Source organism: Negativibacillus massiliensis, assembly GCF_900148495.1.
GTDB lineage: Bacteria > Bacillota > Clostridia > Oscillospirales > Ruminococcaceae > Negativibacillus > Negativibacillus massiliensis.
Genome location: NZ_FTRU01000008.1, coordinates 1,210,457 through 1,268,127, shown reverse-complemented (window position 1 = coordinate 1,268,127; position 57,671 = coordinate 1,210,457). Strand labels below are relative to the sequence as shown.

Annotated in this window: 53 protein-coding genes and 2 riboswitches (2 of these 55 running past the window's edge); of the genes, 32 read left to right on the top strand and 21 right to left on the bottom strand. The window is 45.0% G+C overall.

What is annotated here, in order from left to right; translation table 11 throughout:
* Together gcvH and gcvT are read right to left on the bottom strand one after the other, a co-directional pair.
* Positions 1 to 239, bottom strand: the 5' portion of a protein-coding gene (gene gcvH / locus BQ5375_RS11890; RefSeq protein WP_022133533.1) for a glycine cleavage system protein GcvH. 142 nt of this gene lie to the left of the window's left edge; only the first 239 of its 381 coding nucleotides appear in the window; the start codon lies at positions 237 to 239; its stop codon lies beyond the left edge, outside the window.
* 66 nt (positions 240 to 305) lie between these two features.
* Complete coding sequence (gcvT, locus tag BQ5375_RS11885) at positions 306 to 1,388, bottom strand: glycine cleavage system aminomethyltransferase GcvT (protein WP_022133532.1); 1,083 nt, start codon at positions 1,386 to 1,388, stop codon at positions 306 to 308.
* Positions 1,389 to 1,576: 188 nt separating this feature from the next.
* Positions 1,577 to 1,679: riboswitch (glycine riboswitch) on the bottom strand.
* A 441-nt stretch (positions 1,680 to 2,120) separates the two neighbouring features.
* Between gcvT and BQ5375_RS11880 the strand changes: the two genes are divergently transcribed.
* The 5 genes from BQ5375_RS11880 to BQ5375_RS11860 all read left to right on the top strand — a co-directional run bounded on the left by BQ5375_RS11880 (position 2,121) and on the right by BQ5375_RS11860 (position 10,926).
* The gene (locus tag BQ5375_RS11880; RefSeq protein WP_076917973.1) at positions 2,121 to 5,054 is read left to right on the top strand and encodes a bifunctional diguanylate cyclase/phosphodiesterase; all 2,934 of its coding nucleotides are present in this window, start codon (positions 2,121 to 2,123) and stop codon (positions 5,052 to 5,054) included.
* Positions 5,055 to 5,071: 17 nt separating this feature from the next.
* Positions 5,072 to 5,635, top strand: coding sequence for a tRNA 5-(aminomethyl)-2-thiouridylate-methyltransferase MnmM (locus BQ5375_RS11875; RefSeq protein WP_076918174.1), 564 nt, complete (start codon positions 5,072 to 5,074; stop codon positions 5,633 to 5,635).
* A 227-nt stretch (positions 5,636 to 5,862) separates the two neighbouring features.
* A complete protein-coding gene (locus tag BQ5375_RS11870) occupies positions 5,863 to 7,599 on the top strand; it encodes a rhodanese-like domain-containing protein (RefSeq protein WP_022133529.1) in 1,737 nt (578 codons plus the stop codon).
* A 398-nt stretch (positions 7,600 to 7,997) separates the two neighbouring features.
* Positions 7,998 to 10,613 carry a cation-translocating P-type ATPase gene (locus tag BQ5375_RS11865; protein ID WP_022133528.1) on the top strand — a complete coding sequence of 872 codons (2,616 nt, stop codon included), beginning with the start codon at positions 7,998 to 8,000 and terminating at the stop codon, positions 10,611 to 10,613.
* Between the two features lie 100 nt (positions 10,614 to 10,713).
* Entirely contained in the window at positions 10,714 to 10,926 is a 213-nt protein-coding gene (locus BQ5375_RS11860; protein WP_022133527.1) for a heavy-metal-associated domain-containing protein, read from the top strand.
* 46 nt (positions 10,927 to 10,972) lie between these two features.
* Here BQ5375_RS11860 and BQ5375_RS11855 read toward each other — a convergent pair whose 3' ends face one another.
* On the bottom strand, positions 10,973 to 11,866 hold the full coding sequence (locus BQ5375_RS11855) for an arginase (RefSeq protein ID WP_022133526.1): 894 nt from the start codon (positions 11,864 to 11,866) through the stop codon (positions 10,973 to 10,975).
* A gap of 190 nt (positions 11,867 to 12,056) precedes the next feature.
* Between BQ5375_RS11855 and BQ5375_RS11850 the strand changes: the two genes are divergently transcribed.
* A complete protein-coding gene (locus BQ5375_RS11850) occupies positions 12,057 to 13,685 on the top strand; it encodes a peptidoglycan D,D-transpeptidase FtsI family protein (protein ID WP_159438039.1) in 1,629 nt (542 codons plus the stop codon).
* 201 nt (positions 13,686 to 13,886) lie between these two features.
* A complete protein-coding gene (locus BQ5375_RS11845; protein WP_076917972.1) occupies positions 13,887 to 14,732 on the top strand; it encodes an endonuclease/exonuclease/phosphatase family protein in 846 nt (281 codons plus the stop codon).
* 50 nt (positions 14,733 to 14,782) lie between these two features.
* Here BQ5375_RS11845 and BQ5375_RS11840 read toward each other — a convergent pair whose 3' ends face one another.
* The 8 genes from BQ5375_RS11840 to BQ5375_RS11800 all read right to left on the bottom strand — a co-directional run bounded on the left by BQ5375_RS11840 (position 14,783) and on the right by BQ5375_RS11800 (position 21,124).
* Positions 14,783 to 15,520, bottom strand: coding sequence for an anti-sigma-I factor RsgI family protein (locus BQ5375_RS11840; RefSeq protein ID WP_022132580.1), 738 nt, complete (start codon positions 15,518 to 15,520; stop codon positions 14,783 to 14,785).
* On the bottom strand, positions 15,513 to 15,995 hold the full coding sequence (locus BQ5375_RS11835) for an RNA polymerase sigma factor (RefSeq protein WP_022132581.1): 483 nt from the start codon (positions 15,993 to 15,995) through the stop codon (positions 15,513 to 15,515). The genes BQ5375_RS11840 and BQ5375_RS11835 overlap by 8 nt, the downstream gene beginning before the upstream one ends.
* Before the next feature lie 169 nt (positions 15,996 to 16,164).
* Positions 16,165 to 16,446 carry a hypothetical protein gene (locus BQ5375_RS11830; RefSeq protein ID WP_022132582.1) on the bottom strand — a complete coding sequence of 94 codons (282 nt, stop codon included), beginning with the start codon at positions 16,444 to 16,446 and terminating at the stop codon, positions 16,165 to 16,167.
* Positions 16,447 to 16,536: 90 nt separating this feature from the next.
* Entirely contained in the window at positions 16,537 to 17,097 is a 561-nt protein-coding gene (locus tag BQ5375_RS11825; protein ID WP_022132583.1) for a hypothetical protein, read from the bottom strand.
* Positions 17,098 to 17,103: 6 nt separating this feature from the next.
* On the bottom strand, positions 17,104 to 18,213 hold the full coding sequence (locus BQ5375_RS11820) for an ethanolamine utilization protein EutH (RefSeq protein WP_022132584.1): 1,110 nt from the start codon (positions 18,211 to 18,213) through the stop codon (positions 17,104 to 17,106).
* A gap of 160 nt (positions 18,214 to 18,373) precedes the next feature.
* Positions 18,374 to 18,919, bottom strand: coding sequence for a hypothetical protein (locus tag BQ5375_RS14255; RefSeq protein ID WP_143529485.1), 546 nt, complete (start codon positions 18,917 to 18,919; stop codon positions 18,374 to 18,376).
* Positions 18,920 to 18,990: 71 nt separating this feature from the next.
* Positions 18,991 to 20,253 (bottom strand): BaiN/RdsA family NAD(P)/FAD-dependent oxidoreductase, encoded by a 1,263-nt coding sequence (locus BQ5375_RS11805; protein ID WP_022132586.1) that lies wholly within the window; start codon positions 20,251 to 20,253, stop codon positions 18,991 to 18,993.
* Positions 20,246 to 21,124 (bottom strand): MurR/RpiR family transcriptional regulator, encoded by an 879-nt coding sequence (locus BQ5375_RS11800; RefSeq protein ID WP_022132587.1) that lies wholly within the window; start codon positions 21,122 to 21,124, stop codon positions 20,246 to 20,248. Before BQ5375_RS11800 ends, BQ5375_RS11805 begins: the two co-directional genes overlap by 8 nt.
* A gap of 277 nt (positions 21,125 to 21,401) precedes the next feature.
* A riboswitch (TPP riboswitch) is annotated at positions 21,402 to 21,513 on the top strand.
* A gap of 56 nt (positions 21,514 to 21,569) precedes the next feature.
* On the opposite strand from BQ5375_RS11800, the gene BQ5375_RS11795 reads away from it, so the two are divergent.
* The gene (locus BQ5375_RS11795) at positions 21,570 to 22,256 is read left to right on the top strand and encodes an energy-coupled thiamine transporter ThiT (protein WP_022132588.1); all 687 of its coding nucleotides are present in this window, start codon (positions 21,570 to 21,572) and stop codon (positions 22,254 to 22,256) included.
* A 71-nt stretch (positions 22,257 to 22,327) separates the two neighbouring features.
* Here BQ5375_RS11795 and BQ5375_RS11790 read toward each other — a convergent pair whose 3' ends face one another.
* The gene (locus BQ5375_RS11790) at positions 22,328 to 23,632 is read right to left on the bottom strand and encodes a replication-associated recombination protein A (protein WP_022132589.1); all 1,305 of its coding nucleotides are present in this window, start codon (positions 23,630 to 23,632) and stop codon (positions 22,328 to 22,330) included.
* Positions 23,633 to 23,805: 173 nt separating this feature from the next.
* On the opposite strand from BQ5375_RS11790, the gene BQ5375_RS11785 reads away from it, so the two are divergent.
* The 4 genes from BQ5375_RS11785 (at position 23,806) to nrdR (ending at position 26,490) form a co-directional block, all read left to right on the top strand.
* Positions 23,806 to 24,465: an HAD family hydrolase gene (locus BQ5375_RS11785; protein WP_022132590.1), complete on the top strand. Its 660-nt coding sequence runs from the start codon at positions 23,806 to 23,808 to the stop codon at positions 24,463 to 24,465.
* Positions 24,466 to 24,509: 44 nt separating this feature from the next.
* Positions 24,510 to 25,310 (top strand): sugar phosphate isomerase/epimerase family protein, encoded by an 801-nt coding sequence (locus tag BQ5375_RS11780; protein WP_022132591.1) that lies wholly within the window; start codon positions 24,510 to 24,512, stop codon positions 25,308 to 25,310.
* Between the two features lie 250 nt (positions 25,311 to 25,560).
* Entirely contained in the window at positions 25,561 to 25,860 is a 300-nt protein-coding gene (locus BQ5375_RS11775; RefSeq protein WP_022132592.1) for a DUF6514 family protein, read from the top strand.
* Between the two features lie 153 nt (positions 25,861 to 26,013).
* Positions 26,014 to 26,490: a transcriptional regulator NrdR gene (nrdR, locus tag BQ5375_RS11770; protein ID WP_022132181.1), complete on the top strand. Its 477-nt coding sequence runs from the start codon at positions 26,014 to 26,016 to the stop codon at positions 26,488 to 26,490.
* A gap of 9 nt (positions 26,491 to 26,499) precedes the next feature.
* On the opposite strand, the gene BQ5375_RS11765 is transcribed toward nrdR, so the two are convergent.
* Positions 26,500 to 26,880 carry a DUF4363 family protein gene (locus BQ5375_RS11765; protein WP_022132180.1) on the bottom strand — a complete coding sequence of 127 codons (381 nt, stop codon included), beginning with the start codon at positions 26,878 to 26,880 and terminating at the stop codon, positions 26,500 to 26,502.
* Positions 26,881 to 26,895: 15 nt separating this feature from the next.
* Positions 26,896 to 27,543: a DUF421 domain-containing protein gene (locus BQ5375_RS11760; protein WP_235850001.1), complete on the bottom strand. Its 648-nt coding sequence runs from the start codon at positions 27,541 to 27,543 to the stop codon at positions 26,896 to 26,898.
* 137 nt (positions 27,544 to 27,680) lie between these two features.
* On the opposite strand from BQ5375_RS11760, the gene BQ5375_RS11755 reads away from it, so the two are divergent.
* From BQ5375_RS11755 to BQ5375_RS11740, 4 genes are all read left to right on the top strand, one after another.
* Positions 27,681 to 29,273, top strand: a complete 1,593-nt coding sequence (locus BQ5375_RS11755; RefSeq protein ID WP_022132178.1) for a spore germination protein — start codon at positions 27,681 to 27,683, stop codon at positions 29,271 to 29,273.
* The gene (locus tag BQ5375_RS11750; protein ID WP_022132177.1) at positions 29,267 to 30,394 is read left to right on the top strand and encodes a GerAB/ArcD/ProY family transporter; all 1,128 of its coding nucleotides are present in this window, start codon (positions 29,267 to 29,269) and stop codon (positions 30,392 to 30,394) included. The genes BQ5375_RS11755 and BQ5375_RS11750 overlap by 7 nt, the downstream gene beginning before the upstream one ends.
* A complete protein-coding gene (locus tag BQ5375_RS11745) occupies positions 30,391 to 31,557 on the top strand; it encodes a Ger(x)C family spore germination protein (protein WP_076917969.1) in 1,167 nt (388 codons plus the stop codon). The genes BQ5375_RS11750 and BQ5375_RS11745 overlap by 4 nt, the downstream gene beginning before the upstream one ends.
* 76 nt (positions 31,558 to 31,633) lie before the next feature.
* On the top strand, positions 31,634 to 32,197 hold the full coding sequence (locus tag BQ5375_RS11740; protein ID WP_022132175.1) for a DUF3783 domain-containing protein: 564 nt from the start codon (positions 31,634 to 31,636) through the stop codon (positions 32,195 to 32,197).
* Between the two features lie 48 nt (positions 32,198 to 32,245).
* Here the strand turns inward: BQ5375_RS11740 and BQ5375_RS11735 are convergent, their stop codons facing one another.
* On the bottom strand, positions 32,246 to 33,070 hold the full coding sequence (locus tag BQ5375_RS11735; RefSeq protein WP_022132174.1) for an MYG1 family protein: 825 nt from the start codon (positions 33,068 to 33,070) through the stop codon (positions 32,246 to 32,248).
* Between the two features lie 151 nt (positions 33,071 to 33,221).
* Here BQ5375_RS11735 and BQ5375_RS11730 point away from each other — a divergent pair, with 151 nt between their 5' ends.
* A complete protein-coding gene (locus BQ5375_RS11730) occupies positions 33,222 to 33,470 on the top strand; it encodes a hypothetical protein (RefSeq protein ID WP_022132173.1) in 249 nt (82 codons plus the stop codon).
* Positions 33,471 to 33,482: 12 nt separating this feature from the next.
* Here BQ5375_RS11730 and BQ5375_RS11725 read toward each other — a convergent pair whose 3' ends face one another.
* Together BQ5375_RS11725 and BQ5375_RS11720 are read right to left on the bottom strand one after the other, a co-directional pair.
* A complete protein-coding gene (locus BQ5375_RS11725; RefSeq protein ID WP_076917968.1) occupies positions 33,483 to 34,439 on the bottom strand; it encodes a hypothetical protein in 957 nt (318 codons plus the stop codon).
* A 12-nt stretch (positions 34,440 to 34,451) separates the two neighbouring features.
* Complete coding sequence (locus BQ5375_RS11720) at positions 34,452 to 35,222, bottom strand: N-acetylmuramoyl-L-alanine amidase (RefSeq protein WP_076917967.1); 771 nt, start codon at positions 35,220 to 35,222, stop codon at positions 34,452 to 34,454.
* A 78-nt stretch (positions 35,223 to 35,300) separates the two neighbouring features.
* On the opposite strand from BQ5375_RS11720, the gene BQ5375_RS11715 reads away from it, so the two are divergent.
* Both BQ5375_RS11715 and BQ5375_RS11710 read left to right on the top strand, forming a co-directional pair.
* On the top strand, positions 35,301 to 36,182 hold the full coding sequence (locus BQ5375_RS11715) for a hypothetical protein (RefSeq protein WP_076917966.1): 882 nt from the start codon (positions 35,301 to 35,303) through the stop codon (positions 36,180 to 36,182).
* A 4-nt stretch (positions 36,183 to 36,186) separates the two neighbouring features.
* Positions 36,187 to 36,654 carry a hypothetical protein gene (locus BQ5375_RS11710; RefSeq protein ID WP_076917965.1) on the top strand — a complete coding sequence of 156 codons (468 nt, stop codon included), beginning with the start codon at positions 36,187 to 36,189 and terminating at the stop codon, positions 36,652 to 36,654.
* Positions 36,655 to 36,711: 57 nt separating this feature from the next.
* On the opposite strand, the gene BQ5375_RS11705 is transcribed toward BQ5375_RS11710, so the two are convergent.
* Both BQ5375_RS11705 and BQ5375_RS11700 read right to left on the bottom strand, forming a co-directional pair.
* Positions 36,712 to 37,476 (bottom strand): acyl-CoA dehydratase activase, encoded by a 765-nt coding sequence (locus tag BQ5375_RS11705; RefSeq protein WP_022133136.1) that lies wholly within the window; start codon positions 37,474 to 37,476, stop codon positions 36,712 to 36,714.
* Positions 37,477 to 37,490: 14 nt separating this feature from the next.
* A complete protein-coding gene (locus BQ5375_RS11700) occupies positions 37,491 to 38,645 on the bottom strand; it encodes a double-cubane-cluster-containing anaerobic reductase (protein WP_022133135.1) in 1,155 nt (384 codons plus the stop codon).
* Between the two features lie 324 nt (positions 38,646 to 38,969).
* Between BQ5375_RS11700 and BQ5375_RS11695 the strand changes: the two genes are divergently transcribed.
* The 13 genes from BQ5375_RS11695 to ftsZ all read left to right on the top strand — a co-directional run bounded on the left by BQ5375_RS11695 (position 38,970) and on the right by ftsZ (position 55,387).
* Entirely contained in the window at positions 38,970 to 39,422 is a 453-nt protein-coding gene (locus tag BQ5375_RS11695) for a PTS sugar transporter subunit IIA (protein WP_022133134.1), read from the top strand.
* Between the two features lie 361 nt (positions 39,423 to 39,783).
* A complete protein-coding gene (gene mraZ / locus BQ5375_RS11690) occupies positions 39,784 to 40,206 on the top strand; it encodes a division/cell wall cluster transcriptional repressor MraZ (protein ID WP_022133133.1) in 423 nt (140 codons plus the stop codon).
* A 42-nt stretch (positions 40,207 to 40,248) separates the two neighbouring features.
* A complete protein-coding gene (gene rsmH, locus BQ5375_RS11685; protein ID WP_022133132.1) occupies positions 40,249 to 41,190 on the top strand; it encodes a 16S rRNA (cytosine(1402)-N(4))-methyltransferase RsmH in 942 nt (313 codons plus the stop codon).
* 74 nt (positions 41,191 to 41,264) lie between these two features.
* The gene (locus tag BQ5375_RS11680; RefSeq protein ID WP_022133131.1) at positions 41,265 to 41,765 is read left to right on the top strand and encodes a cell division protein FtsL; all 501 of its coding nucleotides are present in this window, start codon (positions 41,265 to 41,267) and stop codon (positions 41,763 to 41,765) included.
* A 139-nt stretch (positions 41,766 to 41,904) separates the two neighbouring features.
* Positions 41,905 to 44,454 carry a penicillin-binding transpeptidase domain-containing protein gene (locus BQ5375_RS11675; RefSeq protein WP_022133130.1) on the top strand — a complete coding sequence of 850 codons (2,550 nt, stop codon included), beginning with the start codon at positions 41,905 to 41,907 and terminating at the stop codon, positions 44,452 to 44,454.
* A gap of 19 nt (positions 44,455 to 44,473) precedes the next feature.
* Positions 44,474 to 45,943, top strand: coding sequence for a UDP-N-acetylmuramoyl-L-alanyl-D-glutamate--2,6-diaminopimelate ligase (locus BQ5375_RS11670; RefSeq protein ID WP_022133129.1), 1,470 nt, complete (start codon positions 44,474 to 44,476; stop codon positions 45,941 to 45,943).
* A 165-nt stretch (positions 45,944 to 46,108) separates the two neighbouring features.
* Positions 46,109 to 47,536 (top strand): UDP-N-acetylmuramoyl-tripeptide--D-alanyl-D-alanine ligase, encoded by a 1,428-nt coding sequence (locus tag BQ5375_RS11665; protein WP_076917964.1) that lies wholly within the window; start codon positions 46,109 to 46,111, stop codon positions 47,534 to 47,536.
* 33 nt (positions 47,537 to 47,569) lie between these two features.
* Positions 47,570 to 48,568, top strand: a complete 999-nt coding sequence (gene mraY / locus BQ5375_RS11660) for a phospho-N-acetylmuramoyl-pentapeptide-transferase (RefSeq protein ID WP_076917963.1) — start codon at positions 47,570 to 47,572, stop codon at positions 48,566 to 48,568.
* A 26-nt stretch (positions 48,569 to 48,594) separates the two neighbouring features.
* The gene (gene ftsW / locus BQ5375_RS11655; protein WP_235850000.1) at positions 48,595 to 49,953 is read left to right on the top strand and encodes a putative lipid II flippase FtsW; all 1,359 of its coding nucleotides are present in this window, start codon (positions 48,595 to 48,597) and stop codon (positions 49,951 to 49,953) included.
* Positions 49,954 to 50,000: 47 nt separating this feature from the next.
* The gene (gene murG / locus BQ5375_RS11650; RefSeq protein ID WP_022132359.1) at positions 50,001 to 51,143 is read left to right on the top strand and encodes an undecaprenyldiphospho-muramoylpentapeptide beta-N-acetylglucosaminyltransferase; all 1,143 of its coding nucleotides are present in this window, start codon (positions 50,001 to 50,003) and stop codon (positions 51,141 to 51,143) included.
* A 161-nt stretch (positions 51,144 to 51,304) separates the two neighbouring features.
* Positions 51,305 to 52,576: a UDP-N-acetylglucosamine 1-carboxyvinyltransferase gene (murA, locus tag BQ5375_RS11645; protein ID WP_076917962.1), complete on the top strand. Its 1,272-nt coding sequence runs from the start codon at positions 51,305 to 51,307 to the stop codon at positions 52,574 to 52,576.
* A 98-nt stretch (positions 52,577 to 52,674) separates the two neighbouring features.
* Positions 52,675 to 54,030 (top strand): cell division protein FtsQ/DivIB, encoded by a 1,356-nt coding sequence (locus BQ5375_RS11640; protein ID WP_022132357.1) that lies wholly within the window; start codon positions 52,675 to 52,677, stop codon positions 54,028 to 54,030.
* Positions 54,031 to 54,268: 238 nt separating this feature from the next.
* Entirely contained in the window at positions 54,269 to 55,387 is a 1,119-nt protein-coding gene (gene ftsZ, locus BQ5375_RS11635) for a cell division protein FtsZ (RefSeq protein WP_022132356.1), read from the top strand.
* Positions 55,388 to 55,454: 67 nt separating this feature from the next.
* Here ftsZ and BQ5375_RS11630 read toward each other — a convergent pair whose 3' ends face one another.
* Together BQ5375_RS11630 and BQ5375_RS11625 are read right to left on the bottom strand one after the other, a co-directional pair.
* The gene (locus BQ5375_RS11630) at positions 55,455 to 56,138 is read right to left on the bottom strand and encodes a hypothetical protein (protein ID WP_022132355.1); all 684 of its coding nucleotides are present in this window, start codon (positions 56,136 to 56,138) and stop codon (positions 55,455 to 55,457) included.
* A 164-nt stretch (positions 56,139 to 56,302) separates the two neighbouring features.
* A protein-coding gene (locus BQ5375_RS11625) for an ABC-F family ATP-binding cassette domain-containing protein (protein WP_022132354.1) crosses the window boundary here: on the bottom strand, positions 56,303 to 57,671 show its 3' portion. 464 nt of this gene lie beyond the right edge of the window; 1,369 of the gene's 1,833 nt are visible here — the last part of the coding sequence; the start codon falls outside the window, past its right edge — the gene reads right to left on this strand; its stop codon occupies positions 56,303 to 56,305.

Genomic DNA, 57,671 nt, shown 5'->3' with positions numbered 1-57,671 from the left:
ATTGCGCAGACAACACCGCTGACTGGGCTGTATACATCGGAAACTGCCTTAACAGACTCTACATCGCCGAAAGCAGAACCAACTTCCACTTCATCGCCTTCCTGAGGAAGGTTAACAAAAACGAGGTCACCAAGTTCTTTCTGTGCATAGTCGGTAAGACCGATGCGGAAGCTGCCATCGCCCATGTCCTGAACCCATTCGTGAGATTTAGCGTAAAGAATATTGGTTGGATTTGTCATAAGAAATTCCTCCTTAAAATCAATAAAGAATATAATTGGTGTATGAAATGATTTTATACTTTTGATTTAGCGTTTGTAAAACTGTACTTTAACTACCTCGGCAGGAACACGTTTTCCACGAATTTCGACCTCAACAGTGCTTCCAAGAGGAGCAGGCTCTTTTTCCACAATAGCCATTGCATAAGCACCACCGAGGAATGGACAATGGGTGCCAGATGTGGTGTGACCGATCTGTTTTTCTCCGACATAAACAGGGCAGTTCTCACGAGCAATGCCTCGACCAGTGATTTTCAGACCACAGCGTTTGATCGTTGGAGTTCCCATCTCTTCCATTGCTTTCTTGCCGATAAAGTCTTCTTTGTCCATCTTGACAAAGATACCAAGTCCGGTCTGTTTTGGAGTGATTTCGTCGTTCATCTCATGACCGTAAAGCGGCATTCCGGCTTCCAGACGAAGGGTATCTCTTGCACCCAGTCCGCATGGAATCAGTCCGTTTTCTTTGCCAGCTTCCAGTACAGTATTCCAGAGTGAAACGGCATCTTCACTTGAGCAGTACAACTCGAAACCATCTTCTCCGGTATATCCGGTGCGGGAAACCAAGCATTTGTGTCCTGCAACCATCATTTCCTGGGTGAAGGTGTAGTATTTTGCCGGGATTTCCTCTGCTTTGCAAAGTTTTGCGAGGATGGTTTCAGATTCAGGACCCTGAAGAGCGATCTGTGCAATCTGATCGGAAAGATCGTCAAATTTTACGTCACCGGAAAGGTGGGAGGTAATCCATGCCGCATCCTTTTCATGGTTGGCTGCATTGACAACCAAAAGGAAGCAATCTTTGCGAATACAGTAAACAATCAGGTCATCCACTACACCGCCATTGTCGTTGCACATTGGACTGTAACGAACCTGACCAGCTTCCATGTCGCGGAAATCGTTAGTCAACAGCATCTGGACGTTGTCGAGAGCATCCTTACCAGAAAGGACCAGTTCACCCATGTGGGAAACATCAAACATACCGGCATGCTGTCTGACTGCCATGTGTTCTGCAATAACTCCGGTTGGATACTGTACTGGAAGAAGGTAGCCTGCAAAAGGAACAATTTTTCCATTCAGTGCGACATGACAATCATATAAAGGGGTTTTGCGTTCCATAGTTTAAGATCACTCCTTTTAAAAGATAAAAAAGGGTATAAGAAAGCAGGGGCATAGGAAGTCTTTTTTAAGAAAGATCCAATCCCACGCCTCTGCTCATAAGACCCTGAAAGATTCCCGCAGACCGTTTCCTGGTCAGACATATCCGCGGTTGCATACTTGGTGCTGAAAACAGCTTTACAGAGTTTCGTCCAAAACCGATTCTTTTGCCAGAGAGTTTTTGCGTATTTTCCCCGTTGGCTCTGCAAAGCGGGTTTAGCACTGCTTTGCAGCATCTCTCGGTTTCTTCATCCGAACTGATTTACTTGTTACCTCGATTATAGGTCCCTCAGGAACATTTGTCAATGAAGTTATTTGTTTAACAAATACAAAAAATATAGACTTCACAGAAATAAATATATAATATATATAAATAGAAGCGGTAAGTTTTAAGAAAAAAAGACAAATCTGGACGAGGAAAAAAGTAAAATGAGGAGCGGGGTTTTGAAAAATTGGTAAGTAAGGACAAAGTGAGAGCGAAATGATGTGATGAATTGGTAACAAAAAAGAGTTGGGATTTCTTGCCATTAGAAATGGTTCTATGGTATAATAAGGCACATAGTGATGCAGGTAAATGCCAAGTATAGTGTATTTTTCGTATTGATAGTATGAGTGTGAAATTTAAGGAGATTACAGGTGCATAAGAAAGAGCAAAAAAGAAGTACTACAATTTTTAGTAGTATGTTGAGGATCATGTCACTGGTGTTGTTGCTGCAAATTTCGGTTGTCGCCTTTTTTGTATTTAAAGAAAACGGAATTGTCGATCAACTCAGGCAAAATGCAGGAAACATCATGCACGAAACCATTAGTCGACGCAAAGGTGTTTTAGAACATGAAATGCAGCTGTGGAAACAGGATGTACAGCAGCTTTCTTATGAAGTAAATGAGATTATTCAGGAACGGGTGGTTCAGCTCAATGCTTCCGGAGAGTCCTATTCAAGCACAGAAGAACGAAATAAAAAGGTTCTGTCGCGGCAAGTGCTCAAGGAACTGACAACACAGGTTTCCAATGGAATGTACAATGACAGAGTTAGTGGAATGTTCATTATCCTTGGAACATCTGATTCATTGGAAAAAGAAGATCAGGACCAGACACTGGCGGGAATTTCTATTGTTCGTTCTCCAGAAGGAGAGCTTCAGTTGGAGTGCGGACCGGAAATTATCATGGAAGATATACCTTTGGAAAAATCAGAAAACTGGAAGGAAAGGTGGACATTGCATGCCGGAGAGGATAATCGGTATTATTATGAACCGATACGTGCGGCAAACAATGACCCAATGAAGAGATCCTACAATCTGGGATACTGGTATTCTCCTTATGAGGAGGACACCGTTTTTTCTTATACTATTCCGCTGATTTCCAAAAACAATATGGTATACGGTATCGTTGGAATCAAAATAACAGAACAGCAAATCCGCGAGATTTTACCATACAGCGAGTTGGATGAAAAGGAAAGCGGAATTTATGTCCTGGCACAGCGCCGAATGGATAACCAGTCAGAGTTTTATAACATGGTAAAAAGCGAAAAACAGGAAGAAGGATTTCTTTCTGAAGAAAAACTTTTTTCCATTGAGAGCGTGGACGGAATTAATCAGATTTATTCCTTAACGCAAAACGGATCTCTCCAATTAGATCAGGAATGGTACTGTACCTACGAAAGCCTGGAACTTTATGAAGATGACAGTCCTTTCTCGAACGTTCAGTGGGTTATCATGGGATTTTTACCAAAAGAAAATCTGCTGGAATTTGTAAAGACCACACAGTATCTTTTGATGTCAGCTGTTTTGGGTGCAGTTATCATTGGAATATTGGGCAGTCTGGCAGCAATCAAGAGCACAACCAGACAAATTTCTGATCTTGCAGGAAGACTTTCGGTTGGTAATTACAACCAGCCAATCCGACTGGGAAGAACCCGAATCGAAGAGATTGATCGTCTGGCAGAAGCAATCGAGTACCTGAGCGATAATGTAGCGGAATCAGCTTCCCGCCTGCAGAAAATCATCTCGATTGCGGATATTGGAATTGCAGCGTTTGAATATGATACAAATAGTCACACGATTCATTTTATGGGAAGCATCAACGAGATTTTGAAGATGCCTCCGGAAGCCTGTCAGAGAATCCCCGCAGAAAAAATAAAAGAAGCGGTGGCTGAACGGTATACGATTGAATCACAGATGACGCAGGATGAATATAAAATTTATTCTTTAAGTCATAAACAGCTGGATTACTGGCTTTCTATGAAACTACTGGAAGAAAAAGACCGCATCATCGGTGTCTTCACAGATGTTACCAAAGAAATGAAAGAACGCCGCAAGCTGGAATATGAGCGAAATTACGATATTCTGACCACCCTGATGAACCGCAGAGCGTTTTCCGAAATTATGGAAGACAAACTCAAACATCCATCTGTGATGAAGGTTGCTGCTTTGCTGATGCTGGATTTGGATAACCTCAAATTTATCAACGACAGCTATGGCCACGACTGGGGTGACACCTATTTGAAAAATATGGCAGAATCACTCAAAAGAATCAAATGGGAAAAGAAGATCACAGCCAGATTGTCCGGCGATGAATTTATCGTTTTGCTGTATGGCGCGGATACTCAGGACGAGCTCAGAAAAGAGTTCGATCAGTTGTACATTGACATGAATACCTTTAAGATGGAACTGCCGGATGGAGAACGTGTCAACGTCCGTGCTTCCGGTGGTGTGGCATGGTATCCAATCGATAGTACGGAATATAGTACGCTGATGCGTTATGCTGATTTTGCCATGTATCAGGTAAAAAATACGTCAAAAGGAAAATACCTGGAATTTAACAGGGAGCAGTATGAGAGGGATTCCTATCTGTTGGAAGGCGGAAAAGAATTGAACCGCTTCCTGGAAGAACGAAAGGTAGAATATCATTTCCAGCCGATTGTCAATGCAAAAGATGGTTCTGTATTTGGCTACGAGGCATTTATCCGACCAAAGACAGAGATGCTCAAAACACCAAAGGAATTGCTTTCGGTTGCAAGGGTTCAGTCTAAACTCTACCAGATTGAAAAGATGACCTGGTTTGAGGTTATGCAGAGCTATGAAGAGAGCAGAGAAACGATTGGAGATGTCAAGATCTTTGTAAACTCCATTCCAAGTCAGGTGCTTTCGGATCGGGATAAATACCAGTTTGAACAGCGATATGGCCATCTGATTTCCAACATGGTTATCGAGACAACCTACCGGGTAGAAGAAGATATTCAAAACAGCTTAAAAGGAAGCAGCTGGCTGCAAAGATACCATGTACAAACCGCTCTGGATGGATTTGGCAGCAGCTATAACAATGAAAAGCTGCTTCTGAGCCTCTCTCCGGATTATATCAAGATTGACCGTGAGCTGATTCGTAATATCGACTTGGATACCAACCGTCAGATGATTGTTGGAAATGTCATTACCTATGCAAAGAAAAACAACATCAAAGTTGTGGCAGAAGGAATTGAGACCCGCGAAGAATTGCAGATGGCAATCTGTCTTGGTGCAGATTATCTGCAGGGATACTATCTTGGAATTCCAAGCAAAACGCCGACAAAACTTGCATTGTCGGTTTCCGAGATGATTCAGGATGTAAACTGCGGCAAGACAACAGAATGAAAGGAACGTGTATCACTTTGAAGTTAAATACCCTGGGAGTTGCCCATAAGATCATTGAAGAAAAGGTAAAAAAAGGTGATTTCTGTATTGATGCTACCGCTGGCAGAGGACACGACACTGCTTTCCTGGCAGAATTGGTCGGGGAAGAGGGCCGCGTGATTGCCTTTGATATCCAACAGGATGCGGTCGACTCTACCCGAGCACTGCTGCAGGAAAAAGGATATCAGGACAGAGTAGAGGTCTTTTTGGACAGCCACAGCAACATGGATCAGTATGCAGAAGAAAATACCGTTGACTGTATTACCTTTAATTTTGGTTATCTTCCGGGCGGGAACCATAATATCTTTACAACCCCAGCAACCAGCATCCCTGCAATCGAAAAGGGTCTCAAGCTGCTTAAACAGGGCGGATTGATGAGCCTATGTGTTTACTATGGCGGTGACAGTGGTTTTGAGGAAAAAGATGCGCTGATGGAGTATTTTAGGACGATTGACAGTAAACAGTACACTGTCCTAATTACAGAATTTGCAAATCGTCCAAACAATCCGCCGATTCCAGTATTTATCTTAAAACAAATTTAAAAAAGGAGGGATATTCCCTCCTTTTTTGCTGTAAAAATCAAATAATATTTTTGACGATTTTTATTTTAAAAATATATAAAATGGTTAGACTATATAAAAAATAACTAAGAATATAAAAATAAATCACTATTTTCAATTTGTTTTTTTGGAAGAAACGAGCTATTCTAAGGAATGCAAAGTAAAGATGTTTCGAAAGAAACCAGGAGCTAGAAAGGCAGGAGTTATCCATGAAAACAAAAACAATTGCAGCTCGCACAAAATGTATTGTGGCAGCGCTGATCTTGTCCATGAGCATTGGTGTGATGCCAGTGTATGCAGTACAGCCAGTTCAGGAGACAAATGTTGCAGTTGAGCAGAGCCAGGATTCTGTAGAAGAAAAGGCCGCTGCATATTTTGCAAACTTCCCAGAAGATAAGCATGTTGTGTCCGCAGCAGACTTTCTGAAAATGGTAGAGAACAAGGAAAATATCTGCGTACTGGATATCCGTTCCGCAGAAGATTATGCAGCAGGACACATTCAGGGTGCAATCAATGTACCATATGGTGTGGATATTGCAGAAGCACTGGATAAAATCCCAGATGATGTAGAAGTATTGGTATACTGCTACAGCGGACAGACCGCTTCCCAGACCGTTGCACTGTTAAACCTTGCAGGAAAAAATGCCTATAATGTAAGCGGTGGATTCACCGGAATTTCAAAAGAAGAAGCTGCTGCAGGACTGACAGTAAAGGAAGCAGCTGATTTTGGAGAAAAAACTTACCCTGTCGATGCACAGATTAAAAAAGCAATTCAGGAATACTATGAAGCTGCTGCTGAAAACGGTAAATTTAACCTCAGTGCAGAACAGGTAAAACAGGCAATTGCGGATGATGAAATTTACCTTGTCGATCTTCGTTCGGAAAATGACTACCTGAAATCTCATATTGCAGGAGCAACCAGAAATATCCCATTTGGAAAAGGAATGGAAAAAGTACTGGCAAAACTTCCAACTGACAAGCCAATTGTTTTCCAGTGTTACAGCGGACAGACTGCTTCTCAGACCGTTGCGATTGCAAGAATGATGGGATTTGAGGCATACAATCTCTCTGGCGGTATGGGAGCAAAGGATGGTTCCGGTTGGCTTGGCGCAGGATATGCCGTTGTAAAATATACAACACAGCAATTCCTTAATGAAAAGGTAGACCGTTATTTTGCAAATCTGCCGGAAAATAAAAATCAGGTTTCTGCAGCTGATTTCCTGAATGCAGTAGCAGAAGGGGAAGATGCAGTTGTTCTCGACATCCGTTCTGCAGAAGACTATGCGGCAGGACATGTAAAGGGTGCAATCAATGTACCATACGGTGTTGATGTTGCAGAAGCGTTGGAGAAAATTCCAAATGACCGCACCGTCTATGTATACTGCTACAGCGGACAGACTGCTTCTCAGACAGTATTCCTGCTGCATCTGGCTGGAAAACAGGCAATCAATGTAAGCGGTGGATTTGACAAAGGTATTTCCGGTGAGGAAGCTGCAAAAGAGCTGATGACCACAGAAGCAGCTGCTTTTGGTGAAGAAACCTATGCTGTAGACGCTGATATTCAGACTGCAGTAGAAAACTACTATAAAGCAGTGGCAGCAGAAAAAGATTATGCAAAGAACAATATCAGTCCAAAACAGTTAAAAGAGCTGATGGATGCAGGTTCTGAAGATATCTGTATTGTTGACCTGCGTTCTGCAGAAGACTATGCAGCAGGACACATTGAAGGTGCTATTAACCTCCCATATGGCAAAGGAATGGAAGAAAACTTTGACATCCTTCCAACAGATAAAACTCTTATCCTTCAGTGCTACAGCGGACAGACCGCTTCCCAGACCACAGCTGCACTGCGCGTAAAAGGTTACCGTGCATATAATCTTTCCGGCGGTATGGGTGCAGAAGGCGGTTCCGGCTGGCTTGGTGCAGGATATACTCTGGTAAAATAAAAACGTGATTTTTGCTTGTTTTGAAAAGGTTTGTCAGCTGTTTTATGCTGGCAGACCTTTCAGGAAATGCCAAAGTCAAGTATTTTAATTTTATAAAAATTAAAAATATCCTCTTGACAAAAAGAGGAAGAACCGATATACTAATCACAAAGTGAAGACAGTACCCATATTAAAAGGGAGTAGTTCGAGACATATTCGCAACAATCTCGTTGATTTTGCTTTTCAAAATCTTCTGCGATATGTGCCAAACAATTTGATTGGTAACAAGACTTTTCATGTGGTTTCCGTACATACTTGTATTGGAACCTGCTTGAAAAGTCTTTTTTTTATGCAATCAAATTTGCCGAGCTTGTCTTCAAGCGACCAAACGTCGTTTTGATTGAAGGAGGAATTAAAAAATGGAACAGATGTTTCGCCGTACAGCCCAGCAGGTGCTGGAACAGTTTGGCGTAACCAAGGACGGTTTGACACAGGCACAGGTTGAAAAACAGCGTCAGACCTATGGAGAAAACGCCCTGGCAGAAGAAAAGAAAAAAAGTCCGATTGTTGTATTCTTGGAGCAGTTTAAAGACCTTCTGGTTATTATTCTGATCATTGCAGCAATCATTTCGGCAATCTCCGGCAATGGGGAGAGCACCATCGTTATCGTGGCAGTTATTACCCTGAATGCAATTCTGGGTACCGTACAGCATTTTAAAGCAGAAAAATCTCTGGAAAGCCTGAAAGCACTTTCTTCTCCAAGCGCAAAGGTAATGCGTGACGGAAGAAAAATCGAAGTTCCATCCAAAGAAATTGTTCCGGGCGATATTTTGATGCTGGAAGCCGGCGACCTGGTCGTTGCAGATGGACGTATCATCGAAAACTATTCGCTGCAGGTAAATGAAAGCTCTCTGACCGGTGAGTCGGAAGGCGTCGACAAAATCAGTGATGTAATCGATGCAGAAAACGTAGCGCTGGGCGACCAGAAAAACATGGTATTCTCCGGTTCTCTGGTTACCTATGGACGTGCAAGCGTTGTTGTAACTGCAACCGGTATGAAAACCGAGATCGGTAAGATCGCAACCCTGATGAACCAGACGCAGCAGAAGAAGACCCCGCTTCAGGAAAGCATGGATAACTTCAGCCAGAAGCTGGCAATCGCAATTATCGGTATCTGTATCGTTGTATTCGGCTTGAGCCTGTACCGCCAGATGCCAATTCTGGATTCTCTGATGTTCGCGGTTGCTTTGGCAGTTGCAGCAATTCCAGAAGCGCTCAGTTCGATTGTTACCATCGTTCTGGCAATGGGTACCCAGAAGATGGCAAGAGAAAACGCAATTATCAAGGAACTTAACGCAGTAGAAAGCTTGGGCTCTGTATCGGTTATCTGTTCGGATAAAACTGGTACTCTGACTCAGAACAAGATGACCACCAAGCAGGTTTATGCTGATTTTAATCTGTTTGACGGTGAAAAACTCGATTTTGCAAATCAGGCACATCGCTGGCTGTTAAAGACAGCAGTTCTTGCAAATGACTCCACTTCGGTAGATGGTAAGGAGATCGGTGACCCAACTGAGGTTGCACTGATCAATCTGGCTCATAACTTCTGGGTAGAAGAAACAACCTACCGCGCACAGCATCCTCGTCTTGCAGAGATTGCATTTGACTCGGATCGTAAGCTGATGAGTACCATGCACAAACTGGATGGTGTTTACACCCTTTGCACCAAAGGTGCGATGGACGTTCTGCTTTCCCGCAGCGTCAGCATCATGACAGCAGATGGTCCTCGCCCAATCACAGAAGAAGATAAAGCAAAGATCTCGGAAACCAACACCCATCTTTCCGAAAATGGTCTGCGTGTCCTTGCATTTGCAATGAAGGAATACAAAGACGCAAAAGAATGTCCACAGCTTACACTGGAAGATGAAAACGGCTATACCTTTGTTGGTCTGATTTCGATGATCGACCCACCTCGTGAAGAATCCAAAAAGGCTGTTGCTGATGCAAAGCGCGGCGGTATCCGTACCGTTATGATTACCGGTGACCACAAAGTGACCGCGACCGCAATTGCAAAACAGATTGGTATCTTTGAAGACGGCGACATTGCATTAAGTGGTGTTGAACTCGACAAGATGAGCGACGAAGAACTGGGCGAGAAACTGGAACATGTTTCGGTTTATGCCCGTGTATCTCCAGAGCATAAGATCCGCATTGTAGACGCATGGCAGAAGAAAGGCAAGATCGTTTCGATGACCGGTGACGGTGTCAACGACGCTCCTGCACTGAAAAAAGCAAATATCGGTGTTGCAATGGGTATCACAGGTACGGAAGTTTCTAAAGATGCTGCTGCAATGATCCTGACAGACGATAACTTTGCAACCATCGTTAAGGCTGTAACCAATGGACGTAATGTATATGCAAACATCAAGAATGCGATCAAGTTCCTGCTTTCTGGTAACATGTCCGCAATCCTGAGCGTTCTCTACACCTCTCTGTTTGCACTGCCAATCCCATTCCAGCCGGTACACCTGCTGTTCATTAACCTCTTGACCGACTCCCTGCCGGCAATTGCAATCGGTATGGAACCACCTCGTGAAGACCTGCTCAATCAGAAACCAAGAAATCCAAAAGAGTCCATCATGAGCAAAGACTTCATGCTGACTCTGCTGGTACAGGGCGCAATCATCGGCGTCTTTGTTATGGCTGCATACCACATTGGCCTTTCTGCTGGCGGCGCTGCTCTGGCAAGCACCATGGCATTTGCTACCCTGACTCTGGCAAGATTGTTCCATGGATTTAACTGCCGTGCAGATGCTTCCATCTTCAAGCTCGGTCTTAGTTCCAATAAATATTCGATTCTGGCATTTATCGCAGGTCTGGTACTGCTCAATGCAGTCCTGTTTATCCCTGCATTCCATGGCCTGTTCATGGTAGCGGATCTGACTATTGGCAATATTGGCACGATCTATCTGCTTGCCTTCATGCCAACCGTTATTATCCAGCTGTACAAAGTAATCAAAGAGAAAAGAAAATAATTTTAAAACAATGATTTTCTGATCGGAAAAAAGCGGAGTATCCTCTTTAAAAAGGATACTCCGCTTCTCTTTTGGGAATACTATGTCTGGAGGTGATTTTGTGGCTTATCAAAGTTCGCAGTTTTTTGCAATGAGCAACAATCCTGATCTGAAAGCCGTAAAAGCGCAGCTTGGTTCCTTGTACGGAATCAATTCGATGGAGATTGACCCTCAGACACAGAGTGTTCTGGTAGTATATGACAGCAGTTATCTTCCTTTTGAACAGTTAAATCAGGGGATGGCAGGACTAGGTTACCGTTCGGAACGCTTATAGGACAAAATAAAAAAGAGGGGAAATACCCCTCTTTTTGTTTTACGGTTTATTTTAAAGAAGAAAAGATTTCTTCCAGCAGGGAAACACAAACAGCCAATCCTTCCCGATTCTGGTCATGAACAGGGCTGTATTCCACAAAGTCAGCCGAGCAGACACGAGGGTCAGAGAAAAGCGTTTTTAATGTGGTATGTGTTTGAGCAATACTTGGTCCATCCGGAATCGGCAATCCGGTTGCGGTAAACTCAGCAGCATCCATAAAGTCAACATCAAAGCTCAAGTGGATATGTGAGGTTTTTACAGCATCCAGAAGTTCCTGACAGCAGGCTTCAATTCCTTTCTGGCGGATTTCTTCCATGCGGATGGCGCGGATATTGTATTTCTTTAAAATTTCTTCCTCTCCAGGATCAATACTGCGGGAACCGATGTAGAAAAGATTTTCCGGCAGCAGGAAAGGAATAGGGGAATCCATGGTTTCAAACAAACGTTTGTCGCCTAATCCCAGACAGGCTGCTAAAGGCATTCCATGGATGTTGTGTGACTCAGAGGTTTCATCGGTATTGATATCGGTGTGTGCATCAATCCAGATGACGCTCAGATCTTTAGCAGAAATGGTGCGGGCAGTGCCGGCAATGGAACCAATTCCCAGTGCATGGTCGCCGCCGATTACCAGTGGAAAGCAATGGCTGCGGTGTCCGGCATCAACAGCATCTGCAAGCTGTTTGCAGCAGTCGGTGACTTCATGCAGATATTTCATGGTTGGATGTACAAATTTATCCTCTGGTTTTGACAGAGTTGGAATGATGGAAATTTGTTTTACGCTGTGACCGTGCTTTTCAGCAAGTGCAGGAAGATTCTGACGGGAAAATTCTCTTGGAGCCAGATGGGTTCCTGGATTATCACAGCCATACCAAAGTGGTGTATGAATGATTTTTATATTCATGGGAAAGGCCTTCTTTCTGTTATCTTAAAAAACTGCATCTTATTTTATCATAAAACATCGAAAAGGAAAAGGCTAAAACAAAAAAGTATCCAGCAAATTTACAAATATGATACGAAAGGAAATTTGTATTGGTATTGTTAAAGAGTATGCAGCCCATAATAAAAGCAGTCCAAGATGGAGGAGGTTTTTTATGGAACAAAGCAGAAACATGCAGTGGAAAATTGTGGGACTTTTTTGTATTTTATTAGGGGTTGCAAGCCTTTTGATGGTGCGCCTTTATTCTTTGAGCATGGATGGAGGATTAAAGCAGGCAGCCCAGATGCAAAGTGTCTATACGCTGGATATCACAACAACGAGGGGAAGAATCTATGATCGGAGTTTAAACCCATTGACCGATACAGAAAAGCATAATCTCATCGCAGTGCTACCGACAGATGAGGCAGCACAGGCATGTGCAGGACAGATTGAAGGAGAACAGCGAAGACAGGCTTTGGACGCTCTCACTCAGGGAAATCCCTTTGTGCTGGATTTGGAAGACGGAGATAAAGTATATGCACAGGATATCGAAAACTTTACTACCACAGCAAGGCTTCCGCATGACCAGCAAAAGCAGCTTGCAGTCCATCTGCTGGGTTATTTAAATGGCGATGGGGAAGGAGTAAGCGGAATTGAACAGGCATACGATGAGGAACTGAGTGCAGCAGGAGAAGAGGTGCGGGTACGATGTACAGTCAATGCTCTGGGAGAGGCAGTGGATGGTTCTCCGATTGAGGTGCAGGGATCAGCACGTCTTCCGCAGGAGGGTGTGGTGCTCACCCTGGACCAGAGAATGCAGAGTATCGTTGAAGAGGTGGGGGAAGAAGAGATTGACCAAGGTGCAATCGTGGTGATGGATGTGTCTTCTGGAGAGATTCGTGCCAGTGCAAGTTTTCCGCAATATGATCCATATCATCTGGAAGAGGCGTTGGAAGATGCAAAAAAGCCACTGCTTAACAGGGCACTGCTGCCATACTGTGTTGGTTCCAGCTTTAAACTTACCGTAGCGGCGGCAGCACTCGAAGAGGGAATCTCTCCGGAATTTTCAGTGGACTGTGTTGGAGGAACAACGGTTGCGGGGAGAATTTTTTACTGTCATTATCGTGCAGGACACCGTCAAACCAATTTGAAAAGAGCCATTGAACAGTCCTGCAACCCGTATTTTATTAAGCTGGGACAAAAAACAGGGGGTGACTCGATTTTAAGTATGGCAAAGGCAATTGGATTTGGAAGGGAAACACAGTTGGCTCCCGGAATTGTATCGCAGGAAGGAACACTCCCAACAGAAAGTGACCTGGACAATCTGCACGAACTTGCAAACTTTTCCTTTGGACAGGGAAAACTGACTGCAACACCTATCCAGGTGGCGTCGATGGTAAGCGCGGTAGCAAATGGCGGAATGGCAGTGACACCAAAGCTTGTATTGGGAAGTACACAGGATGGAAAGACGATTGAGGAAAAAGAACAGCCAGCTCCAGTTCGTATTTTTTCGGAACAGACTGCTTCCATTCTTCGTCAGGATATGATCGGGGTCGTGGAGGAAGGAAGTGCCACAATGGCAAAGCCACAGCAGGGCGGAGCTGGAGGAAAAACAGCATCTGCCCAGACTGGGATGTATGATGAAAATGGAGAAGAAATTGTACACGCATGGTTTGCCGGATTTTTCCCGGCACAAAACCCGAAATATGCCGCAGTAATTTTAATTGAGGGCGGAGAATATGGCGGTATGGTGGCGTCTCCTTTGTTTAAAGAAATTGTAGATCGCTATGGTCCGATTGAATAATATAGAATAATGAAAGAAAAAAGGATGCCGATTTGTTTTATCAAAAGAAACAGCAGAAAAAGGAAAACTTTTTGTAAGAATTTTTTTATTCCAGAATTTTCTGTTTTCCTATTTTACAAACTGTGCTATAATAAAAATGGAAACCGTTGATCTAACCTTTGGTGACAAAGGTTGTGGGATTAAGAAAGGAGAAGGATGCCAATGGCTATATCAGTATCCCAGGGAGATGTAATTAAGGTGGTCTCCTTTAATCTCAGACGGGATTTCGGTCCACAGCGCAAAAACCGCTGGGAAAGCCGAAAAGAACTGGCAGCCCGCATGATTGCAGAATCCGATGCTGCCATTATCGGTGTACAGGAGTTTTTGCCTAAAATGCGTCAGGACCTGAAAACACTTTTGGACGGATACAGTATTTTTGGAAAGGGACGTTTGAGCGGAAAAGATCCAGGAAATGATGAACACTCCGACATCATTATCAAAAACAATGATGTGGAAGTGGCAAGCTGTACGACATTCTGGCTCTCCAAGCATCCAGATGTTCCAAGCCGAGCTTATTTTGCGGTTTATCCAAGAATCTGCACCGTTGCCGAGGTGAAGATCAAAAAGAGTGGAAGACGCCTGCGGGTATTCAACACCCATTTTGACCATGTAAGCCCGTTTGCGAGAACCTTTGGCGCAAAGATGATTTTGGAGCAGATACACCGCTTTAATCAGACCGACCCTCTTCCGACCATCGTGATGGGAGACTTTAATGCAAAGCCAAACAGTAAAGCAGTAAGAACAATGAGAGAAAATCTTCATGGATATCAGAATGTAAAACTTCAGGATATCTATGGTTTTCTTGATCAGCTGATTGGCAATACTTATCACGGATTTACCGGAAAGATCAAGCAAAAATTTAAGCCAATCGATTATATTTTTGTTTCGGATGATTTTGAAGTGGTAAAGGCATCAGTGGAAACAACCAGCTATGATGGAATGTATCCATCCGACCATTATCCGGTCAGTGCCGTTCTGCGCTTAAAACCACAAACAGCCGAAAAATAAAAATGAAGCCCAGCTCACATTTGAGCTGGGCTTTTTGCTGTATAAAATAGCTATTCCTGTCCATGGTGATGGCCATTGTGGTGATCGTTGTTCTGGCCCATTCCCTGCTGATTTTGCTGTTGACCAGAAGATACATCCGTTTCACCATCAATCAGCTGCTGAATCTCGTACATACTCATGTGACGAACTTCCTCAATCGTGATTTCGGGATGAGTTTGCTGTAATTGCAGGTAGGCGCGGTACTTTCCAAAGGAGAGATTAGCCTCTTCAGCTGCCTTTACCAATTCACTGTCTGCCTGGTGGCAGGAAACATTCTGGTGCATGCAGCCGGAAACACCCTGTGTGATCTCTTCATACTTTTGCTGGTTAGGCGAAAGCACAGTGACCGAAACATCAGTATCATTCGTCAGATATTTCGCCATTTCATCGCTTTCCATCATCTGACTGATCGCATCCGTATAAGTGTGGTTCATTAGATCAAGCGAGGACAGGACCTGTTCTGCCTGAGGCCCGTAAGCGGTGGTTTGGATCACACGGTTATAGGCATTGAGTTTTAGCTCAATGGAAGGATTGATGTCAATACTGATTGCAGAAATGGGGGTAAAATAGGACGCCAGACCAATCATACTCACAATAAGCAGGGAGCAGACAACGGGAATCGGACGGAAAAGGAAGTTTTTCCTCTTGGTATTCTGGTATGCCCGACGATTGACAGCAGCCATGGTGTCGTGCTTTAAACGTTCGTCAGCATGGATTTGGTCGAAAGCATGTTGGATACGGTTACTCAAAATCGTCACCTCCCAGCGTTTTTTTCAGCAGAGCTTTTGCCCGTGACAGCAAAGTGTAGATTGTGTTTACTTTTTTGTGAAGGATACCGGCGATTTCCACTGCGGAATATCCTTCATAATAGTAAAGATAGACGACATCCTTGTATTGTACAGGCAGCGAGAGAACCGCTTCCAGAACATCCCGATCTGGAATGGACAGCTCGGAAAGCTGTTCCGAGACAGCATCCAGTGAGACTGTTTTGCTTCTAAAAAAGCTTCTGATCAGATCATGACAGGCGTTGATTGTGACTCGGATCAGCCATGCTTTTTCATGTTCTTGATTTTCAAAAACAGGGGAAGCGGTCATATATTTTAAGAACACTGTTTGAAAAATATCTTCGGTATCAGCGTGATTTTTTAAGTGCAGCATGCAGATTTTTTTAATCATGTCAGCATAAAGTTCGATTGCACGATTTACCTGCTGCTCGCTGAGCATAAAAATCACGTCTCCTTAAAAAATTGGCTTATTTTGCCTGATGACAGCCATGTCCATTCATGTTGTTATGGCAGCCGCGTCTGCCCATACCGTTCTGCTTAGCTGTTGTATTGGCAGAAGCACGATGATCACAGATACCATCCCCGTTTTCATCAACAAAGCCAATACCTCAGTTGGTTCCATGGTTGTCACAGATGCCATCACCGTTATTGTCAACAAAGTTAGAACATTTCTGAGAGGTACGATGATCGCAGATACCATCCCCATTTTCATCAACAAAGCCAATACTGCAGTTGGTTTCATGGTTGTCACAGATACCGTCACCATTTGTGTCCACAAAATTGATGCGGTTGCATCCTTTCATGCAGGAAGAAGGTGCAGCAATCGCAGAAATGCCGCCAAAGGTTACAAGAGCAGCGGATAACATAACAGCAAAAATCATTTTTTTCATAAAGAATACCTCCAGTTTTGTTTGTAAATTGAATCCTTTCAACCTCAATACGAATGAAGATGAGGAATCCTTTCATGAAAAATAAAAATATTATTTTATTTTTTTTAGCATAATGCAGCGCAGTTTTCCGCCATATTTTTCTTTTTCCATCATACACTCCAGACCAGCGGACTGCAAAGCTTTCAGGCTGGGGGTGTTTCTGGGAGATACCGTGGAGCAGACATACTTTGTTTTTCCATCCTGTGCAAATCGTTCTACTCCAAGCTGACACATCCGGCTGTGCATCTTGTATCCGCGAAAATCCGGATCTGCCATGGCAATTTCCAGATGACCGACAAAAGGCAGCTCTTCTTTAGGAAGGCCAAGGTCAATGCCAAGATTTTCCTCATCAGAGGGATACAAGCATCCCAACAGGTAAGCAAAGCGGTCTGGATGACTGTCCGGCATTACTGCAAAAGTAAAGCCATGAGAAAGAAGAAAACGCCATTCCTTTTCGGAAAGAGGAACAAAAGTATCTTTATCCTGCACACAGGAACACAGATATTCCTGAAACGATAAAATTTGTGGCAGTTCGGATTCTTCCAGCAGGACAATCTGGCAGGGAAGAGAAGTATCTGCCTTTGTAAAGGTAAGTGGGTAAAGTGGCTTCATGTTATGTTAGCTCCTTTCCAGAATGGTGTTTTCCTCATATACGTTTTCTGGGTCATAAGGTGGAGAGAGCAGAATTGCAATCAACATTGCAACAATTCCTCCGGCAATCTTGGAGAGAATAAAAGCAAGAACCGCATTGCTTTCCACAGAAGAAACAAAAGCAAGCTGACCACCAAATACAAATCCTGAGGTGACAGCAGAAGCAGCGTTCATCAACTGTCCGCGTTTATCCATCTTACCAAAGACAGAAAGCATAGATACAGAGTTGATAAGGTTTAATAACAGTCCAATGATCGCAAATTCGTTGACATGGATTTTGCGAGCAAGGGAAAGAATCTGGTGCATAAAATATTTTAAGATAAGATTGGACAGAATGAATGAACCGCATACGATAACCGAGATTTTAAAGACGATGGTCAAAACCTCTCCAATCAGAGAGGGGTCAACAAGGGTGAAGCGGTCTGATGCAAGAAAAACCTGAAGGACAATCAGGACGAACAAAAAGATCGCCAACAGATTGATGCCTTTTCCAACGCGCTGAAATACACGAATTGCCTTCTCACCGCCATAAAAGATACACAGACCCAGTAAAGCACAGATTAACAGTACAGGAAGAAGACTTTTTAATAGTGCAGTCAGAGCCATGCCAGAAAGCAGGCTTCCGATAATCAGGACAACCGGAATAGCAATGATGCCGTACACCATTCCGGTCATCAGATTCTTGGAATCTTTGGAGGGAATACTTCCCAAAGCAATTGGAAGAGAAAAAGAGATGGTAGTTCCCAGAGTAGCGGAAAGCAGAACACCAGAAAAGATTTTTTGTGTGTAATCGGTGCAGAGGGTATCTGCAATAGAATAAGCACCCATATCAGTAGCAAGGACACTACTGACCAGAATGGTTGGGTCCAGTGGAAGGCTGACTCCTTGCAGTACAGTGGAGAGCAGTCGTCCCAACATAACAGAAAAACAGTAAACACCGGACATGGTGACAGCAAGAGATCCCATCATGGTCATGCCGCGGTCAAATTCTTCAGCAAGTCCAAATCGACCCCCGATCATTTTATCAGCAAGGCCGATTAAGGCACAAAGTAATAAAACAGCAATTGGAAAATTCATAATCTTCACTCCTGTATGATTTGTATAGAAAATATGCTTTTATTTTAGCATAATCTCTAAAAAATACAAGAGTTTTTTATAATTATATGAAAATGAATAGAAAGGCAGTAAAATTAAAAAGTGGTTTTGTGTATTCTATAAAGAAGGGAAAGTTTTCGTATTAAAAAGAGCCTCCATGATCCAGTAAATTTCCGTCAAGGTCATAGAAATACCAGCTTATGGGAGAAGAGTTTCCATCAGAGATAGGGTCATTTCCACCGCTTCCATAATATTCATACCCCAGCTCCTTTCCATAAAAGAGCGGTCCCTTGTCTTCGTAATAGGATACACTTTCATCCAGAAAGGAGTGTACCCGCGCAATCATTGGAATCTCGTATTTTACAACGGCGTGTTCGGGAGTAAAAGCAAACGCTTCCAGAAGAGCTAAAAATGTTCCGGCAAGGAGAGAAAACAAAATTAACAGAATCCTCAAGAAGAAAATCAGAGTTTTTCCAGCGGCATGGACGCGATGTTCCCATGCTGTCAAAAGTGAAAACAAAAGCCAAAGCAGAGAAAGAAAACTTCCTCCCCGCAGAATCAACTGCGGAATTGTGCGTAGGGAAAGGGAGAAGAAACAAGAACAAATCCATGTTCCCAGCCAACAAAATGCAAACAATAAAACAAAATAAAACGGCACCCGTATTCGTTTGCCAAAAGATAGGTTCAATTACCTTACCACCTTTTAAAAATTAGATTGAAAAACAGCATCAGCAGATTTTCTGCTGATGCTGTTTATTTTTAACAGTATGTTCCTGCTGCAAAACCGGTAGAAAAAGCAATTTGCAGGTTAAAACCGCCGGTATATCCGTCCACATCCAAAACTTCACCGGCAAAATAAAGTCCGGATGCAAGTTTTGACTCCATAGTTTTTGGATTGATCTGCGATACATCAACACCGCCTGAGGTGACAATTGCTTCCTCAATTGGTCGGAAAGCAGTCGGTGTCAGCGGCATTGCCTTGATAATGTCCACCAGAGCGGTTCTTTGTGCTTTGGTAATCTGGTTGATTTTGGTATCGAATGGAATTCCGCTCAAAGATGCAATAATTTGAATGCTCTTTTTCGGAAGCAGAAGTCCCAGTGAATTGATGAAGTCTTTGTTGATAAACTGCTCAAAGTCGCGCAGGATGCGGGCATCCAGCTGCTGATGGCTCAGAGCAGGTTTCCAGTCAATATAAAGTTTGTAATGTTCCAGTGAGCCGTTTTTGTCCGGCTGCATATGGCAGCTGGCACTTAACACCAGAGGACCGGATACGCCAAAATGGGTAAACAGCATTTCGCCAAGCTCGGAGAAAACTTCTTTACCAGAGCGGGTATCCACAACCTTTAAAACGACATTTTTCAGCGAAAGTCCCATCATATCCCGACAGATTTTTTCTTTGCAGACAAGCGGGATCAGCGATGGACGAAGTGGAGTAACTTTGTGTCCTGCCTGACGAGCCAGTCGGTATCCGTCACCGGTGGAGCCAGTTGCAGGGTAGCTCTTTCCGCCGGTCGCAACGATAACTGATGAAGCATGGATGGTCTGACCGTCCTCGGTAATCACTCCGCAGACAGACAGTTTTCCCTCTGAATTGGTGTCCAGAATCAGCTCCTTGACGCAGGCTCTCGTGATGCGGCAGCCGGATTGCTGTGCCTTATTTACCAGTGCATCGACAATATCAGCAGAACGGTCAGAAACCGGAAAGACGCGTTCTCCGCGTTCTACCTTTAGAGCAACACCGCAATCTTCAAAAAATCCCATCACTTCATAAGGATTGAGAGCATTGAGGGAGCTGTACAGAAAGCGTTTGTTGCTCAGAACGTTGAGCATAAAATCTTCAACAGTACAACAGTTGGTGACGTTGCACCGACCTTTTCCGGTGATGAGGAGCTTTCTGCCGGGACGCTCCATCTTTTCCAGAATCAAAACCTGCTTGCCTCGTCCGGCTGCCTGAATGCCAGCCATCAGGCCGGCAGCTCCTGCACCGATAATCAGGGTATCATATTGTTTATCAGACATGGAAAGATTCATCCTCCGTTTTTTCGTAGACGTTGTATTCATCCCAGATGCGTTCCAGCTGTGCATAGGTTTGGCTGATTTCGTCCTGTTTTTCCAGTCCGACTGCAACCACCAGAGCATTGAGCACACTCAGTGGAGCTACCAGGGAATCGACAAACGATGCCATGTCGCTGCGAGCAAGCAGACTGATATTGGCAACCGATGCCAGAGGGGAAGCAGCACAGTCGGTGATTGCAATGACATCCGCACCTTTATTGCGGGCATATTTGGCGGCTTTCAGGGTGCGCTGAGAATAGCGTGGGAAGCTGATTGGAATCAGGACATCATCGGAAGAAATGCGGAACAGCTGTTCAAACATTTCACTGGTGCTGGTTGTGTTGATCAGATGGACATTATCAAAGATATGAGTAAAGTAAAACTGCAAAAATCCTGCCAGCGAAGCAGCACTGCGCACACCGATGATATAGATGCGGCGGGAATGAATGATTTTCTGAACTGCTTCATCAAAATTTTTGGTATCCAGTTCTTCCATGGTGTGTTTGATGCGTTCCATATCCATCGACAGAACCTTTGCAACAACGTTGTTTCTGCCAATCTGATCGTTGGTGATCTCCATTCTCTGCACAGAGGTCAGACGATTGCGGATGATTTCCTGCAATCCCTTTTGCAGCTGAGGATAACCGTCACAACCGACTTCGGAGGCAAAACGGACCACGGTCGATTCGCTGACTCCAACGGTAGATCCCAATTTGGAAGCAGTCATGAAAGCAGCTTTTTCATAATGTTCAAGGATATAGTGAGCGATTCGTTTCTGAGCTTTGGAAAACTCAGGTAATCTGGCTTCAATTTGGTTTAGGAAATCTAGATTCATCACAGCAGTCTCCTTGTGATTTTTATTCCTCCTGTCCTTTGACAGACAGGGCAAGATACAAAATGCAATATTCGATGCAAAATAAAGTCAGGATACTTTCTAATTCTTATTTTAGCCGTAATTCCTGCAAAAATCAAGGAAAAACGCAGGATTTTTGCGGATTTCCTGCAAAAATAATTCAAAAAATGAAATTTTTCTGGCAGAAAAAGGAGTTTGACAGAAAATTTTGGTCGGTTTAAGTTGACAAAAGGGGAAAATTTTGCTAAACTAGGTTCGCTTATAAAAGAAGGGGTGCTGCACCAATTGCGGCTGAGAGAAAGATGTATGGATCTTTTAACCCTAAACCTGATCCGGGTAATGCCGGCGGAGGGATCTGTCATAGGATTTGCTTTCTGTCGTCCATGTATCCGGGGCGGCATTTTTTATTTTGAGAGGAGCAAATATTATGACCCAATCTTTTCGAACAAAGCGCCTGACTGAAAGCGCACTGATGATCGCCCTGTCTACCATCCTGTCCTTTATCGTACTGTTCCGACTGCCGTTTGGCGGCTCGATCACCCCATGCTGTATGCTGCCGGTGATTTTGATTGCTTACCGCTACGGAACCAAGTGGGGATTGTGCACCTGCTTTGCGTTCAGCCTGATTCAGGGAATTCAGGGTATTGCAGAAGGAACCTTTACTGCAGCTGCACTGGGTGTGGAAAACGGTGTATTTAATGGCGGTTTCTTCTCGGGAAGCCCGCTGCTTGCATCGTTTGGTATTTTCCTGCTGGATTATGTAGTAGCTTTCACAGTTCTGGGATTCGGCGGCATCTTCCGCAATAAGATTAAAAATAAACCCATTTCATTAGTTTGTGGTATTTTGGTAGCTGGCCTGTTCCGTTATATTGCACACGTTATTTCGGGTGCGATCTTCTTTGGTATCTGGGGCGAATGGTTCTTTACACAGGACGGATTCTATGCATGGGGACAGACTCTGGTTGACATGTTCCCTGGTAAAGCGCTGTATGTGCTTTATTCGTTGATCTATAACCTGTTCTTCCTGGTTCCAGAAATAGGATTGACCGTAGTGGTTGCTTTCTTTATTACAAAGGCAGCACCAAAACTTTTGGAGAAAAAAGATATTCAGTAATAAAAAAACCTCCGTGTTTTAAAAACGGAGGTTTTTTTAAACAGTTTTTCCCAGAATATAAAGATTGATAATTAATTTATCTGTCCTTTTTCGCGCTTTTCCAAATTGGAAAGCAGGGTTTCCCGGTAGCGGCGAGCAGCATCCTCGGTTTTGTTTTGACCGAAATGATAATATACTGTTCCCTGCAAAATATCCGGCAAATATTGCTGACGGACATAATGGTCAGGATAGTCGTGAGGGTATTTGTAAAACTGACCTTTGTTTTCTACTTCAGCACCATCAAAATGCTTATTTTGCAGGCAACGAGGGAAATCGCCGATTTTTCCGGCACGGACATCCGCAATGGCCTGATTGATCGCCATATAGGAGGAATTGGATTTCGGTGCGGTAGCCATGGTGACAACCGCCTGAGCAAGCGGAATACGCGCTTCAGGAAGTCCCAGCTGCAATGCACTGTCCACACAGGCTTTGACGATAACGGCACACATTGGATATGCCATGCCGACATCCTCACTTGCAATCACGAGCAGACGGCGGCAGGGCGAGATGAGGTCTCCTGCTTCCAGCAGGCGTGCAAGATAATGCAGTGCTGCATTTTCATCCGAGCCCCGGATAGATTTTTGCAGGGCGGAAAGAAGATCGTAGTGGACATCATCGCTTTTGTCATAGCGCAAGGCAGCCCGCTGGGAGATGCTTCGCAGTTGCTCTGCAGTGATGGATTTAACACCGTCTGTTACCGGTGCAGATAAAAAGGCTACTTCCAGTGTATTGATGGATTTGCGGACATCACCGCCGCAGGAAAGAGCAATGCTGCGCAGAACATGGTCTTCAACAGTAAGGGAGAATCCCTGTTCCTGAGCTTGAGATTCCAAAATCTTTACACCGCGGACAAGAGCCTTTTCGATTTCTTCCGGAGTGACCGGCTTAAATTCAAAGACGGTGCTTCGTGAAATGATAGCGTTATAAATATAAAAATATGGATTTTCTGTGGTGGAAGCAATCAGGGTAATCTGTCCGTTTTCCAGAAATTCCAGAAGGGTTTGCTGCTGCTTTTTGTTGAGATACTGGATCTCATCCAGATACAAAACAACACCGTTCATCCCTTCAAAGGTATCCAGAGAAGAGATGATTTCCTTAAAGTCAGCGGTGCTGGCGGTGGTGCCGTTGAGCTTATACAGCTTTTTGCCAGCCTGCTTTGCAATGATGCGGGCGACGGTAGTTTTGCCGGTTCCAGGCGGACCGTAAAAAATCAGATTGGTTGCATGACCGGATTGAGCAATGCGGTATAGAATTCCATTTTTGGAAAGAATATGGCTTTGTCCAACCACTTCATCGATGGTCTGCGGGCGCATCTGGTCCGCAAGTGGTGCATTCATGATGACAGTCCTCCTTTAGGATACAAGCGTTCTGTCAATTTAGATTTCCAGTGAACGAAAGAATAATATCATTATAGACGCTAAAAAGAGATTGTTCAAGAGAAAACTATGTTTGACAAGGAGAGGAAGGAAGATTAAAATAAAAAAAGACCGTCAAGGAAAGAAGGATATATATGATAAAAGCAATCATTTTTGATTTGGACGGAACAATTTGTGATACACTGACCGATTTGGGAGAATGTACCAATCAGGCACTTGCGGATTTTAATCTGCCGCCGCATAAAATAGAGGAGTACCGTAAAATTGTCGGCAATGGAGTAGACACCCAGATGCGCCGCGCAATCGGAGAAGAAAAGTATACCAAAGAACTTGCCGATCAGGTCAAGGCAGCATTCAAAGCATATTATGATAAAAACTACCTGCGCAACACAAAACCTTATGAGGGGATGGAAGAGGCGCTGGATGAGCTTTCTAAGATGGGATTAAAGCTGGCAGTATTTTCCAACAAACCGGATGAGTTTGCCGGTAAGCTGTGCCGTACCCTCTTTGGGGAACGTTTTGAGCTGATTGCAGGAAACCGTGCTGGAATTCCGGTAAAGCCGGACCCAACCGGACTGTTTTTGGCTTTGGAAAAGCTGGGAGTCAAACCGGAAGAATGTCTTTATTGCGGAGATTCCAGTGTTGATATGGACACCGGAAAGAATGCGGGAATCACCACAATCGGGGTGGAATGGGGCTTTCGTACCCGTGAGGAGCTGGAAGAACACGATGCGTGCTATGTGATCCAAAAACCTTCCCAGCTGCCGCAGCTGGTTAAAAAGCTGATGGCATAGAGAAAGCATATAGAATGAATTTGTGAAGATAAGGAGATGATCGGATGCAGCAGGATAGGGTTCAGGTTGGAGTTTCCAGTGCCTGTTTTTTTCCGACAGAGACAATCCATGCAGTGCAAAAGCTGGCAGCATGGAATATTCCCAATATTGAAGTCTTTTTTAATTCCCCGCGCGAATTAAAGGAAGATTATGTTCAAAAACTGGCACAGATCTGCAAACAGGCAGGAACCCGTGTTGCGTCGGTTCATCCCTTTACTTCCGGCAGTGAATCGCTCTATTTTTTCTCGGAATATCCAGGACGGTTTGAGGACGGACTGGAGATCTACCGGAACTATTTTCGGGCAGCACAAATTTTAGGAGCCCAGCTGCTGGTCTTTCATGGAGACAGCCCATACAGCAAGATGCCGTTGGAAAAGGGCTTTGAACAGATTAAACAGATGGACCTTCTGGCACAACGGGAATATGGTGTCAGCATTGCCTATGAAAATGTAGTGCGGTGCAGAGGAAAAGATCCTGAATATTTTGTAAAGCTCAAAGAATATTATCCACAAATGAAATTTGTTCTGGATATTAAACAGGCAATCCGTTCTGGCCAGGACCCGATGGAATATGTAAGATTTCTGGGAAGCAGCATTGTTCATGTTCACATCAGTGACAGCGACGAAATCAAAGATTGTCTGCCGGTTGGATCGGGTCAGATGAAACTCGAGGAACTGTTAAAGGCATTGAAAGAGCGTGGATTTTGTGGTACTGTTTTACAGGAGCTATATCGCGAAAGCTACGAAAAAGAAGAAGAAGTTCTGTTGGGCTACCGCAATTTGGAACAGTTGATATCGACACTTTAAATAAAAAAACTGAAAAGTAGACAATATTCGACTGATAAATTTAATTTTGACCAAAAACAGCAAAGGTTTTTCATTAAAGTATACAGCAAGTGATTTTTGACAGACAGAAATTGTGCATCATTGCAAAAGCATGTTCTAAAAGGGAATGATATAATAGCTTCAGGCAGTGATGTGAATAACGTCAGCGGAATACTTCTGAGATACTGTTTCCAGTCCTTGAAAAAACAAGAAATATTTGAGGTGAGAGCTGGTGAGAAATAACTTCGTGCGGTGCAAGGATCAACAGGAGCCAGAAGAAATCGAATATAGAATAGAAGACAGCGTAACAGAGCTTATGACAGAGGGAATTTCCATCAAAACGTATGGAATTGCCGCTTACAGGAAAGGTCATAAGCTCGAACAGCGAAAGGATGTTACAACCGAAAAAGCCTGTTTGGAACACTTGGTGGAATTGTGCAATCGGGAAAAACTTTCTCTTTGCCACCTTGATGATGTGATCGAAGACTTTCTGGGAACGATTTACGGGGAGCCTTTTGGGTTGAGAGAATAAAAAACTTCTGGAAAAGATTGTACAAATCGGTGTGCAGTATGGTATAATATTTCCAAGCGAGACAGGGGAAATCTCCCCTGTCTCAGACAAACCGTCCGACATCATAGAAGATGCTGGCGCCAAAAGGCGCCTAAAGGAAAGGAATCCCGAGATATGAAATGTCCATACTGTCAATATTCCGAAAGTAAGGTAATCGATTCAAGACCGACGGATGAGGATGAAAAAATCCGCCGGCGCAGAGAGTGTATGCGCTGTGGAAAACGGTTTACGACCTATGAGATTGTTGAAACGACACCATTGATGGTAGTAAAAAAAGACAATACGATTGAACCGTTCAATCGCGATAAACTGCTCAATGGGCTGTTGCGGGCATGCGAAAAAAGGCCGGTGTCACTCAAATGCCTGGAACAGATGGTCGATCAAATCGAACAGAAGCTGAAAAACTCTCTGGAAGGGGAAGTGAGCTCCCAGAAAATCGGGGAGCTTGCAATGGAACAGCTGCGTCAGGTCGATCAGGTAGCATATGTTCGTTTTGCATCTGTTTATCGGGAATTTCAGGATATTAACTCATTTATGGATGAGCTGAGAAAAATTTTGGAAGAAAAAGAAAGCGAGAACATCCTGAAATAAATTCCTGATTTAAACAAGATTTCGAAGAAGAGGAAGCTCGTTATCATAAAGCTCATGAACACAGGTAAGCAATTGGTTTGCCTGTGCCATCAGCTGTGGAAGATCATTGTATCTGGCAAGAAACTCCAAATGGGAAGTGATGTCACTGATTCGTTCCAGAGGTTCGTACCGGATATACCATACCATGGAGTTCTTTGTTTTGCTCCATGACTCACTCAACTGCTCAGCAAGAATGGCTGCCTGATCCAGGCGGCCATTTTCTGCATATTGAATAATTTGAGAAACCTGTTCAGCAGTTTGTGTGCAGTAGTACCTGCATTGGAACAAAGCAAACAGAGAAAGCGAAAGAATACCCAAAAGTAAGGCGATGGTGGCATAAAGACGTTTCAAGAAAATACCTCCCGGCTAGTGTTTCTTTTCCAGCGGAACAATATAATAATCCTTTTGTGGGGTACAGGTCATCAGGAAAACTTCCTCTGGCTTGTATCCTTCTTTTTTCAGAATACGATCCAACTCTTTCTGAGAAAGCATACAGTTTTTCATACCTTCAGACAGCACCTTTCGATCGCTGATGACGATGGAAGGCGGAGGGGTTTCGGTTACCTTGATGCCGGCTGTTTTGGGATTGAGCGTTTCGCAGGAGGTCTTTTTGCAGATGGAAAGCTGTCCGGTCGTTTCAGTAAGGGCAAACTCCACTTCGCGCAGATCAAAGATGCCGTTGGTGCGAAGCTGTTCCATCAGGTCATCTACCGAATAGCGAAGGTCAGCAAGTTCCTGCTGTTTGATTTTTCCATCTTGAATCAGGATTTTGGTGTTTCCCCAGATCAGACGACGAAAACGAATGCTCTTTAGTGTCAAAACGGACAGGATGACCTCAAAGCACATGAGGGTTAAAATCGGAATAATGCCAAGAATCAGAGGAACGTCGCTGTTTTCAATTGGCAGGGTGGCAATGTTGGAAATCAAGATAGTGATGACCAGTTCAGAGGGCTGTAACTGGCCGAGCTGGCGTTTTCCCATAATGCGCATTCCAAAGATGACAACAATGTACAAAATGAGTGTCCTTAAGAAGGAGACGAGCATAAAACCACTTTCCTTTCAAATTTTCATGCAGATAGTATCGGTATAAAATGGATGTTTTATGCAGATACTAGGAGGGAAAAGAATTTGTAAAATGAGGAAGTGGAACAATGAACAACATTTGGAAAGAAATGTTTTCCTCTCAAAACAACAAAAAGTCGCAGGAACAGGGGGGATTGTTTGATTCGTCTATCCCGCAGGGTGTCGGTTCCAGAAAGGACGCACAGGTACGGCTTCAAAAGGACCTGATGGAAAACATGGTAAAAATCCGTGCTTTTTCGCAAAATACCAGCGACCTGCTTGATCGTCAAATCGAGGTCAGCGGGGTAAAAGTTGGAATTTTGATGTGTGAGGGAATGATTAATCTTCAGATGTTTACCCAGATTATGGTGCGCCCTCTCAGCGAAGTTTCCATCCCAAATGCGGATGGCGAGGCAGTAGCCCATTGGGTGAGCAAAAACACCGTTTTTTCCGGAGATCAGAAAGAGTTTTTTACCTATGATGAGTTGTTTACCTTTTTGATGGCGGGATTTGTTATTCTGTTAATTGACGGGGTAGATCGTGGAATAGCTTGCGGAATGCAGGGATTTAATTTTCGCTCTGTTTCCGAGCCGAGTACCGAGATGAACATTACCGGTTCACGGGAAGGATTTGTGGAACCAGTCCGAATCAATCAAACCATGATACGGCGCCGAATCCGTTCTCCCAGCTTGAAATTTGAGATGTATCCGGTGGGACAAAAAAGCAGGACGGATATCTGCCTTGTCTACCTGACCGATACAGCCGACCCTAAATTAGTGCAGGCAGTGAGGGAAAAACTGAGCAATCTCAGCTCCGATATTGTGCTCAGCCAGGGATATCTCAGCCCTTATCTGGAGGGCAATCCGAAATCACCTTTTTCTTCTGTGGGAACGACCGAACGACCGGATACATTGTGCGCGAAAATAAATGAGGGAAGAATCGGAATTCTGGTGGACGGAACTCCTTTTGCACTGATTGTTCCTTATCTGTTTTCCGAGCATTTTCAAAGTATGGACGACTACTCCTATCGTCCTTATTATGGCTCTTTTATCAGGCTGCTCAAGTATTTTGCCTTTTTCCTCTCGGTCTTTCTGCCGGGGTTATATGTAGCGATTACCGTGTTCAGTCCGCAGATGCTGCCGGATAGCCTGTTGTTTAATATTGCTGCTTCTGAGCAGCAGACGCCGTTTTCCATGATGACCGAAGCGTTTATCATACACCTGATTTATGAGATTATGCGAGAAGCAGGACTCCGCCTGCCGCGTCCGGTGGGACATGCAGTCAGCATTATCGGAGCGTTGGTCATTGGAGATGCCGCTGTTCAGGCAGGCATTATCGGTTCTTCCATGGTGATGGTGGTTGCACTGACAGCACTGAGCTCCTTTGTAGTGCCATCTTTATACGAACCAGCAGCAGTACTGAAGTTTGTGTTCATCATTGTGGGCGGAACCTGGGGGTTGTTTGGAATTTCTGTTGGGTTTGTGCTTCTTTTGTGCAATCTTTGTGCGCTGGAATCGTTTGGAATTCCAATCATGGCACCGACCAGCCCCTGGTCAACAGCTGATTTACGGGATAACTTCTGGAGAAGCAGCTGGAAAAAGCTTGGAAAGCTGCGTCTGCATGTACAGAATCTGCCGGGAAGCCGACTGAACGAAAATAAGGAGGATAAAAAATCATGCTGACAAATGAACAGATTCGCGTTCCCCAAATTAAAGCAGCTCAGCTGAGTGCGCTGTTGATTTTGTCGCGAATGTTTATCATCCTGATCTTTTTGCCAAACACCCACCATTCTGTGGGTGGAAGCGTTGCGATCCTTTCGATTATCGTTGGTTTTTTCCTGACCTTTCTGGTGATGATTCCATTGTTTTTTCTGTTGCGGCAGTATCCCGGAATGAATTTGCAGCAGGTAGCAAAACAGCTTTCCCCAGGAGTGGGAAGGTTTAGTGCAGCAGCATTTTATCTGGTTTGTATTGTGGTTGCGTCTGAAACAGTCGCGCAGTTTACGCTGTTTTTGACCAGTGCAGTTTATCCGCAGGCAAGCACCTTTTGGGTTGGCATCATTTTTTGTGCGTCTGTCCTTTACCTTGTATTTTTAGGCTTGGAAGCCATCAGCAGGATGTCAGTGATTCTTTTAGCAGCAACTATCCTGTCCTCACTTCTGGTGGGCCTGGGGCTGTGGCGATTTGTGGATACCCTCAATCTGATTTCTCCTCTTTATGAAGGAATTGGAACGGTGCTCTATTCCTCCAGCCTTTATTTTACACAAAATATCGAGCTGATTGCATTGGCCTTACTGCTTTCCAACCTGCGTACTCCTTCCGGAAAAGGTGTTTTCCTGCGTTATCACAGCATTGTCAGCATTATTTTGGTATTGGTAAGCTTCGCTGCCGTAACAGTTCTGGGAAGCTATGGTGAGACCAGAAACTTTCCAATTTATACCCTGTTTATCCTTTCTGGCTCCAATGTTTACTATCGATTTGATTATATTGTAGTTGCCATCTGGGTGGCAGTCAGTTTAGTCCGGGCAGCGGTATATCTGCTGCTTGCAACCAGAATGCTGGGAGAGCTGATGGGATATCGATGGGGAAAATGGATGATGGCTGTAAATGGAATTCTGGTACTGCTGATTTCTACAGTATCTGTTCGTTATATCAAACTGTTTCAGGGAATTTATCAGTTTTTAGCAAGTGGAATCCCGATGTATGGGTTGCTTGTGCTGCTTCCCCTTTTGCTTTTATTTTTGCGTTGGAGACAGGACAAAAATCAGAATCCAAAACAGCTTTCAGAGGGGGAAAAAGCATGAGAAAAATAAGCGGAATATTTTTGGCTCTGCTGATTGTCCTGCTCCCTCTTTGCCTGACAGGGTGTATGAATGCAGCCGAGCTAAAAGAGAGAACGATTATCAAAATGGTGGGAGTGGATATGGATGGAGAAGAGTATCTATTGACTATGCTGCAATTTTCTCCACAGGCACAATCGGGGGAGAAAACCTCGGAATCTCAGTCGCTTGTCATTCAGACGAAGGGAAGATCGATCAGTGAGGCAGTGGATCAGGTGAGTCACTACAATGGAAACAAGGTCTTTTTTGGCAACAGCAGTTTTCTGGTAGTGGGAGAAAAGGCCGCCGAACAGGGACTGGAAGGGGTACTCAACTTTTTTAATTCCAATCATGAGGTAAGTCCGGAGCTGTATGTGGTGATGGCTCAGGGACAGGCAGAAGAAGTGATTCGTGCTCAGTCTGGGGAAGGAAGCACCCCAACACAGTTAAAAAGTATGGTGCAGCAGGGACAGAAAAATGGACTTTTGGGAAGACCAACCCTGAAAGATGTGATGAACCGTCTACAAAGTGATCGTGCTGAACCATATCTTCCATTGATTGAAACCGTCAGCTCAGAAAATGAAGAAAAGAAGCTGAAAATTTCGGGAATGGCGGTATTTCGGGATGGGAAACTTAAAGACACTCTTTCCATAGAAGAAGCAAAGGGTGTCCTTTGGGCAACGGATGAATTGGCAAGGGCAATTATTACCGTTGATTTTGGCGAGGATAAAGCATCCCGCGCTTCGGTGGAACTGGATAACAGCAAAACGAAGGCAAAGGTCAGGTTGGAGCGAGGAAAGCCGGTACTCGACCTTTCCATCCAGTCAGAAGGAAGTGTGCATGAGGTCAGCTTTGACCGCGGCGGCGGTACCGAAATTGGAGAGCTAGAAGAAATCCAGAATGAAGTAGCGGGGCAGATTAAAGAGACAGTACAGCATACCATTGATAAGGTGTTGCTGGAAGAAAAGTGCGATGTATTTCGATATTCAGAGTTTATCAAGAAGTATGAGCCGGAATATTGGAAAGAAAACCAGCAGGATTGGGATAAGGTCATCGACCAGATGACGATCAATATCAGTGTGGACTGCCGTATTGACCATCCTGGTTTGGAAAGCAAGCATTTCCAGGTCGATAGCAAGGCAACATAATCGTTGCGCAAAACAGGCTCTGGAAAAGTGGGGAAAGATATGGTAAAATGGGAGCAAACGAAAAGGAGAAGGAAAGATGAAAGCGAAGATTGCACCCAAACCAGAAATCGTACTGCTGTATCAGCAGGAGAAAATCAAAAATGGCGATAAACTCCCCGAAATTTTAGAGCAGATGGGAATCAGATGGAAAGCGGTAACACAGCAGGAGCTTTGTTTTACAACCGGCGAACTTGCTGAGTACCGCAGAAAGGAAGACGGTGAACGTCAAGAACTGCAGCAGATTCCGCAGACACCGGCTATGGCAATGGGAGGAATCGCAGGAAAACGCTTGGATCAGCTGTTAAATGCGCTCAATCGTGAGCAGATCGATCTCCCAGTTAAGATGGTTATTACACCGCATAATGAGAGCTGGGTGTTTGGAGAGCTGATTGAGGAAGTGCGCAAAGAGCATGAGTTGTTTCTGGCGATGGAACGCTTAAAGCGTCTGAGTATGCGTGCGCAGACTCTGGAAAATGAAGAGGCACAGCAGCTTGTAAAGCTTGCCAAGGATGCACTGGCCCGCATGAGGGGACGCGAGGACAAACAGCCTGACCGTGAGGAGCTGGAAAGCCTGGCAGACCGCCTGGAAAATCTGTTTTAAATAAAAAAGCATCGGAATACTCCGATGCTTTTTTTGATGGAATAAAGACTAGTGAGAAAGTTTTTTTGCAAGATAACATGCCGCGATGGCGTCTTCCTGTGTATCTGCGGAAATCAGAAAACGGTTGTTGTGGCAAAAACGTAGGGTTTTGATTCCAGTCATCTGCTGAAGCTCCGAAGCCGATTTTCCTGCCCATTCCTGAGGGAATGGAAGGCGGAGCGTATTGTCCTGCGCACTTACCGGAACACCCTGTGCGCTGAATCCGCCGCGCTGGGATGGGGAAACCACAAACAAAGCAGAAGAATCCAGCACAAACTGTTTCCATGGGGCATAGCGATCTAGCACAATGATGTCATCCCGCATCTTTAAGACAGCTTCCTTTACCAATGCACCTGCACGGCGGATACCGTTTACTTCCTCAATTTTGCGGGAGAGAATGGCAAACGCAACATCCAGAGCCTTCTGGAAATTATCATCAGGATTTTCGTCAGAGTCCCAGCATGGATTAAAGGCTGCAATTGCAGCCGCAAGCGGATGACCGCATCCGGTATTGTCCTCAAGATCCAGCGGCTGGATGAAATGTTCGTCAAAGCGCTGTGCTTCCTCACCGACAAGCTGGGAACCGTATTCTCTCCACAAAAGCCCAAATGCAGCATACGGAACACCATTCTCTCGTACAGGAGCACCGCTCTGATGATGGTCAAATTTTCCCCAACCAATATCAAAGACAAGGCCATCGAAATCTTCCGGAACGGAAAATACACGCTGAAATTGAATATCAGGATAGATCAAACGCAGCAGTGCTGCGGAAAAAACATCATCAGCATGGAATTTGCCGGCATGAGTGAGCGCGATTTTGGGAACAGTCGTCATAAAAAATCCTCCATTCAAAAAATATGATTCTGTTTGTCTTATCACAGATTATACCATAAAACAGGAAAGATGACAAAAAAGAAGGAGGAATTACTGGAAGAGAGTAAAAAAGGATGGTATAATAGGAAAAGATAAGAAAGGAAGGATTTTTATGGCTTTGTATAAAGATACTCACCGTTGTCACAAGTGTGGAGAGACCTTTACTTGGTATTATCAGCCGGAACAGGAAAGCTATCTGCAAGTTGTGCACGATGATGGAAAAAGTGCAGCAGTGAAAGGAATTTTACTTGTCACCGAACAGATTTACAGCATTTTAGTTGACTGCCCTTACTGCGGAGCACAAAACGATTTTAACTGCAAGATCGAACAGGAACTTCCGGGTTTCCAGAAAAAAGAATAGTAACAGAAATGATTACAGTCGGAACGCCAGAAGGTGTCCTTTCAAAGGAACTGGAGCGGTGCTGTCTGTATGCAGTGTGAGGGTTAAGGCAGCGGGAGAGTCGTTTTGTGTGGTATCCAGCAAAAACAGGTGATGCAGAAAAGCATGATAGAATTGCTCCTGATCCGAGAGAAAATGCTGTGTGCTGGAAAATTCCGGATGCAGCTCGTTGTCAATTTCTGCAGAAATTTCTGCAAAGCTGCCGCTCTGGGGCTGAGCATCAAGCTGATAGCTGACCAGATACAAAGCACCGGGAGCAAATACAATCTTTTCTTCTTCCAGTGAGATGTCTTCGCCGCGAATAACGTCTGGTTGTGCAGGGATAGGCTGATTGGATGATGCAAGTGTTTTAACCAGAAACTGTACAGCATTTTGTACTGGCAGAGAAGGAGCGGCGGCTCTGGATACCGGCGCGGGAACGACTGGTGGAGCAGCCACTGTACCAAGTGGTGCTGCGGGTGTCGTAGCAGGTGGACAGTTAGTGGGAGAGTCCATCAGAGGGAAAATCCCGATAGAAAGCGGCATGGCAGAAGAGCAGGGAGTACAATCGGTGGAGGAAGTGTTCTGAATAGTGGCTTGTGTTTGCACAGCAGAAGCCGGTGGACAGTTGTCAGCAGAGTTGCTGAGCGGAAAAATACCGGGAGAACAGCTTTGCTGTGCAGCAGAGGAATTGGATTCTGCCCCAGAAGAACCGTTTGTGTAGCATGAGCCAGTCAGTGGAAAGAGGCTGGAAGCGTTCTGGCAAGAATTGGAAGCGGACAGAGGACATCCATAGCAGGAACTGTTGCAGGGAAGCAGCCCGGATGGGAGCGTTCCCAGAAGATTTGCCTCCTGCATATTCAAGATATCCTGGACAGACAGGGCACTCTGAGGAAAAACCATCGGAGCGCCGCCGGAACAGGCGTTGTTTGCGCATTGGAAGATTTTCATGAAAATACCTCCTTACGATTCCAGAATGCGGACATAAGGTGCATAGACATATCCGGTTGCATTCCGATAGCGGACGGCATACCATTTTCCATCCGATGATTCACTTTCGGAATAGATGGTGAGCTCTGCGCCGTTGGGTGCCAGCGCCACGATGGTAGAGTTGGTGGTAGGCATGCTGCGGATATTGAGATTTGCACCTCCCGTCTCGACAATACCGGTTCGTACCGACTGAGGCATTGCAAACGGGATACCAAAATAAGTAGTGAGTGCGCGGACGATACTTTCCGCAATTGGCTGTATGTTCTGCTGGATCCACTGGGCATCCTGGAGATTGTCATGGTAGGCAACTTCAATCAGCACCGCTGGGGAGTTGGTTTGCAGTACCTCGGCCAGAGTGTCGGTAGGACGGGCGTTGACTCGCTGAGGATTTGGATAAATTTTTTTGAGCTCCTCTGCAACGATATTTGCAAAACGTTGACTCAGAATAGCGTTCTGGCTGCTGCCGGGACGATAGTAAATATCGCTGCCCTGCAAAAGTCCTGCCATTTCCTCAGGAGACGCATTGGAGTGGATGGCAACATGCATGCCATAATGGGATAGATTGGACTGAGCGATGGAGTCAACAACGGTTTTTTGCGGATCGTTGCGGACAAACTCAATGCCGCTTGCAAGAAGGTAAGGTTCCATTGCGTCGGCAATGAGATTCATCCAGTACTCTTCATTTTTGTCATTTACATAAAGGTTTCCGTCCTGAGTGGATGGGCTTAAATAGATTTTTGGCAAGGGGAAACACCTCGTTTCATTTCTTTTCCTTCCATAATATGAAAAACAAAATAAAAATGTGAAAAAAGGAGGGCAAACATGAAAATAACGTGTCAATCCTGCGGCAAACGGTACGATACGGATATCGATGAACTGTGTCCAAAGTGCGGAAGTTATAATCCGATCAACAGAGAAACGGCAGATCCAAACGGCTCTTATGCAGAGGAAAAAAGCTATCAGGATCATGGAAAATATCGACGGGAACCGCAGCAGCAGGAACAGGAAGAACCGGAAGATCAGAAAAAACAGATCTCCTGGAAACCAAAATCCAGACCAGTACAGCAAAATGTTCCTTCGCTAGAAAAAAACAAAGGAAAGGGCGGATGTCTGGGATTTATTTTCAGCAGACTTGCTATTTTCTGTGTTGTCCTGATGCTGGTACAGCAGGGATGTGAACTTCTGCGGGAACCAATCCGCAGGCGGGTGATGGAGCAGATCGGTTCGATCACGATTCGTGAGTACGAGATGCAGGAAAGTTTTGAATTGGATAACGGAATAGTCGCTTCTGTCGAGGATAGCCAGTCATTGGAACTGACCGAAGAATGGATAGCAGAGCTTTCACAAAATCAGACTTTCTGGGATGATATGAGACTGACAGCGGTCTTTCTAAACCTGGAAACCGATGGAGAATTTCTCACCAATGACAGCGGTCAGACCGTTTATCTGAAAGCTGGCGGACATGTTTATCGCCCGACCTATTCTTGGATTGTTGAGGAGGAGGTCTGCGAACAATATGGTGCTTCCCCCGTTGTTGGTTATGATGAGGAAGAAGCAGGTTTAAAGGGAATCATTTTCCTGCTGCCGGAAGAAATTCAGAAGGAAGAACAAACGTTCTGTATTCAGCAAAACAGTACCATACCATTTGTCGGAGTAGAAAAAGCAGACAGCCGTATTCAGGTTAAGCTGCAAAAGGAGGCATAGCAAAATGAAAAAAGTAGGAAATTTCATTTTTATCTTCTTTTTGCTGCTGATGTGTGTTGCCACAGCCTTTGAGACAATCAGCCAGCTTAAATATGCTGATTACAGCAAGATCTGTCTTGTCTCAATTGACAGTGTGCAGAAACTGGATGAGCAAAACATTAAAGCGATTGCTCCTCCGGATGAGACGCTGGATATTGCAAGGTATGATTACTATCTGATGGTTTGTACCATCGAGAATCAGTCTGCAATTGACGGATCGTTTTATCCCGGCAGCGCTTTTTGCAGTGCGGACGGTAATGATTTTTATTATGCAATGGATACCGCTTTTGCCCAGTGGGAACGTGGCGGCGCCTATCAATGGTATGTTCCGGCGGGAGAAAACATTCAGGTAAGCTTTATTCTGGAAGCAGATAAGGGTAACGATACCGTGATGGCCCGGGATAATCCGTCTGTAACAGCAGAACTTGTATAGAAAATTGGTACAATAAAAAAGCTCCATCAAAGGATGGAGCTTTTTTGATACAGTAATTTAGATTTGAGTGCGATTTACTTTGTTATAACCGATGACGGCAGCACCGATTGCACCAGCATACTGGGAAAGCGGAGAGGTATGAACCGGGATTTTCAGATAGCCCTCCAGAGTGGAACGGAAAATTTCGAACTTTGCAAGGCCGCCGCTGAAAAAGATATCTCCCGAAAGATTCAGCTTCTGTGCAAAGAAGGAGGTGCGTCGGCAGATCGAATTGATAATGCCAAGTGCGATGTCTCCTTTGTCAGCGCCTTTTGCCAAAAGGCTGACGATTTCACTCTCTGCAAATACGGTACACATGCTGGTGATGTTCATTGGCTGATGTCCTTCGACGAATTGGTCAATGTTGGAAATATCTTCCTCCAGGATGCGCATCATCACCTCAATAAAGCGACCGGTACCAGCAGCGCATTTGTCGTTCATGATAAAGTCAACGACGTTAAGTCCGTTGTCCAGTAAGATAGCTTTGCAGTCCTGGCCGCCAATATCCACGATTGCGCGGATACTTGGATTTAAGAAAGCTGCACCTCTTGCATGGCAGGTAATTTCTGTAATCTGTTTGTCTGCCTGATCCAGCAGTGCACGACCATATCCGGTGGATACGGTGTAGGCGACATCCTGATTATAAAGAATGTCATACAGCTTGGTGATGCTGTCTTTTGGATTGGCAGAGGTTGGAAGGATTGCAGTGCGGACGATCTTTTCACCGTCAAACAATGCACCTTTGGTGGTGGTAGAACCGGAATCGATTCCTAATGTCAACATAATTTCGATACTCCTTACAGCATTTCGATAAATGCAGCCATTCTGGTATTGAGCTGGCCGATGTCAGCAGTGGAGTAGTCTGTTTCAACTGCCATATAAGGAATGCCTTTCTTCTCGTTGACAAAACGTTTGATACCCAGTGTTTCAACATTATAGGTATGGCATGCCTGAAGGGTAACTTCAACAACAGCGTCAACCTTGTATTCATCGATCAGGCGGTCAAGCAGCTCCAGACGATTTGGGTTTGGAGTCATAACCGAACAGCCGATGCTCAGGTAACGTTCTGCGATTGCTGCGTAGATGTCCGGATTGTTTTCATCAACTTCACGGTCACAGGATTTTGCACCGGAGCAGTTTTCAAATACAACAACATGACCGCCGTTATCCTCAATTGCTTTGATGCATTTTTCTGCACCACCGCCGATTGGACAGCCGGTAACCAGAATACGAGGAGCCTTTGGATATTTGTTTGGATTCTCTTCATATTCTTTCTGAATCTTTTCGGTCAGAGCATGGATTTCTCCTGCGAGATTTGCTTTATCAAATTTATAGGTAGAGCCGTACAGAATTTTGAACATATCCTGACCAAGCATTGGAACCGGCTCGTTTTTGCACAGAGAATAGAATTCTTTCAGTGCGCGGCGAACATTGTTCATAATCTTGACCTGTTCGCGAACTGCCTCATCAGTGATGGTAACTTCAAAATGAGATTCGAGTTTTTCTTTCAGCTTGATGACTTCTTTGGTCCACAGTTCCAGTGCAACAGGGCTCTGGGAGTTTGGAAGTTCCATGGTATACACCGGTTTAAACTGGCCCAGATATTCATACATCTTCTTTTTGCCATCGCAGGTGGTTTCACCAACAATCAGGTCGGAGAAATAGAAGTAAGGGCATTTGTCGGTTTTTGCAAAACCATAACTGGATTTAATCAGTGGACAAAGATTTCGTGGAAGGTCTTTTTCTGCTTCCGGAATGGTTTCATCCGAAGTGGAGCACAGACCAACAACGCAGGCACCCATTGCCATGGCAAGTTCCTGTGGGAAATAGGTACAGAATGTGCCGACAAATGGGATGTTTTTCTGTTTCATCTCGTAAGCTGCGAGGAAAGATTTTTTGCGCATCTCTCCAAAATCGTTAAAAACTTCAGGCAGTTCTTTTTTGATCTCCATACTTAAATTCTCTCTTTTCTGTTTACAAGGCATCCGGTGCTGTGACCGGAATCTGCCGGAATTTATTTAGTCAAAATTTTCTGACAAAATAAGAGTAAAAAAAATAGCAGGTAAAGTCAAGCAAACGATGATTGATAATTTTGATAGGAAATTTAAAATGGATTGCTTTTATAAATAGTATAAGAAATAGTAATAAAAAGCTCTTGCTAAAAACAGAAATATTGTTGATTTTATAAAAAGGAATTTGAATTTTTGTTGTAAAAGGCAGGGAAAAGTTGTAAGATAGATTTAAGCCAAAAGACGCGGCAGGAAAGGAAGGTCAGAATGAAGGAATACTTGGTAACAGAATATCTGGAAAAACAGTCAATTGCCTGTGCAGTGTCAGCGCAGAACTGGGAAGAAGCTTCCAGACAGGCAGCCCAAATACTGATTGACAAAGGAGCGATCCGTTCAGAATACCTGACAAGAATGATGGAAAAGCTGGAGAAAGAGCGTTCCTATATGGTTTTGACCTCCGGAGTAGCGGTCATCCATGCTCGGCCAGGGGAAGATGTGTGTAAAAACAGCATCAGTTTGCTCACACTAAAACAACCTGTGGAATTTGGAAATGCAAACTATGATCCGGTATCGGTAGTATTTATGTTGGCTGCGACCGATGATAACAGCCATATCCGCCTGATGATGGCTGTGGCACAGAAACTTTCGCAGCCTGATATCAAGGAAAAGATGCTGGCAGCAAAAGAAATCGAAGAGCTTTGGACTTTGATGCAGGATTGATAGGATGGTTCTGTCAAAAATATAAAATAGATGTGAAAAAAAGGCGCTGTGGGGACGGCGCCCTTTTTTTATGAAAAATGAATGGGAAATGAAAGGATATTTACACAGAGTAATATAAAAAGTGGGGCGATTGACCGGGACAGTGGTGCCAAAAGAGAGGGAATTATTGGAAAATATACAAAAAATATGGAATTTTAGGGCTTTGTGTCGTGAAATTATTTGATACGAAGAAGTAAAAATACTTGCATTTTTTTGTAAACAAAGTTATAATGATTACAAAGTGGAGAGAAGTGGGGGAAAGTAGGGAATTGCGGTTAAAATTTCCGCCCTTTCCCAGCAAAAAGGTCAGGGTGGTGAAGCAATGCTGATTGGGGAATACCAGCACAGTCTGGATACCAAAGGAAGGGTAAACTTTCCGGCAAAGCTGCGCGAAGACCTTGGTGAAAGTTTTATTCTCTCAAAAGGGCTTGGAGATGAATGTCTGTTTGTTTATTCTGAGGAGGAATGGAACAAGCTGACCGAAAAGCTCAACAGTCTTCCCCTTTCCAAAGCAAGGGCGCTGCAGCGTTTTCTGTTTGCAGGTGCCACTCAGGTTCAGCCGGACAAGCAGGGAAGAATCCTGATTCCGCAAAATCTGCGCGATTATGCCGGATTGCAGAAAGATCTGGTGATTGTGGGTGCTTCCAACCGCGCTGAGATCTGGGATCAGGAACGCTGGAACCGGATGTGCGAAGAAGTTACTTCGGATATGATCGCACAGACGATGGATGAACTGGATTTCTAATAGATTTTGATAGACAAAACAAAATTTTCGGGAGGCGATGGAATGGACTTTCAGCACGTATCGGTGCTGCTTTGGGAAACGATCGAGGGGTTAAATATCAAACCAAATGGTATTTATGTGGATGGAACTGCCGGAGGTGCAGGACATTCAACCCAGATTGCCAAAAAGCTTGATCCGCAGCAGGGCGGACGCCTAATTTCCATCGACAAGGACCCTGATGCAATCGAAACAGCAACCGAACGCTTAAAGCCATATCCGGCAGCACAGGTGGTTCGTGGAGATTTTAAGGATATTCCTCAAATTCTCGATGAACTGCAGATTGATAAGGTGGACGGCATTATGCTGGATCTGGGAGTTTCTTCCCGACAGTTGGATACTGCGGAACGAGGCTTTTCCTATCACTTCGATTCCAGACTGGACATGCGTATGAGCCAGCATGGGTTGAGCGCGTACGATGTTGTCAACACCTACTCCAAAGAAGACCTGATCCGCATTCTGCGGGATTATGGAGAAGAAAAATTTGCGCCCCGCATTGCATCAGCCATTGTGCAGGCACGGGAAGAAAAACCGGTGGAAACGACCTTTGAACTGGTGGATCTGATCAAACAGGCTCTGCCAGCAGCAGCAAAAAGGGGAAAAGGTCATCCGGCAAAACAAACCTTCCAGGCAATCCGAATCGAGGTTAATCACGAACTGGATTATCTGAAGGAATGTATCGACGGAAGTTTTGAACGACTCAAACCGGGCGGAAGATTTTGCATTATTACCTTCCATTCGCTGGAAGACAGGATTGTAAAACAGATGTTTGCATCCTATACAGTAGGATGTACCTGTCCACCGGAATTTCCGGTTTGTGTCTGCGGAAAAAAACCGCGGGCAAAATTGGTTTCCAGAAAACCAATTGAACCTTCTCAGGAAGAAATAGAACAAAACAACCGAAGCAGAAGCGCAAAGCTGCGGGTTCTGGAACGTTTGGCAGACTAACTTGTAAAACTGATTTGCCAGGCAGACCAAGAGAACCTGTTTTAATAATATAGTAAAAAGGTGGTCGGTCTCCCATGGCAAGACAAAGTAATCTGGCTTATGATTTTGAGCGGTTTGAAACACAGCACAAAGTTAAGCCAAAAGCAAAGGTACAGCTGGAAGTTGTAAAAAAACAACAGGCACAGAAAACAAGATATCTGATTGCAAAAACAGCAACCTGTATTGCAATTTTCTTCGTGGGAGTTCTGGGAATTATTTTAAGCCAGGTGGCAATCACCGAGGTAACCATGCAGATTACCAATTGCAATCAGGAACTGGAATTGCTTCAGTCCGACTACCGTACCTTGACTGCAGAGCTGGAAAGCACGATGGCACTGAATAATATTGAAACAATCGTAACAAGAGAGATGGGGATGTCCAAACTTCGAGAAGATCAGGTAACCTATGTAAGTCTTTCTGACGGTGACAGTGTGGATGCGGTTGAAACTCATACAACCTCCATCCTTGAGCAGATCAAGGCAACCTTTTCCCAGGTGCTGGAATATATTGCACCCGGGGAAAATACAATGGAATAACACACTGTGATCCTGAACTTAAGACAAGGAAAGCAGTGGCGGCTTTACAGGAGTTAAGAAGTGACAGAACATCTTAGCTCTTGTTTTGTTTCACAAAGAAATATTTTTTACGGCAATAGTGATAAGGATGGTAACGGGAATGGCCAATTTTTCCAAAAACAATGTCATGAAAATGAAAATTGGTATTGTGGCGATTGTGCTCAGTGTAGTGTGTGCCATAATACTTGTGGGACGATTGTTTTATCTCCAGATTATCGAAGGAGATAAGTATAAACAGATGGCGCTCAACCAGCAGCTGAAGGATACCATTATTGAGCCACATCGCGGTTCGATTTACGATACCAATATGAAAACCCTTGCGACCAGCAAAACGGTTTGGGACGTTGTTTTTGAACCAGCAAACCTCAGCAGCAGTGAGGAAAAAAGAGAAAAAGAACTCCAGGTTCTTTGTGATCCGGAACATGGCCTTCCGGCAATTTTGGGCGTTTCGGAAGAAACCATTCGTGAAAAAGCAGAAAACAGAACTTCCTATTGGCAAGTACTGCAATATAAAGTAGAAAAAGAAAAAGCAGATGAGGTAGAAGCCTTCATCAAAGAATATAATGTCAACTGCATCACACTCAGCCAGGGAACAAAACGTGTTTATCCGTTTGACGATCTGGCAGCGTCGGTATTAGGCTTTGTAAATGCTTACGATAACCGCGGTGCTTATGGCTTGGAATCCTATTATAACAAGGTGCTCACTGGAAGCGAAGGACGAATTGTGTCTGCAAAGAATGGACAGAATGGTGAAATGCCATTCCAGTACGAAAAACTGTATGAGTCACAGGATGGTAATTCTTTGGTTTTGACCATCGATGAGGTTGTTCAGCACTTTGTAGAGAAACATCTGGAAATCGCAGTCAATGAGCATGAAGTAAAAGAGAGAGCAACCGCTATTGTAATGGATGTCGATACCGGAGAGATTCTTGCAATGGCGAGCAAACCGGACTTTGACCCGAACAATCCAAGACAGCTTACCGATAAACAGGCAGTCATCCGTCTGGAAAAGGAGATTGCAAAAAAACGGACTTCGTCAACAGTTCAGACAAATACTCAGACGGATGAAAATACACAGGCTGCAAACAGCGGAGAAGTGATCAATCAGGGAACACAGGGAGAAAACACGGAACAGGTTCAGCAAACCGTTCAGCAGGGCACAACCGCCACAACAGAGCAGAAAGAACTGACCGTTGCAGATGTTACAGACGAAGATCTCCTCTATGATAATCTGCGGGCTAGAGCATTAAATGGTGGTTTGACCGAAGACGAATTTGATGAGTGGCTGTTGGATGAACAGAATCGTCAGTGGCGAAATAAAGTTATCTCCGACCCATATGAACCAGGTTCGGTATTTAAGCTGATCACCGTTTCGGCTGCACTGGACAGCGGAAGCGTCACTATGGATAATACATACTTCTGTGCTGGATACAAAGAAGTAGCAGGAAATAAAATCCACTGCTGGAAGAGAACTGCCGGTGGTCATGGATCTCAGACCCTCGCAGAGGCCATCAAACATTCCTGTAACCCGGCGATGATCGAAGTTGGTCAGCAGACTGGCGTAGAAAACTTTACTACCTATTTTGACCGTTTTGGTTTAGGTGACCTGACTGGAATTGACCTCCCTGGTGAAGCAACTGGTATCCATTATACCGCAGATAACATGGGAATTGCAGAGCTTAGCTCCAGCGCATTTGGTCAGACCTTTAAGGTAACAACGATCCAGCTGATTACCGGTCTGTCCGCTGCACTCAACGGCGGAAATCTGATGCAGCCATATATTGTAAGACAGGTCATCGATTCGGACCACAATATCGTGGAAACCACAGAACCTACTGTAAAACGTCAGGTTATCTCGGAAGAAACATCGGAAAAGATCTGTTACATGGGTGAGCAGGTTGTAGCAGGCGGTTCGGACGCAACCGGACGAAATGCAGCGATTCCGGGTTATCGCATCGGTGGTAAAACCGGTACATCGGAAAAATTGGATAACTTCGACGAAAATGGTGTTCAGTACGGAAACGTACTGTCCTTCCTTGGATTTGCTCCGGCAGACGATCCAAAGATCGCAATTCTGGTTGCATTGGATGAGCCGGTAGTCGGCGATGCACAGTCTTCTACGATTGCGGCTCCGGTAGTAGGTGCGATGCTGGAAGATATCCTCCCATATCTGGGATATGAGCCAAGCTTTACCGACGAGGAAAAGGCAGAACAGGAAGACGTAACGGTACAGACCTATCTGGGTGAAAAACCGCATGAGGCACAGAGTAAAATCCGAAATGCAGGACTTAAGACCGAAATTATTGGTCAAGGAACCAGCGTTCTCAAACAGATTCCAGAACCGGGCAAGACATTGCCGTACGGCGGAACGGTTATTCTGTATACCGATCAGAGCGAAGCAGACAGTATCGGAACAGTACCGGATGTTGTTGGACGCAGCGTATCGGATGCAAACCAGATGATTACCAACGCAGGATTTAACATTAATATTGTTGGTGAGGTTCCGGAAGGTCAGGAAGAAATTGTTATTACCCAGGATCCACCAGCAGGTTCTACCGCAGAAACGGGCTCGATCATTACAGTCAGCCTGGAAGAAGAACAACCGGCAGAACAGACCTCCGGTGAGACTACCGGAGAACCGGTTTCGTAGCGGGAAAGGAACGATGCGCATGAATTTACGGGAATTGTTTTCTCAGATTCAACCGGAGAACCACCTCCCCTTGCAGGAGGTGGCTTCGGTCACCTGCGATTCCCGACAGGTGAAAAAAGGAAGTGTATTTGTCTGCATCCGCGGGCAGATGGGCGACGGACATAATCATGTTGCACAGGCTTTGCAGCGGGGAGCAGCATTGATTGTTGCTCAAAAGGATTGTAAAATACCAAATCAATTATTGTTTCCGGATACAAGACAGGTATACAGCCAGCTGTGTGCAGCATTCTTTGGCTATCCAGCCCAGAAGCTGAAACTGCTTGCTGTAACAGGAACCAATGGAAAGACCACCAGTGCATGGCTTGTTCACCACGCATTGGGAAAGATGGGGATCAAAGCGGGTTTGATTGGTACAGTCTGCAACAAGGTTGGAACCGATTTTACCATACCTGCCCGCTATACCACACCAGATGCCTGGGAATTACATGAAACGCTGGCTCAGATGCTGGAGCATGGATGCACTCATGTTGTGATGGAAGCTTCCTCGCACGCACTCGAGCAAAAGCGTCTGTATGGCTGTCACTTTTCTTGTGGTGCCTTTACCAATCTGACACCGGAACATCTGGACTATCACCCAGATATCGAAAGCTATTATCAGGCAAAGAAAATTTTGTTTTCTCAGACAGACGCAGCAACAATCAATCTTTCTGATCCTTATGGAAAGCGTTTGTTTCAAGAACTGACAGCAGAAAATTCCTGTTCTTTGATCGGATATTCGTCAGACACGGAAGATCAGGTTGAGAAACTAGCACTTTGTGCGGAGAATATCTCCCTTTTTGCGGATCGCTGTGAATGCGATCTTGTTTATCACGATCAAAGGGAACACGCAGTACTGGGGCTTCCCGGGAAGTTTTCGGTAGATAATCTGATGACAGCGGTCAGCATGCTTGTGTGCAGTGGATTTTCCTTTTCACAAAGTGTGCAGGCAGTATGCAGCTGCCCAGGTGTTCCGGGCAGGACCGAAGTTTGTGTGAGCAAAAATGGTATTACGATACTTCGCGACTATGCCCATACACCAGACAGTCTGGAAAAGGTATTGAGTTCCATGAGAGAATTTTGCAAAGGAAGGCTGATTACCGTATTCGGATGTCCGGGAAGAAGGGACCGCTTCAAACGTCCATTGATGGCAAAAGCAGTTTGTGATCATTCGGATTTTGTTGTGATGACAGCAGATAATCCAAGAGAAGAGCCGCTGGAGCAGATTTTTGCGGATGCGATGCCAGGACTTGCAAACGCTGGAAAGCGGGCGAGGGTGATTCCAGACCGCCATCAGGCAATTTTGTGGGCGATTGATACCAGCAGGGCGGGAGATACCATCCTGCTTTGCGGAAAAGGGCATGAGGAGTATCAGGTGCTTTCGGACCGAACCATCTTTTTTGATGAGAAAAAAATAGCAGCGGATCTCTTCAAACTGCTTAAAGAAAATTAAATTTTAGGGTATTCGTGTGTTTTTTACAAAAAAAGGATTTCATTTAAGGCATAATGTGGTATAATGAAGCTCTGCGGCGGATGTTGTGCAGAGCATAACATCGTGGGGAGCCGAATGACAAGAGCAATCGCAGCGATGTGATAGAGAAAATGGAGGGTTTCAGCAATGATGCCAATGACATTGAGTGAAGTGGCACAGGCAGTAGGCTGTACAGCCGAATATTTTTTAAACAATCATGCAAAGATTACATCCATTTCAACCGATTCCCGCCCACAGCCAGAGGACGAAGACAAGGAAAGTTGTCTCTTTGTCGCACTGCGGGGAGAAAAGTTTGATGGACACCAGTATGTGGATTCCGCTTTGCGCAACAAGGCAGCTTATGCGCTGGTGGATGAAAAGGGTGTTCAGGAATATTGCAGTGAGATTTCACCGGAGCATTTGATTGTCTGCAAGGATACCGAGCAGGGATTTTTGGATCTGGCAGGATACTACCGCAATCAGTTCCAGTTTAAAATGGTGGGTGTAACCGGCAGTGTCGGAAAGACCACCACAAAAGAGATGATCGCACAGGTTCTCTCCGCACAATATGAAACCTTGAAGACACAGGGCAATTTTAATAACCGTGTCGGATTACCAAAAACCTTGTTCCAGCTGGACAATAGCATCGAAGCGGCAGTAATCGAGATGGGAATGAACAGTTTTGGTGAAATTTCTGATCTGACCAGACGTGCACGTCCGGATGCAGCGGTTATTACCAACATCGGCGTAGCGCACATCGAATATCTTGGCAGCCGCGCAGGTATTTTGAAAGCCAAGATGGAAATAATAGAAGGAATGAAGGAAGGTTCTCCGCTGATTCTCAACAAAGACGACGATATGCTGGCTGATCTTGACTGTCCACAGATGAAAAAGATCTATTACGGCATCGATCGCAGCGACTGCGATGTCCATGCAAAGGATATTCAGGAAGAAGGCAGACACACAAGCTTTACGATTGTTTATGAAGGGAAAGAGTATCCGGCAGTTATCCCGACCTTTGGACGCCACAATGTGCTCAATGCACTGGCTGCATTTGCAGTAGGAAGAGAGTTTTCCATGCAGCCGGAAACAATCATCAAGGCTCTGACCGGCTACAAGCCTTCCGGTATGCGCCAGAAGGTCGTACAGAGAAACGGAATCTGTGTTGTGGAAGACTGCTACAACGCAGGACCGGACTCGATGAAGGCAGCAATCCGCACCTTTGGTTCCATGAAACGTCCAAAAGATAAACCAAGCAGAAAGATTCTGGTAATGGGCGATATGCTGGAACTGGGTGATTACTCCAAACAGGCACATTATGAAGCGGGACAGTGTGCAGCGCAGGAAGATATTGATATTATTTTCTGCTTTGGTGAGCAGTCCATTGCTGCGGCACAGGGAGCGAGAGAAGCCTGCAGCGGACGGGGCGACAAAGAAATCTTGTACTTTACAGATAAAGAGGAAATGACAAAAGAACTGCTCTCTCTGGTGGAAGAGGGAGATATTCTGTGGTTTAAGGCAAGCCGCGGAATGAAGCTGGAGGAAGTGCTTTCCCGTCTGTACGAACGATTCTAAGGAGCACTTTCAAAAGAAAGGATTGACAGAAGAATGAATTTTATCGGTTTACTGGTGACGCTGGTGGCGGCGTTTTTACTCTCCTCGGTGATTGGAGTGTGGCTGATTCCATTTTTGCACAAACTCCATTATGGTCAGACCATTTTGGATATTGGTCCGGCATGGCACAAATCCAAACAGGGTACCCCGACAATGGGTGGTATCATGTTTATCATCGGAAGTATTTTAGCGTGTGCTGCAGGCTGGTGTACCATTGCATTTTCCGCACAGGGGCTGGTGGATGCTTCCAGCCATGGAACCTTTTATCTGGTTGGCGGATTTTTGATGGCACTGGGTTTTGGCGTGATCGGTTTTCTGGACGACTATATTAAGGTAGTTAAAAAGAGAAACCTGGGCTTAAAAGCTTGGCAGAAATCGGCAGCTCAGCTGCTTGTTGCAGTGATTTATCTGATTGCAGAGCGAATTTTTGCACCAAATGATCTGCTGTGGATTCCATTTGCCGGAGAGTTTTCGATTGGCTGGTTCTATTATCCGCTGATGCTGTTTATCATCATCGGTGCGGTCAATGCAGTAAACCTTACCGATGGTGTAGACGGACTGGCAGCTTCGGTAACGATGGTTGCAGCGATGGGCTTTATGCTGATTGCAGCAATTCAGAGCTTCACCCAGATGGACCTGATGGCGGCAGCACTTGCTGGCGGCTGTCTGGGCTTCCTGGTTTGGAATTTTCATCCGGCAAAGGTGTTTATGGGTGATACCGGATCGATGTTTTTGGGCGGCATGGTAGTTGCGCTGGCATTTGGTTTGCGCAAACCGGTTCTGCTGTTGTTCATCGGTATCGTATATGTTGTAGAAACCATGTCGGATATCATTCAGATTGGCAGTGTCAAGCTGACCGGCAAAAGAGTATTTAAGATGGCTCCGATTCATCATCATTTTGAGATGTGTGGATGGAGTGAAGTCAAAATTGTAGTGGTATTTTCAGCTGTGACAGCGTTGGGCTGCCTGATTGCAGTTCTTTCGCTTTTATAAAATAGGAAAGAAAGGCGGCGAAATGATTGAAAAAACGGCAGGATCACCCCGCTTTGCAGAGAGGACGTACAACAGAGGGAAGAAGGACGGTCAAGACCAGGACGAATAATATCGTTTCCTATCCGGGCAACAGAGCGGTTGGACAGAAAAGAAAATACAGCCGACCGACAGCCAGCAGCCGTTCGGAACGGCTTGCAGTCAAAAAGAGGGTAAGCAAAGGCAGTACTGTCAACAAACATACCCTTGGCAATAAGGTACCTCCGCTGTACATTTGGGGAGATTTTGATGTTCCGTTTTTGCTTTTGACGCTGGCACTGCTCGGTTTTGGACTGGTCATGATGTTTTCGGCAAGCTATGCCAGAGCATATTATGACTTTGATAACAGCTTTTACTTTATCGGAAGACAGATTGTCTGGTCGATGATCGGTATTACCGGTATGATCGCGGCATCCTTTGTAAACTATCACTGGCTGAGAAGGTTTGTATGGCCGCTTTATATTGTTTCGATTGTTCTGTGTATGGCATGTTATCTCTTTGATGCCTACAATGGTGCAAGACGTTCTATTTATATCGGTCCTTTAAGCTTTCAGCCATCAGAGATCGGTAAGCTTGCACTGATCTTCCTGTTTGCCCATCTGATGACCAAGGATCAGGATAAAATGGGACGCTTATGGGAAGGTACACTGCGCTACCTGGTACTATTTGGCGGACTTGCAGTGGTTGTCGTAATGCAGCCGCATCTGTCTGCAACCTTGCTGATGGCAGGTATTACAGTAGCGATGCTGTTTGTCGGCGGAGCGAAGATCCAGCACCTGATCGGGGTTGGTGTTACCGGACTTGCCGGCATCGCTGCTCTGGTTGTTACCATGTGGGGCTTCTTCTCTGATCGTTTTGCACACGTTTTAGTGCGTCTTAGCTATTGGTTGGACCCATTTTCCAGTATGGACTGGGGTTCTTATCAGACCAGACAGTCACTGCTGGCAATTGGCTCCGGAGGCCTGCTTGGGGTTGGTCTGGGAGAGTCCAGACAGAAACAGCTGTATCTGCCGGAGGTTCAAAACGACTTCGTATTTGCGGTTGTCTGCGAGGAGCTGGGATTTGTCGGAGCGTGCATCATCATTTTGTTGTTTGCCTTGCTGATTTGGCGCGGATATACCATCGCTTTGCACGCAAAGGATCGTTTTGGCTCGTTGATTGCAGTTGGCATTACCACCCAGATTGGAATGCAGGCGATGCTTAATATCGCGGTAGTAACCAACACCATCCCAAATACCGGTATCAGCTTGCCGCTGTTTTCTTATGGTGGAACTTCGCTGTGTATGATTTTGGGTGAGCTTGGAATCCTGCTTGCGGTGTCGCGGCAGGGCAATTACGAAAAAGAGTGACCTGATGCAGTAATATACGAAAATACATTCTGAAGGGAATGGTAAAAATGAAAATATTGTTTGCCTGCGGTGGAACGGGAGGACATATCAATCCGGCAATTGCGATTGCTTCTACCATCAAGGCAAAACAGCCGGATGTTCAGATTTTGTTTGCAGGAAATCCCAAGGGAATGGAAGCAAAACTGGTACCTCAGGCAGGATTTGACTTTGCACCGATTATCATTAAAGGGTTTCAGCGAAAGCTGACCTGGTTTAATATCAAATACAATATTTCTTCGGTTTTCTATCTCACTACAGCTTCGGCACGATCAAAAAAACTGATTGAATCGTTTGGACCGGATCTGGTGGTCGGAACCGGCGGATATGTCAGCGGTCCTATTTTAAGGAAGGCAGCTCAACTGGGAATCAAGACCGTTTCCCATGAGTCCAACGCTTTCCCGGGTGTCACCACAAAGCTTTTGTCCCGATATGTTGATGAGATCCTTCTGGCTGTGCCGGAAGCAAAAAAATATCTTGACCCAAAATGCAAAGAAGTTGTAGTCGGTAACCCGGTGCGGGAGTCGATTGTCTATGCAGATCGACAAAAAGCAAGAGAAAAACTTGGGGTCGGAGATAAAATCTGTATCGTTTCGTTTGGCGGAAGCCAGGGAGCACACCGCTTGAATCAGGCGATGGCAGATCTGATGGCATGGCACACCAAAAAGGGGAGCGAGTTTGAAGGAAAGATTCATCATATCCACGCAACTGGAAAATATGGTGTAGAGGATTTTCCGCAGATGCTGCGGGAAAAGGGAGCAAACTTTGAACAGAATCCCAATGTCGATATCCGTGAGTACATTAATGATATGGATGACTGTCTTGCCGCAGCAGATCTGGTAATCTGCCGTGCAGGAGCTTCCACCCTTTCGGAGCTGGAAGCAGCAGGAAGAGCATCCATCCTGATTCCATCTCCAAATGTTGCGGAGAATCATCAGTACCATAATGGAATGGTGTTGGTCAATAATAACGCAGCAGTGCTGATTGAAGAAAAAAATCTGACTGGAGAAAGTCTGTGCAAGGCAGTAGAAGAACTGGTATCCCAGCCACAGAAACTCAGAGAGCTGGGTCAGAACGCACAGAAGCTCAGCATGATCGATGCAAACGAACGAATTTATGAAGAACTGATGCGGGTCTACCGCAGCAAAAAATAGGAAAAATCAGCAAAACATCCCCTGATTTTTGATAAAAAGAATAAACCAGAGCCGAAAGGTACCAATTTGGCGTCCTGTGCATAGGATACTTTGTAAAGTAAAAACCGCGGCAGCGCTCATGCCTGAACATATCTGCCGCCATGCAGAAAGGATGCGTGAAAATGGATACTGCTCGGTACATAGTGGACGGTCGGCACAGGCTGAATGGCGAGGTATGGGTTCATGGCGCAAAAAATGCGGCACTTCCTATCCTGGCGGCTTCATTACTGTGCGATGGCTGTGAGATTCAAAATTGTCCGGATTTATCCGATATTCATGCTGCAGAAAATATTTTGCAGCATCTGGGATGCAAGACCCTTTGGGAAACGGACACAAACGGACAAAAGGTGTTGTCGGTAAAACCGGTTGGACCTTTTGCCTGGGATATTCCCGATAAGCTGATGCGAGAGATGCGTTCCTCGATTGTCTTTCTGGGAGCGATCATCGCACGATGCAAAAAGGCAAAACTTTCTTATCCCGGCGGTTGTGAGCTGGGTCCCCGGCCGATCGACCTGCACCTATCCTCCCTGAGAAAACTTGGGGTGGAGATTAAAGAGGATTTGGGCTATCTGGAATGCAGTGTTCCCGATAAACTGCACGCAGCGGAGATTACTTTGCCGTTTCCCAGCGTCGGTGCTACCGAAAATATCATGATTGCGGCAGTGCTGGCAGAAGGAGAGACGGTAATCCGTAATGCGGCAAGGGAACCGGAGATTTCCGACCTCGCCGGATTTTTAAACGCCTGCGGAGCAAAAATACGGATATTGTCCGATGGTACCATCGCAATTTGTGGAGTAGAAAAACTGCACGGATGCTGCTATCGGGTGATTCCAGACCGAATTGTAGCGGTGACCTACCTTTGCTGCTGTGCAGCGGCTAAGGGAGAAATTTTGCTGAGAGGTGTCTGTCCCGAACATCTGAGCGCAGTGCTTCCGGTGCTGGAAGAGATGGGATGCAGCCTGACCGTAGATAAAGACAAAATTGCAGTTTTATGTGATAAGCCTTTAAAGGCAGTCAGCAGCATCTCGACCATGCCTTACCCGGGATTTCCAACCGATGCACTGGCTCCAGTTATGGCAGCTGCCTGTACTGCAAAAGGATCGACCATCTTTATCGAAAATATCTTTCAGGACCGCTTTAAGCATGCCTGGGAGCTGTGCCGAATGGGCGCAGATATCAAGGCAGAAGGCAGAGTGGCGGTTGTACGCGGCGTAGAGAGGCTTCACAGCGCAAGGGTACGCTGTACCGATCTGCGAGGCGGCGCAGCACTGGTGACGGCAGCGCTGGGTGTGGAAGGAAAAACAGTAATTGAAGAAATCCGTCATGTTCTTCGTGGTTACGAGCATCTGGATCAGACTTTAAATGAACTGGGTGCCTGCATCCGTCAGGAATAAGCGATAGAAAAGAAAACAACGAAATCCTCCGGCAGGATGACAGCCTGCCGGAATCCGGTTTTTTGGATATAGAAATAAACAGGAAAGGAGATCACCCGATGTCAGGAGTGCAGTCCCGCGGCTCGCCCAAAAGGCGTATTTTTCGGAAGGTGCGGCGGTACCTTCTGCATTATATCCTGCTTGCGGCATTTTGTCTTGCAATCGCTTTTATCATGTGCTATACCGTGTTCTTTAAGCTGGACAAGATCAAGATCAGCGGATGTACGGTGTACAGTGAGACACAGATTGTGGATGAAATCGGCGCAGAGAAGGGTGAGAGCCTGTTTAAAATTAACATTTCCAACGCAGAAAAGAAGTTGGTCGGAAAACTGCCTTATATCCGTTCGGTCAAAATCAGCCGACAGTTTCCAACAACATTAAAGGTTGAGATTGAAGAGGAAGAAATTTTAGGTGCAGTTTATACCGACGAAGGTTTTGCAATACTTTCCACTACCGGTAAGGTTCTGGAAACCGGTGTTCTGGCATTGTCTGAAGGGATACCACAAATCGTGGGAATTACCGGACAGACATATAGTACCGGAAGTTATGTGCGGGAATCAAGCAACCTGAATTCTGATTTGATTCCGCAGATTCAGGCGCTGCAGACCGTGCAGCAAGAACTGAAGAACAATGATTTTAACGACATCACCTATTATGATGTTACCGATATGCTGAACATCAAAGTCATGATTGAGGACAGGCTTCTGATGAAGCTGGGAACCAACATCGATATGGATTATAAAATTCATTTTATCAAAGGTGTACTGGACGGCAAGGAGAGCGGGGACGAGGAGTTTGAAAATGTTCCAGAAGAGGGAACACTCGATTTCAGCAATCCTCCGGCACTGCACACCATGTCGATTGACATTGATAAGGTGAAGAATGAAGATGCCTACCATGACTTTGGTGTGGAGAAACCGCCTGTTACCGATAATATCGTGGGCGGTGAAGAGTCTGAACCGATGCAGACATTAACTCCAAGTACACAGGAAGGGGAAGAATCCACGGAACAAACCGGTCAGGAGCAAACACAGGAACAAACTGGTGAAGTGACCCAGCCGGAAGAGCAGAGTCAGCAGGAGTCAGCAGAGCAAACAGACACACAGCCTGAACAGACGCAAGACTCCGGAGAAACTCAGGAGAATGAACAACAGACAGCTCCACAGGCACAAACTCAGACGGATATTCCAAAAGCTTCCCCACAGGTTAACGAGGTTAATGGAGTTGTCCAAAACACTGGCGGACAAACTGCCGGTACCCAGTCTTCTGCTGCACAGCCATCAACTGGCAGCCAGACGCAGCAGACAGGGAATGGACAGGCTCAGGATCAGACGCAGTCCCAAAATCAATCGGGCAGCACGCAAACCGGCGGAAACGTATTCAACTCGCCAAGCAGTGCTCCGATTGTGAATTAAAAATTTCGTCAAAAAGCACAGAAGCGGCAAAGAGGAATTTGCTATTTTTAGAATTTATCTTTTTTATCGAAGAATCTATTGAAAAATTTGCAAAAATCTGATAGGTTATATATGTACATTTTATTTAAGTAGATTGTTCTTGATAAAATTTCAATCCGAATATGAAAGTATAGGATGAATTTTGATGATAGCTTGCATCTTGTATGCTGGAGATAAAGTATAGGAGGAACGAAGAAAGATGATGGCGAATTTTGAACTCGACAACGATTATGATGGCGTAGAAGTGACTATAAAAGTCATTGGTGTCGGCGGCGGCGGCGGTAACGCTGTTAACCGCATGATCGAAGGCGGAATGCAGGGTGTGGACTTCATCTCCATTAACACCGATGCACAGGCACTGAAAAATTCCAAAGCAAGTCAGAAGATCGTAATTGGCGACCGTCTGACCAGAGGTCGTGGAGCAGGAGGCGTTCCAGAGAGAGGCCAGAAAGCTGCGGAAGAAAGCCGCGAAGAAATTGCTGCTGCAATCAAAGGCTGTCAGATGATCTTCATCGCTGCCGGTATGGGCGGCGGAACCGGAACCGGTGCTGCTCCTGTTGTTGCACAGATCGCAAAAGAAATGAATATTCTGACTGTTGGTATTGTAACCAAACCATTTGAATTTGAAGGCAAAAAGAGAATGGAACAGGCAGAGCGCGGTATTGCAACACTCAAAGAAAATGTTGACGCTCTGGTTGTTATTCAGAATGAACGTCTGCGTCTGGCTTCTGAGACCAAGATTACTCTGCTCAATGCTTTCGTAGAGGCAGATAATGTTCTCAAACACGGTGTACAGAGCATCTCCGACCTGATTTACACTCCTGGACTTATCAACCTCGACTTCGAGGACGTTTGCCAGATTATGCGTGGTGCTGGCTCCGCTCACATGGGCGTTGGTCGTGCAAGCGGCAAGGACAAAGCAGAGATCGCAGCAAAAGCAGCAATCTCCTCCCCACTGCTGGAATCTTCCATCGATGGTGCAGAAAGAGTTATCCTCAACATTACTGCTCCTTCCGATATCGAGCTGGATGAAGTTAACCTGGCTGCTGATATGATCCGTGCTTGCGCTCATCCTGATGTTAACCTCATCTTCGGTGTTGCATTTGACGATACCCTCGACGATGAGATGGTTGTTACCGTTATCGCAACCGGATTTGAACTGGACAAAAACTTTGATATTCCGGATTACCGTTTCAAAGCAGCTTCCAGCACAGATACTTCCAAGAAGGAAGAAAAAGAAGAGAACGATTCTTACAAACAGCCAGATGACGATGATATGCCATTTGATATCATGTCCATCTTTGGTCAGAGAAGATAATCTCTTAATAAAAGACAAAAAGAAAGGTACAGTCAATTTTGACTGTACCTTTTATTTTATGTTGTGATTATTTTTGCAGCAGACAGCGCTTTTGTAAGAGGTCGAAATCTTCTGCGTTATGTTCGTCCTCCCAGCGTGGGCGCAGGGTGTCAATGGCTTCCTGTGCCTGTCCAAATTCTTTTTGTGAGAGCAGGTCGAAAATATGAAGCACCGCCAAAGTGCCGCCCAGATGTTTGGAATCTTTCCATTTTGCGAAGGTTGTTTGCTGATCCTTCATGATTTGGGAAGCTTTTTCTTCTTCTCCAAGATAAAAATAGGTCAGTGCAAGATCTGCCCAGTAAACAGGACGATAAACAGAAATAACCTTGTCCGAAGGAATTTGCTCAAGCATTGAAAGAGCAGCTGTATAGTCCTTCTTACAGCACAAGGCTGCTGCATGGTTGATAGTCAAGAGCTGACGCAGGGGTTTGGAACGCATATCGTCCAAAAGCTCGTGAATTTGCTGGATGTAAAGGTCAGGGTCACGATACAAAGTGGGGGTCAGATCGCTGATTTTTCTAAAAAGCTTTTTTTGCCACAGAAAATTAATCAGCAGCGCACAAATCAGAATAAAGGCGATCCATCCCCAGTAGACAACCTGTCTGATGGTTCCCTCAAGGTTAAAGGCAGAAATCATAACTCCCACAAGAAAACTTCCGAGAATCAGCACAGTGAAATAGATAATTCGAATGGTACGATGATGTTTTTTCATGATGTGCTCCTTTTTGATATTTTTTGATAATTGTAATATAAAAGACATAGTTTGTCAACCAATAGAAAACAATAGTCCACAAATTGCGAACAAAAAAGGCTTTCCGAGACAGATTTCCTCGAAAAGCCTTTTTCTATCATGAAAAATAGCCGGAAAGCAAGATATTATTGTTTCTTTTGTGCCTCGATTCGTTCTGCAAGGTCATTCAAATAAACCCAGCGTTCCATCTTTTCGGCAAGTTCTGTTTCCAGCTGTTCTTTTTTCTCGGTCAGTTCCTGCAAAGCACCGTAGTCGCTGGAATTTGCAGCGATATCCTTTTCAGTCTGCTGGATTTTTTCTTCCAAAGAGGCAATGACCTCATCAATCTGCTCATACTCACGCTGCTCTTTAAAGGAAAATTTAAGTTTTTCACGCTGATTTCTGCCATCCTGGGTCGTTTTGGCTTTGGCTGGTTCTGCAGCTTTTTTTGCCTTTTCCTGTGCGGCAACATCGGCGCGGTAATCAGCATAACCACCGGTATAATGGGTGATCTGGCCATCACCGGCAAGCACAAAAACATGGTTCATCAGTTTGTCCAGGAAGTAACGGTCGTGGCTGACCGCAATGACAACGCCAGGGAATTCTTCCAAATAATCTTCCAATACAGACAGAGTTTCAATGTCCAGATCGTTGGTCGGCTCGTCCAGTACCAGAACATTTGGAGCTTCCATCAGAACGCGCAGAAGGTAGAGTCTGCGTCGCTCACCACCGGACAGACGTCCAATTTCGGTGTACTGCAAGTCTGAGGAGAACAAAAACTTTTCCATCATCTGGGAAGCAGTCAGTTTGCCCTCTGGAGTATCGATTTCCTGTGAGATACTCTTGATGTAGTCGATTGCTTTGGTGGACGGATCGCACTCTGAGCCGATAAAAGATTCCTGTGAGAAATAGCCGATTTTGACGGTATCCCCATGCACGACTGTTCCGGAATCCGGTTCCAGGACGCCGCAGATCATGCGGACAAGGGTGGATTTTCCATAACCATTTGGTCCGATAATGCCAACGCGATCTCCTTTAAGAAGATTATAGCTGAAATCCTTGACCAGAACTTTGCCATCAAAGGACTTGGAAATATTTTCGATTTCAATGATTTTTTTACCAAGCCTCGAAGAAAGGGCAGATACTTCCATTTTGCTGTTATCCGGAACATATTCGCTGTTTTTCAGTTCCTCAAAGCGATTGACACGAAACTGCTGTTTGGTACTTCTTGCTCTTGCACCGCGCTGAATCCATGCAAGTTCCTTGCGGTAGAGGCTCTGACGTTTGCGTTCTGTGGCAAGCTGCATTTCTTCTCTCTGTGCTTTGAGTTCCAGATACTGGGAATAGTTTGCTGGATAGGAATACAATTTTCCATGATCAAGCTCTACGATGCGGTTTACCACCCGTTCCAGGAAATAACGGTCATGGGTGACCATCAGGACAGCTCCGGCAAAGCGCTTGAGATAGCTTTCCAGCCAGTCTACCATTTCGCTGTCAATGTGGTTGGTTGGCTCG

What these genes read in the sequence shown, in the direction of transcription:
- gcvT (WP_022133532.1), bottom strand. Translation starts at nt 1,388, where the DNA reads ATGGAACGCAAAACCCCTTTATATGATTGTCATGTCGCACTGAATGGA.
- BQ5375_RS11880 (WP_076917973.1), top strand. Translation starts at nt 2,121, where the DNA reads ATGTCACTGGTGTTGTTGCTGCAAATTTCGGTTGTCGCCTTTTTTGTA.
- BQ5375_RS11870 (WP_022133529.1), top strand. Translation starts at nt 5,863, where the DNA reads ATGAAAACAAAAACAATTGCAGCTCGCACAAAATGTATTGTGGCAGCG.
- BQ5375_RS11865 (WP_022133528.1), top strand. Translation starts at nt 7,998, where the DNA reads ATGGAACAGATGTTTCGCCGTACAGCCCAGCAGGTGCTGGAACAGTTT.
- BQ5375_RS11855 (WP_022133526.1), bottom strand. Translation starts at nt 11,866, where the DNA reads ATGAATATAAAAATCATTCATACACCACTTTGGTATGGCTGTGATAAT.
- BQ5375_RS11850 (WP_159438039.1), top strand. Translation starts at nt 12,057, where the DNA reads ATGGAACAAAGCAGAAACATGCAGTGGAAAATTGTGGGACTTTTTTGT.
- BQ5375_RS11845 (WP_076917972.1), top strand. Translation starts at nt 13,887, where the DNA reads ATGGCTATATCAGTATCCCAGGGAGATGTAATTAAGGTGGTCTCCTTT.
- BQ5375_RS11835 (WP_022132581.1), bottom strand. Translation starts at nt 15,995, where the DNA reads ATGCTCAGCGAGCAGCAGGTAAATCGTGCAATCGAACTTTATGCTGAC.
- BQ5375_RS11830 (WP_022132582.1), bottom strand. Translation starts at nt 16,446, where the DNA reads ATGAAAAAAATGATTTTTGCTGTTATGTTATCCGCTGCTCTTGTAACC.
- BQ5375_RS11825 (WP_022132583.1), bottom strand. Translation starts at nt 17,097, where the DNA reads ATGAAGCCACTTTACCCACTTACCTTTACAAAGGCAGATACTTCTCTT.
- BQ5375_RS11820 (WP_022132584.1), bottom strand. Translation starts at nt 18,213, where the DNA reads ATGAATTTTCCAATTGCTGTTTTATTACTTTGTGCCTTAATCGGCCTT.
- BQ5375_RS11805 (WP_022132586.1), bottom strand. Translation starts at nt 20,253, where the DNA reads ATGTCTGATAAACAATATGATACCCTGATTATCGGTGCAGGAGCTGCC.
- BQ5375_RS11800 (WP_022132587.1), bottom strand. Translation starts at nt 21,124, where the DNA reads ATGAATCTAGATTTCCTAAACCAAATTGAAGCCAGATTACCTGAGTTT.
- BQ5375_RS11795 (WP_022132588.1), top strand. Translation starts at nt 21,570, where the DNA reads ATGACCCAATCTTTTCGAACAAAGCGCCTGACTGAAAGCGCACTGATG.
- BQ5375_RS11790 (WP_022132589.1), bottom strand. Translation starts at nt 23,632, where the DNA reads ATGAATGCACCACTTGCGGACCAGATGCGCCCGCAGACCATCGATGAA.
- BQ5375_RS11785 (WP_022132590.1), top strand. Translation starts at nt 23,806, where the DNA reads ATGATAAAAGCAATCATTTTTGATTTGGACGGAACAATTTGTGATACA.
- BQ5375_RS11780 (WP_022132591.1), top strand. Translation starts at nt 24,510, where the DNA reads ATGCAGCAGGATAGGGTTCAGGTTGGAGTTTCCAGTGCCTGTTTTTTT.
- nrdR (WP_022132181.1), top strand. Translation starts at nt 26,014, where the DNA reads ATGAAATGTCCATACTGTCAATATTCCGAAAGTAAGGTAATCGATTCA.
- BQ5375_RS11755 (WP_022132178.1), top strand. Translation starts at nt 27,681, where the DNA reads ATGAACAACATTTGGAAAGAAATGTTTTCCTCTCAAAACAACAAAAAG.
- BQ5375_RS11750 (WP_022132177.1), top strand. Translation starts at nt 29,267, where the DNA reads ATGCTGACAAATGAACAGATTCGCGTTCCCCAAATTAAAGCAGCTCAG.
- BQ5375_RS11745 (WP_076917969.1), top strand. Translation starts at nt 30,391, where the DNA reads ATGAGAAAAATAAGCGGAATATTTTTGGCTCTGCTGATTGTCCTGCTC.
- BQ5375_RS11740 (WP_022132175.1), top strand. Translation starts at nt 31,634, where the DNA reads ATGAAAGCGAAGATTGCACCCAAACCAGAAATCGTACTGCTGTATCAG.
- BQ5375_RS11735 (WP_022132174.1), bottom strand. Translation starts at nt 33,070, where the DNA reads ATGACGACTGTTCCCAAAATCGCGCTCACTCATGCCGGCAAATTCCAT.
- BQ5375_RS11730 (WP_022132173.1), top strand. Translation starts at nt 33,222, where the DNA reads ATGGCTTTGTATAAAGATACTCACCGTTGTCACAAGTGTGGAGAGACC.
- BQ5375_RS11725 (WP_076917968.1), bottom strand. Translation starts at nt 34,439, where the DNA reads ATGAAAATCTTCCAATGCGCAAACAACGCCTGTTCCGGCGGCGCTCCG.
- BQ5375_RS11715 (WP_076917966.1), top strand. Translation starts at nt 35,301, where the DNA reads ATGAAAATAACGTGTCAATCCTGCGGCAAACGGTACGATACGGATATC.
- BQ5375_RS11710 (WP_076917965.1), top strand. Translation starts at nt 36,187, where the DNA reads ATGAAAAAAGTAGGAAATTTCATTTTTATCTTCTTTTTGCTGCTGATG.
- BQ5375_RS11705 (WP_022133136.1), bottom strand. Translation starts at nt 37,476, where the DNA reads ATGTTGACATTAGGAATCGATTCCGGTTCTACCACCACCAAAGGTGCA.
- BQ5375_RS11700 (WP_022133135.1), bottom strand. Translation starts at nt 38,645, where the DNA reads ATGGAGATCAAAAAAGAACTGCCTGAAGTTTTTAACGATTTTGGAGAG.
- BQ5375_RS11695 (WP_022133134.1), top strand. Translation starts at nt 38,970, where the DNA reads ATGAAGGAATACTTGGTAACAGAATATCTGGAAAAACAGTCAATTGCC.
- mraZ (WP_022133133.1), top strand. Translation starts at nt 39,784, where the DNA reads ATGCTGATTGGGGAATACCAGCACAGTCTGGATACCAAAGGAAGGGTA.
- rsmH (WP_022133132.1), top strand. Translation starts at nt 40,249, where the DNA reads ATGGACTTTCAGCACGTATCGGTGCTGCTTTGGGAAACGATCGAGGGG.
- BQ5375_RS11680 (WP_022133131.1), top strand. Translation starts at nt 41,265, where the DNA reads ATGGCAAGACAAAGTAATCTGGCTTATGATTTTGAGCGGTTTGAAACA.
- BQ5375_RS11675 (WP_022133130.1), top strand. Translation starts at nt 41,905, where the DNA reads ATGGCCAATTTTTCCAAAAACAATGTCATGAAAATGAAAATTGGTATT.
- BQ5375_RS11670 (WP_022133129.1), top strand. Translation starts at nt 44,474, where the DNA reads ATGAATTTACGGGAATTGTTTTCTCAGATTCAACCGGAGAACCACCTC.
- BQ5375_RS11665 (WP_076917964.1), top strand. Translation starts at nt 46,109, where the DNA reads ATGATGCCAATGACATTGAGTGAAGTGGCACAGGCAGTAGGCTGTACA.
- mraY (WP_076917963.1), top strand. Translation starts at nt 47,570, where the DNA reads ATGAATTTTATCGGTTTACTGGTGACGCTGGTGGCGGCGTTTTTACTC.
- murG (WP_022132359.1), top strand. Translation starts at nt 50,001, where the DNA reads ATGAAAATATTGTTTGCCTGCGGTGGAACGGGAGGACATATCAATCCG.
- murA (WP_076917962.1), top strand. Translation starts at nt 51,305, where the DNA reads ATGGATACTGCTCGGTACATAGTGGACGGTCGGCACAGGCTGAATGGC.
- BQ5375_RS11640 (WP_022132357.1), top strand. Translation starts at nt 52,675, where the DNA reads ATGTCAGGAGTGCAGTCCCGCGGCTCGCCCAAAAGGCGTATTTTTCGG.
- ftsZ (WP_022132356.1), top strand. Translation starts at nt 54,269, where the DNA reads ATGATGGCGAATTTTGAACTCGACAACGATTATGATGGCGTAGAAGTG.
- BQ5375_RS11630 (WP_022132355.1), bottom strand. Translation starts at nt 56,138, where the DNA reads ATGAAAAAACATCATCGTACCATTCGAATTATCTATTTCACTGTGCTG.